Here is a 57,671-nt window from a genome sequence, read left to right as displayed (position 1 = left end):
AGGTTTCGCCAGCTGTCAGCCCATAATTTCGCCTTGTTTTTCCACCGGTAGCTCGAGCTGGTAACTGCAAATTCAAGAGCTTCCGCAAAACTCGACTTACCCGACCCGTTGCGTCCACTGACGATCGTGATGCCAGGCGCAGGATGCAGATCGAGAACGGCTTTCGGTCCGATGCCGCGGAAGCCGGCGACCGAGATAGATGTAAGGAATGCTCCAACTGGTTCTTCTGCTGGGCCGCTGGCGGTTTCGGGTCGGGTTCTGAGCTGCTCCGTACCGCCAATCTGCTTGCTGAGCGCATCATCACCCTCGAGTGCTGCAAGAACGAGATACTTCGCTGCATCAGGCAGATTCGTGTCTTCGTCGATCGCGTCCCAGACGACCTCGTCGAGCGATCTTTCTGCATCTCTGTTGGCAGTTGTCACCAAAACTCCCTCGCCTCGTCGATCCCAACCGACCCAACGGTTTCATATGGGACCGACAGTACGTCTTGGCGAGGGAGCTCAGCTGCACATCAGGACACGACAAAATGCGACAGGATCGCCTGGACTTCGTAGATGTCGACCTGCTTGGTGAACTGTTTCTGGATCGGTGTCGCGTTCCCCGAGATCCATATCTTCAGCTCGGCGTCGAGATCGAAGGTTCCGGCTGTCTCGACCGCGAAGTGGGTGATCGACCGGTACGGCACACTGTGGTACTCGATCTTGCGACCCGTCAGCCCCTGCTTGTCGACCATCAAGAGTCGCCGATTCGTGAACAGAAATGCGTCGCGAACCAACTGATACGCCGCATGAACCTGCTCCCCGTGTCCGAGCAGACGCGCGTATTCGTGGTGCGCCGCAGCGGGATCGATCTTTCCAGCGTTACCGATCAACCCGTCCATGAGACCCATCAGGCCCGATACCTCCGTGCTCGTCCAAGCTGCCTCCACGGTCGAAGGCGACAGCGACGCTATCGGTGGACGAGTCAGTGGTGTTACCGGCGAGCAGGCTCAGCCGCCGTAGACCTCGGGGTCCAGGGTGCCGATGTACGGCAGATCGCGGTACCGCTCGGCGTAGTCGAGGCCGTAACCGACGACGAACTCGTTGGGGATGTCGAAGCCCACGTCGCGGACATCGACGTCGATCTTGACCGCGTCGGGCTTGCGGAGCAATGTGACGACCTCGAGCGAAGCGGGATTACGTGTCTTGAGGTTGCGCATCAGCCACGACAGCGTGAGACCGGAGTCGATGATGTCTTCGACGATCAGCACGTGGCGACCGGCGATGTCCTTGTCGAGGTCCTTGAGGATGCGGACGACGCCCGAAGACGAGGTCGAGGATCCGTAGGAGCTCACGGCCATGAATTCCATCTGCGACGGGATCGGCAGGGCGCGGGCGAAGTCGGTCATGAAGAAGACCGCTCCCTTGAGGACGCCGATCAGCAGGAGATCCCCTTCGGGGGCGCCTGCCGGGTAACGCTTGGCGATGTCCTCAGCCAGTTCCGCCGTTCGTGCACGGATCTGTTCTTCGGAGATCAGTACCGATGCGATGTCGCCCTCGTACACGCGTCAAACCCTTCGTCGGTCTTCGAATCCGAGGATCAGCCTGCCACGTCGCCGGGCCGCCACCAACCTCGCCTCCGGTGTTCCGCCGCCGATCGCGACGCCGCCTTGCCCCCGCCAGTCGGTCACCAGGGCGTCGACTGCGCGTAACTGTTTGTCCGTCAATGCTTTTGCGCCGCCCTGCAGCAGCCAGGCGCGCAGAGCGCGTCGACGGATTGCGGTGGGCGCTTCGGCAAGTGTGTCCACTTCCACTTCCCCGTCGACGACAACCCGTAGGAGTAGGGCCTCGGCGTACTCGTCGAGCGCCTCACCGTCCTCACGCAACTGCGTCGCGGTTCGGGCCAACGCCTCGGCAACTCCCCCGCCGAGAATTTCTTCGAGCAGCGGCAACGCCTCGTGCCGCAGACGCACGCGAGCGAACTCGGGATTGTTGTTGTGCGGGTCCTCCCACGGCGTGATGCCCAGGTCGACGCAGGCCGCCCTGGTCACCGATCGCCGGATGCCGAGTAGCGGCCGTCCCCAGGGAGCGTCGAATGCAGCCATACCTTGAATCGATCGCCCACCGGACCCGCGGGAGAGTCCGAGAAGCACGGTCTCGGCCTGATCGTCGAGTGTGTGTCCGAGCAGAACCGGGAGGTCAGTTCTGGCGCCGCGCAGGGCGTTGTACCGAGCCTCACGCGCGGCGGCTTCGAGACTCCCACCATCGGCTACGTCGACGGTCAGGACCGTCGCGGTCCGGCAACCCAGCGCCAGCGCCTGGTCTGCGGCCGAGCGTGCGACGGCATCGGAACCGACTTGCATGCGATGGTCCACGATCAATGCGTCGACCGATTCGGTTTCCGCCACGGCTGCTGCTGTCAGGGCCAACGAATCGGCTCCCCCGGACAGGGCGACGACCACACGGCGTCGTGGCTCGAATGCGACCGTCCATGCCCGCACGGCCTGTCGCAGCGCCAGTAGGGCAGGCGTCTCAGGCAGCAGCATCTAGCCGAGAACGCGCTTTACCCACGCGTCGGGATTGTCGATCTCGTCCAGCAACGGCAAGGTCTCGGGCCCGGTCCAGATGGTGTTGAACTGCTCCATGCCGACCTTGAGAACCACCGCGTCGACGAAGGCCTTGCCGCGTACGTACTGCGCCATCTTGGCGTCCATGCCGAGAAGCATCTTGATGATCCGCTGCACGGGGTTGGACTTGCGCTGCCGACGCTTGTCGAAGGCCGCGCGGATCGTTGCCACCGACGGCACCACAGCGGGACCGACGGCGTCCATCACGTGGTCTGCATGCCCTTCCAGGAGAGTGCCGAGTACGAGCATCCGATCCAGCGCGTCACGCTGGGGTTCCGCCTGCGAGGCGCGCAGCAGTCCGATGATGCCGCCCGCCGTCGCACCGTCACTGGAGTCGGGTTCCTTCCGCGAGCGCAGCTCTGCAGCAAGGCGCCCGACAACGTCGGTCATCGACTCGTCCACCGTCGCACCAAGCGTTTCGACGGATTCCTTCATGTACTCCGCGAGCCACGGCGAGGACGAGAACTGGACCCGGTGAGTGACCTCGTGCAGGCAGACCCACAACCGGAAGTCACTCGGGTTCAGCCGAAGGGACCGTTCGACGGAGACGATGTTCGGTGTGACCAGAAGCAGGGTGCCGTGCTCGCCGGTGAACGGGTCGTACTGCCCGAGGATCGCCGAAGACAGGTACGCCAGCATGGCGCCGGCCTGCAAGCCCGCCGGCTTTCCGACGATGAGATTGCCACTGCCGTCGGGATCCGCGCCGGTGAGATGTGCCATCGACCGCGAGGCTGCCGTGATCCACCCGGCCCGGTCAAGCACGTCAGCGGCCGGGACCGGTAGACCGTCGGCCAGCCCGGTCACTTCACGAACCGGCAGTTCTGCGCGCTCGGACGCTTCGGCGAGTTCTGCGGTTGCCGTCTCGGCCGTGTAGCGAGACATCGCGGGGCCGCCGCGCGCCAGTTTTATCCCGGCTTTGGCGGCAAGACTCCAGTCGACGGCACCACCGAGCGGAGCCGAGGCTTCATCATCTTGTGGAGTCTTTTCGGCCACTATTGGCACCCGCAATTCCTCAATGCTCCGGCAATCGCGTCCAGGGCAGGACGGCTCACTTCTGGCGGCCGGTCATTGGACATCAGTGCGAAGGTGAGCACTCGCCCGTTCTGATCGACCACGAACCCTGACAACGCGCTGGCCGTTGAGAGAGTTCCCGTCTTGGCCCGCACCCAACCCGCACCGGTTCGGTTTCCGGACGCGTAGCGGTCGGACAAACTTCCTGTTCCGCCGGCCACCGGAAGGTAGTCCAGCAGGGGGCGCAGTTTCGGATCACCGTCACCGGCCGCAGCCGTCATGACGCGATCGAGTACCTGAGCGGGAATGAGATCGTCGACGGACAGTCCGCTGGAATCGTGCAGCGAAACTCCGGTGTAGTCGAACCCGGCCGCCTGCAGGGTCTTGCCGGTCGCGTCGACTGCGCCGGTGAACGAGGCTTCTATTCCGGAGGCAATCGCGACCTCACGCCCGATGGTCTCTGCGAGCACGTTGTCGGAATGTTCCATCATCTGCAGCAGCCGGTCGCTCAGCGGCGCCGACTGCACGGTGGCGATCGGCTTGGCACCGGCAGGCGCCGCGCCGAGACTCACGTTGGCGGGATCGACACCGAGCGCCTGAGCGAGCACCTTGCCCGCGTCCAACGCGGGAGTTTCCGAACGCGGCGACTCGTCTTGAGTGCCGTCGTACCGACCACCTTCGATCATCACCGATTCGATCGGGGTGATGTAGCCGGCCGCGATGTCCGCGGGGAACCATCCGGTGGCCATGTTGTCGCCCTTGAACAAGCTCGAGTCCACCACGACGCTGGTCACCGGCGTACCGGCAGCCTTGATCTGGTCGACGAGATCCGCGATGTGAGCAGCATTGGCGTAATACCCGCTCTGCCCCTTCGGCGTCGCCGTCAGCGTCGGGTCACCACCGCCGACCAGAACGACCTGCCCGGGGCTCGCTCCGGGAACCACCGTCGTGGACAGCCGGTGGTCGAGCGGCAACTTCAGCAGTGCCGCCGATGCGGTCAGCACCTTCGTCGTGGACGCAGGCGTCATCGGCGTCGACGGGTCTGCGCTCCACAGAATGTTTCCGGTGAGCGCATCAGCGACAACTCCGGTGAACTTCCCCAGATCCGGGTTGGCCACAGCCGGGCCGATCGCCGCGGCGATTCCCGCCGCGCTCGGGATCGGTGCGTCCGTCGGGACGGGCACCACCTGAGGTGACGGCGTCACGAGCGCAGGCTGCGGCGACGTAGTCACGGTCGCGCTGCCCGCGGTGTCGTTCGACGTACCGAGTTTCACGACGACAACTCCGGCGACGGCCAGTACAACCACTGCACCGACCGCCAGAAGGATGCGGAAGTTACGCCGTCGACTCTCTTCCAACGAGCCGATCTTCTTCTTTCCTTGGCCCGCCAACGCCCCTCCGTCTGTGCTCTGCCTACTGGGTGGTCAGGCAACCTTATCCTTGACCCGATATCCTTCCGACGAATCATTACCGACACGACAGCGAGGAATCGGCGTGGAGTTCGACGTCACCATCGAGATCCCCAAGGGTCAGCGCAACAAGTACGAGGTCGACCACGTAACCGGTCGCGTCAAACTCGATCGCTACCTCTACACAGCTTTCGGCTACCCGGCCGACTACGGCTTCATCGAAAACACCCTGGGTGAGGACGGCGATCCGCTCGACGCCATGGTCCTGCTCCCCGAGTCGGTCTTCCCCGGCGTCATCGTCGAGGCTCGCGCAGTCGCGATGTTCAAGATGGTCGACGAGGCCGGCGGAGACGACAAGGTCCTCTGCGTTCCGGCCGGTGACCCCCGCTGGGATCACATCCAGGATCTGGGTGACATCTCACAGTTCGAACTCGATGCGATCAAGCACTTCTTCGTCCACTACAAGGACCTCGAGCCGAACAAGCACGTCGAGGCTGCCAACTGGGTCGGCCGCGCCGAGGCAGAGGCCGAGATCGAGGCTTCGATCAAGCGTCTCGCTGCCAACGGCGGTCACTGAGCTCGAGTTCTCAGGCCTTACGAAAGTCCCCGCACATCGGAAGATGTGCGGGGATTTTTGTGCTGTTTTTACTCGCCCTTGCAGATTCTACTCACCCTGGAAGACCGGCGGGCGCTTCTGGAAGACGGCGGTGATGGCCTCGGTCAGATCCTGCGAAGGCAGGAACGCCGCGTTCCAGGCTGCGACGTAGCGAAGGCTGTCGTTCACGCTCGCGCTGCGGGTGTGATCGAGCACGTCCTTGATCCCGTGGACGACGAGCGGCGGGTTGAGCGCAATCTCCTTGGCGGTCGCGCGCGCCGCTGCCAGTACCGCGTCGGCATCTTCGAAAACGTCGTTGACGAGGCCGATCTTCTCGGCGCGCGCTGCGTCGATGTCCTTGCCGGTCAGAGCCAACTCACGCAGGTGTCCGTCGCCGATGATCGCGGGCAGACGCGCGAGGCTGCCCATGTCTGCGACGATCGCGACCTTGACCTCGCGGATGCTGAACTTGGCATCGGCACTTGCGTAGCGGATGTCCGCCGCCGTGATCAGGTCGACGCCGCCGCCGATGCACCAGCCCTGCACAGCTGCGACGACGGGCTTGCGGCAATCTGCGACGGCATTGATGCCCGACTGCATGCGCTTGATCATGTCGTGGAACTTGGTGCGCGGGCCTGCCTGAGCCTTGTCCGCGAGGACGGCACCGAATTCACCGCTCATCGCCGGCAGGTCCAGTCCGAACGAGAAGTGCTTGCCGGAACCGGCGATGACGATTGCACGCACCTCGGGGTCGGCGTCGAGGTCGGCGAAGATTTCGGGGAGTTCACTCCAGAAATCCGGCCCCATCGCGTTGCCCTTGCTCGGCCCGATCAGCGTCACCTGGGCGATGTTGTCTTCGCGCTCGACGGTGAACGCATTCCAGCTCTTCTGTTCAGTCATTACTCAAGAGTAACTAAAGGTCCGGCTCAGCCGAAGACCGCTGCCTTCATCCGAAAATTCCTGCCTCGTCAAGTACCAGTACGACGAGGGTGACGGCCATCAGGGCGAACATGATGAGCATCGCCATCCTCGCCGCCCGCTCACTGGTCGGTGGGAAAACGCGCTGCGCCGGATGCTCGGCCACGTACTCGGACAAGGACATGGTCCTGGCACGTGAGCGTGTCGGATTCTGTACCGCTGCTGTTGTAGCCATGTCGGTGATCCTTTCAACTACGCAATCTCAGTCAGGTACCCCAAAGGTGAAGTACCCGACTGAGTTCGACTTCTCCAATGTAGACCCGCAGATCGAAGAAGTCAGCGTGAGTTTGGTGCGAATTACCTGAGAGTTAGTCCACACAGGGGATGCCGCCATTCGCGTCGGCCCGGATGGGTGATCCCTGCGCTCCCGTATCGGGAACGGTGCCGGCGGATACCGACGAGTCCGACTGCGCCGGAGCGGCCGAGAACACGGTCTGCGCATTGTCCTCACCGATCAGTACAGACACTGATTCGGCCGCTGCCTGCTCGTTAGGCACTGCGGCCACGCCCAACTGCTCGGCCAGCGCCTCTGCGACGGCTTTGGCGCCGACTCCATAGCTGACCACCGACTTTGCCGTCGCAACTGCGGTGCTCACCTCTCCGACTTCGACTCCCGACGCTTTCGTCGCCGCTGCCAACGCGGCGCCCAACCCGTCCGTCGCGGTTCCGTTGCGGATGTCCACAACTTCGTTCCCGGTCGAGACAGCAGTGTCCATCGCAGGTGCAGATGCCGAGTCACCTCCCGCGAAGATCCGCGACACTTCACTACGCAGACGCGCCGGATCGACCATGTTGACGTCCTGGCCGTCGACGGTCTCGTATCCCTCGATGGGCAGGGTGTAGAAGTCGATGTTCCCACCTGCGAGAGCGCTTGCCTGAGAAGCGAATCGGACGGGATCCATGGCAGAATCGATCACCACATCCTTCTTCACCACGTCGGCCAGTGCCGTCATCTTCGGAATGTTTCCGATGACGCCGGAGCCCTTCAAGTTGGCGATCACCGCGCTGATGAAAGCCTGCTGCCGGTGGGTGCGATCCAAGTCCCCGTTGTCCAGGCCGTGGCGTTGACGGACAAACGAAAGTGCCTGTGACGCATCGAGAGTCTGAACTCCGGCCGGGAAGTTGGCGCCCGAGAAGTCATCCTGCACCGGATTGTTAAGGCACACCTGAACGGGGCCGATAGCCGAGACGACGTCGTAGAAGCCCATCAGGTTCACTTCGGCAAAGTGATCGATCGGAACCTTGAGCAGATTCTGCACGGTGGTCAGTGTCGACCGTCTTCCGACTTCACGCGCTTGTTGTTCTCGTGCAGCAGGATCCGTCACCCCGTCCGCTACGAGTTTGGCGTCCGCATCAGCCTTCGCCATTCCGTACGCTTCCTTGATCTTGGCCATTCCGTAGCCGGGTACCGCGACGTAATCGTCGCGTGGAATTGCCACCGCACTGGCCTTGCCACCATCGCCCGGAACATGGAGCAGGATAAGCGTGTTCGTGTTGTACCCACCCACATCACTGTCCCCCGCATGCAGCTTGTCGGTGACGAACTCAGCCGGCAGGTCGCTGCCGTCCATCGCTTTGCGACTGTCGAGCCCGATCAACAAGATGTTGGTATCCCCGTCGAGAGAACTTTCGGCGTCCTCACCGAGGGCGGAGAGCGCATCCGACCGGTACAGCCCCGACGTCAGATCCGACTGCACGTACCACCCGATTCCGACGCCCACCAGAATCGTCGTCGACAGGGACGCCGCCGCCAGCTTGCGCCCTACCGAGAGCGTCGACCGCTGCGGTTGACGCCTACGCCTGTGCCTGGTTGCCGAGTGTCGAGGTCGCGGTTCCACGGCCGACACGCTATCCACCGTTCCTGAGTAGAACCTGTCGATACCGGACACGGCTGGTCATTGGCTGAAAAAACGCTGAGAATGAAGTCCGAATAGGGCAAATCTGCTCTAGGCTCCGCCCTGTGGACCGCCGACGCTTCCTCAGTGCCCTCGCAGCAGCAACTCTGACCGGAACCGCCGCGGTGACCATGGGAACCGCTTGTTCGTCACGTTCGGTCGGGACGGCAATCGCTGCAGCCGACGAACCAACCGACCCCGTCCCTGTCCCGGATCTCCCGCCTGCCTTGTTGCCGCCTCCACCGCCGTCTGCCCGGGTGCCGCTGCCCGCCGGCGGATCGTTGACCGCGTTACCCGGCGGTGGGGATCTGTTTGCCCTGACGGTTGACGACGGAGCCAGCTCCGAAGTCGTGCGCCTCTACACACAGTTCGCAAAAGACACCGGCATCCGTTTGACGTACTTCGTCAACGGGCAATACAACTCGTGGACCGAAAACGCCGGACTTCTCAGACCGCTGGTCGAGAGCGGACAAATTCAGCTCGGCAATCACACCTACTCGCACCCGGATCTGACGTCCGTGTCGAAGCAGCAGATCGCAGACGAGCTGACGAAGAACGGCACGTTCCTGCGCAACACCTACGGCGTGGACGCGGCGCCGTACTTTCGGCCGCCGTACGGAAGGCACAACGCGACAGTCGATTCCGTGGCCGCGAGCGTCGACTACACCGTGCCCACCCTCTGGTACGGATCACTGTCGGATTCTTCGTTGATCACCGAGGAGTACATCCTCCAAATGGCGAACCAGTACTTCAATCCGGGGGCCATCGTGATCGGGCACCTCAACTATCTGCCCGTGACCCACGTGTATCCGCAACTGGTGGACATCATCCGGAGCCGAAACCTGCGGACTGTCACGCTCAACGATGTTTATCTGAAGCCGTGACGCCGTGGTGACCGCAGCCGACAACGAGGTCCCGGCCGAAAACACGGCTCCGTCCGTGAAACAACGCACCGAGGCCTGGCTGCTCGCGGACATCACCGAGGAACCCGCCGGACATCTGGGGCCCCACCGGATGGCGCCGAAGAAGGAGAAGCGCCACCCGTGGTGGAAGGTGATGTGCCTGACGGGTGTCGATTACTTCTCCACTCTCGGTTACCAACCCGGTATCGCGGCACTGGCGGCCGGCACGTTGGCTCCCATCGCGACAGTCGTATTGATCCTGCTGACACTCTTCGGCGCTCTACCGGTCTACCGGCGAGTGGCTCGCGAGAGTCCGCACGGCGAGGGTTCGATCGCCATGCTCGAGAAGCTGCTGCCCAAGTGGCGCGGCAAGATCTTCGTTCTCGTGCTTCTCGGCTTCGCGGCCACCGATTTCCTCATCACTATGACGCTCTCGGCTGCCGATGCCACGGCGCACCTCGTCGAGAACCCTTTTGCTCCAACCTTTCTCTCCGGACACACCGTCGCCGTCACCCTGGTTCTGCTCGCGCTCCTCGCTGCGGTCTTCCTCCGCGGATTCACCGAAGCGATCGGTATCGCGGTCGGATTGGTCGCCGTCTATCTCGCCTTGAACGTGGTGGTCATCTCCGTAGGTCTGTGGCACATCGCGACCGCGCCGTCGTTGGTCACCGACTGGACGCGCGCCATGACCACCGAGCACGGAAACCCGGCGATGATGATCCTGATCGCGCTGATCGTCTTCCCGAAGTTGGCGCTCGGCTTGTCCGGCTTCGAAACCGGGGTCGCGGTCATGCCGCAGATCAAGGGCGAGCCGCACGACACCGAACAGAATCCGCGCGGCCGCATCAAAGGCGCACGGCGCCTGCTCACCACGGCGGCGCTGATCATGAGCGGATTCCTGCTGACGTCGAGCCTGGTCACCACCATCCTGATCCCAGAAAACGAGTTCCAGCCCGGAGGCGCTGCCAACGGTCGCGCGCTTGCCTTCCTCGCGCACGACTATCTGGGTGAGATCTTCGGAACCGTCTACGATCTCAGCACGATCCTGATCCTTTGGTTTGCCGGTGCGTCGGCAATGGCAGGGTTGCTCAATCTTGTTCCGAGGTATCTCCCCCGCTACGGCATGGCGCCGTCGTGGGCCCGCGCCGTGCGTCCGCTGGTCCTCGTGTTCAGCGTCATCGCCATCACTGTCACGATCTACTTCGACGCCGGTGTCGACGCTCAGAGTTCCGCGTACGCAACCGGTGTCCTCGTGCTCATCTCGTCGGCGACCGTCGCCGTTGCACTGTCCGCTCGTAAGCACGGTCAGCGAAAACTGTTCGTGGGGTTCAGTTTTGTCGCAGTTTTGTTCGTCTACACAACGATCGCGAACATCTTCGAACGTCCAGACGGTGTGAAAGTGGCGTCGTTCTTCATCGCCGCGATCATGGTGGTGTCCTTCCTTTCCCGGATCTCGCGAGCCTTCGAACTACGGGCAACCTCCGTCGAATTCGACGAGACCGCGCTGCAATTCATCGCCGAGGCAGCCGAGAAGGGTTACCTCGCGATGGTGGCGCACGACGTCGACCGTCTCGACGAGGACGAGTATCGGCAGAAGGAATCGCAGCAGCGCGCCGAAAGCAACATCCCGGAGGCGGAGTCGATCATCTTCATCGAGGTAAACGTCACGGACTCCTCCGAATTCAGCACCGACCTCCTCGTCCACGGCCGACAGCGCGGTGAGCACCGGATTCTGTGGGTCGACAGCCCGGCCGTCCCCAACACCATTGCGGCGGTTCTCCTGCGGACGAGGGATATCACCGGCGTGATTCCCGACGTCTACTTCGAGTGGACCGAGGGAAACCCGATCATGTACCTGCTCCGCTTCCTGTTCATCGGTGAGGGCGAAACCGCTCCCGTGACCCGTGAGGTCCTCCGCCGCGCCGAACCCGACCAGTCCCGCCGGCCACACGTCCACGTCGGTTGACGCGGCAAACGATGAGCAGAGGGTTGGTCCAGGCCATGCACCAGGGAAGATCGCACAGAAAGAAGTGCTGCGTGCCTATATTCAGGCGAAACTCGCGGATATCACATCTTGCGTGCGAGGCTCGCCCTGAAACCCATTGCGATGGTGCGGATCTATAGGACGATCGGCCCCCGCTGCACCCACACGTCGAAGCGACTGGCTATCGCAGGTTCGATTCGTCTGTCACCAAGCGATAAAGAACGTATCCAGAAAACACTATTATGGAGACGACGCAGAGTACGAGCATGATGTCGAAGAAGATAGTCATGTTTCCCCTCATGGGTTCGACCAGAATCGATTCGTTTATCCCCGCGAAAGTTTCTCCGTGAAAATGTCCTGTTCCGCAGCTCCAATCGTGTGAAGGCGGTAGCGCCCCACCACCCGAGGCACGACTCAGCACTCCTGTGGAGTCGGATATGTGGCGGCATCGTGAGCAGAAGCAATGGGCGAGGTTTCTCCGACAGTCAATCGTTCACCGTTTCGCCGCTCCCTCACAGCCGCGGTGATCAGTTCGGCCGGCTCGTCGGTGACAGCGGTGGCGATGCACACTTGGGGCGCCCACCTCGTCTACAGCCCAACGCGTTCCGGCTTGGACCGCTTCATGCTCGGTCCCGCCGAACACGTCGGCCAGATTCTTCCTGCCGCCCACAGGACGGCGCGCCGCGACAGCAACACCCACCACTAAAGCCAGTGCCGTATAGAGCGCGATCACACCGTGAAGGCCACCGCCGATCTACCGGGAGCGCCCGACGCGAACTCCGCTCTTGCCGGTCTCGGCACTGAACAAGTCTCAGCCAACCGACGGCACTTCGGTGATGGCGTCGGCGGTCACGAGCATGTCGATCTCGACGCTGTTGGTTCCGTCGCCATCGGTGACGCGCACAGTTACCCCTGCCAGAGCCATTGGTCGTCGTGCATTTCCGCCCAGAATTTCAATTCAGATAGCGACTTCCATCGAAACTGGTTGTTACACAGTCACTTAAGAAAGAGAACTGACACAACTTGAAAGTTACCGGTGAGATATTTCCACTGTTACCGATCGCCATCCGAGCAACAAACCACGGGCCATCGGGTCCCCGTCGCATGACGAAAGACGTGCGGGCCGATCCACATGATCAACTGTCTGCGCCGCCTCGGATGTCGTCGCGATGCAGGGACGCGAGTTCGGCGAGGTGAGTTCCGACCCGATCAAGCGGGACACCGACCGTGACGAGATCGCGAGAACCTCGTCCTGCACGTATCCCACCGGTCGGCAGATGCACACAACGGCCTAACGTCGACCACGTCCAGCGCCGTCGTCTCGACAGCAGGACCCACACCACCATCAAATGCCGAGAGCCGCGTGCATGGTGCGATATTGAGCACCCATTTCACCCTTCCGGACTTACCCGTGGACGTGCAGACTCATACAGTTACTGTGGACGCGTAGTCACACTTAGTTTACTGTGGGCACGTCTGAGATAGATGCCACAAAGGAGCCCGAAATGCAGTTCCTAACACTTCGTCGGACGCGGCGTAACGCGCCATCTGTCCGGTTAACTCCGGGGCGCAATACCGTCAACGAACATCGCGATTACCACGACACTCTGCGCACACTGTCCGAGGCATCCTCGACAGGGCTCCACTTCGAGGCGTTCAAAGACATCGCCTGGAATTCGCCCGAGTTCGCCGCCCCCGCGGACGACCCAAGATGGAAACTCCCCGCGGTCGACCCCTTGTCCCACACCGACTGGTACCGCGCGCTCTCACCCCAGGAACAACGGCGGGTTGCCCGGATTCGGCTCGCATCTATAACAAAGACCGGCTCCCAGTTCGAGCAACTGCTCCTTCTCGGCGGTACCCAGTTCTTGATGGGCCTGGCGAACGAGAACCCCGAATTCCGCTACTTCATGCACGAACTCACCGAAGAGACACACCACATCCAGATGTTTCAGGAGTTCACCAACCGGGTGGCTCCGGAGGTCCACGGTGCCCCAACGTGGCTTGTCAAGGCCTTCCCCCTGGTCGGTTCGCTGGGATCGCTGTGGCCCAGTTTCTTCTTTCAGATCATCCTCGCTGGAGAGGAGCCGATCGACCACATCCAGAAGAGCATCATGCGCGGCGGTGGCATTCACCCGCTCACCGACCGCATCATGCAGATCCATCTCGCCGAGGAAGCACGTCACATCGGGTTCGCCCATGCATGGTTGCGCCATCACGCTCCGCGCATGAGCCGATTCAACCGCCTCGCACTCGGCCTCACCACGCCTGTAGTCATGCGCATAGGGTTTTGGTCCATCGTCGTCCCGAGCCGGCAGGACGCGACGTTGCTGGGTATCCCCCGCAATGTTCTGCGCGAGACCTATTCGATGCGCAACCCCGATTTCCGGCGACTCCTTGCAGAGTCCTGCGCAGACGTCCGGAGCCTCGCCGACGCCAACGGAATGCGCACCCGGCTCACCCTCTGGTCCTGGCGGCTTACCGGAACCGACGGCCGGCTGTCGCGTTACCGCAACGAGCCGTCGAGGGCCGCGGCTTGACGATCTGCAACCCGAGACGCAGCTGCCCCTCTCCCACTTCGACAGACAGCTGCGTTACCCACTCACCGCGGTCGAGGCAATGGCGCACAGATATCAGCGCGCCAACCACAGGCCCACACCCGAATCGCCCCATCGAAGTGTAGGAAGCACATCCACCAAGGCGAACCAGCGACATCAGTGCCAGCGGACACGACCCAGGCTGCAGGATTCAACGCTGAACAAGTCTCAGCCGACCGACGGCACTTCGGTGATGGCGTCAGCGGTCACGAGCATGTCGATCTCGACGAGATTGGTTCTGCCGGCATCGGTGACTCGCACGGTATTCCGGCCAGCCATTGCCCGTCGTGCATTATCGCCCAGAATTTCAAAATACCGTCCAGGTATCCGGACATGTACAGGGCGGACGTTTTCACGCGCATGCTCACATGATCAGCGCGCGATGCTCCCCCACGTCCGAGCGGGAGCGCCCGGCCGATGTCGACTTTCACTGCCCTCGGCTCGTCGAATGTCCTGATCACGGGGTAGTCCGTCCAGTGCTCGGTGTTGATCACTGTGCAAGCCGGAGAGGCGGTGTCGCGGCGAGAGTTCTGTCGCACCGTCGGGTCCGAGTTCGACGATCTCGCCGTCGAGGACGGTTTCGCGGTGGTCGAGCACGGCGCGGAGTGCGTCGACGATCTCGGGTAACGAGGCGTTAGTTGTTGCCGTTGCGCGACCACAGTGGCGGCAGTTTGGTGCCGGTGGTGGCGATGGCTCTGACTCCGTCCCATTTCGACTCGAAGGCTCTTAACTGCACTAAGCGCTATCAGCCTTGATCGCAATCGAAGCGTTCCGTTGCTTCGTGCGCAATGATGCGCTCGAGCATCGACCTAGGCGCGGGTCACGGCTAGAGCACGTCTCCGAGTTCGCGAGGCACTTGAGCCAGGTGCGCACCGCCGAGAGACGGTGCCCCACTGTGGGTCGGATACCTACGCCGTCGCTGCGTCAGGCCTCTCACGGGGGAGTCAGAGTATACGGAAGGCAGGGTATGCCGAGTTCTCTGCTGATATGGGCCTGGTGGCCGTTGACAACGGTCTCCTCATGGCCGCTGACGGCGAGGTCTTGTGGGCTGTTGACGCCGTGCACAGTGCGGAAGGTGTCGACCGTGAGCTGTGGGATTCGGTCGAGGCGTCGGTCGACGAAACCGGCGGATGAACTGAACGGGCCGTACAGCCATTCCACGTGGGGGGCTCCCGGTCCTTCTGTTACCCGCCAGCCGAGTGCCCGCAGCCGAAGGTCCAGGCCACCGGAACCGGGAACGGTGTCCGCCGTGATCATGCTCGCCTCCAATCTCCCGTTGTCCTGCTGGAATTGGATCGAGCCGAGGTCTTTCACCGCAGGGGCATCGAGGGTCACGATGTCGTAGCCGGGCATAATGCGCACCACCCATTCCAGTCGCTCGGCGAAATCCGTCCAGTCGGTGCATCGGTCGGGTGCGCCACGCTTCGTCGGTTGTTCGGCAGTCAACAGGTTGCGCAGGGCCCACGGCCCGGTGTCGTATCCGGTTTCGTCACCGGCGGTGTAGCGGATGCGCTGGAATTCCATCCCGAGCCCGTCGCGCATGATGGCGACGACCGAAGCCGATATCTCCCGAAGTTCGCTGGGTTCGGAATGGGTCGGGCTCCACCGGCTGGTTTCCAAGCGTTGCTCGTTGGAGGTCTGAAACCAAACCGGCTGGGTTTGTAGCACGCTCAGCAACTGCTGCGCGGCATCCGGATCCGACGGGATCGTGAGCGTGGCCTCGACTGCACCGCCGTTCTCGTAGACCGTGATGTCACGGCCGGTACCACTGTCACGCAAGCGGACGAATTGCGATATCTGGATCGGTTCGGCGTCATCGTCGAAGTCGACGTCCACCAGATCCGGAATCGCGGCCTGCAGCTTCTCCCAGCCCTCGGCAGTCATGCTTGTCCTCCCAATAGTCTCTCTCGCCGTAGAACATATCTGCCGCTACGACAACCACAACGCCACCAGCGGGTCGCGATGACCGGTAGTCCCGAATCTCACGCGAACCAGGGCCGCCAAGGAGCAACACAGCGAGATCTGGCGCAAACCTGCCCGCAGGAAACGCATAAACCCCGACCACGTCCTCACACGATCCCAATGGCGTCGACGTCACCAGAACCGAGCCCGACTGTGCCACTACCGAACTCGCGAACAGGCCAGATAAACGCGACTGCAGTATTTGGACGTTTAGCGGTGGCACCGGGCTGCGCGCGGTACAACTAACCAATGAGGAGCTACGCCAATCGCCATCGCATACTGCTCGTGTTCACCGTGATGGTTGTCGTAGTGGGCTCGCTGTGGTGGACGAAAACGATCGCCTTCACTCGATCACTAGCCATTGCCTTCAGTTCCGAACCACACGGATCCGTTCCGCGCGGCGATCTCGCAGACATCACTCCCACAATCGTCGCCAGCTTCCGTTCTCCGAAGAGACGGTCAGCCTCGTCGCGGACAGAATCGTCAACACCTACGGCGGCAACACATCCGACTAAGAATCAACCCTGACCATCACCGACACAATTGATTTCGCCGGAAAAGTCGTGACAGCACGCGGACGAACACCGCTGGCCACCCAACGGATGGCGAACTATGGCGCACAAGCACTGAGCGAGCTGATCAACGAAGCCACCTTCGCGCGGACCGGCCAAGCAAAAGTTTCCTTCCTGGTTCTCACCGACTAAACGCCGCCGCTGTTAGCCGAGTGCGCAGCTCACCGACACCCACCACAAACCGGGGACGCGTCATCACCCCAGTTCAACGCCACAAAACGAGCACTCAGGCACGCGCAGGTCGGATACCCGCTCATAGTGAAGGTGAATCCCGCCGCTCCCCAATCGCCAGCACCCCCATCAACCCCACAACCACGACAAATTCCGTCCACGGGAGCCACGACGGCACATGCCGATCAGTGAACACCACCAAGGCGCAGGTAATCAGCGCGAGCACAGATACAACGCCCAAAACGCCACGAAGCACCCACCGGGCCACACGCGAGGAGAACATGCCGCTACCCCGATCAACTGGCATCGACCACTTGTGCTCAGTCGGCGGTTGTCGCCGCCTCGAATATAGCGCCGCACCCATCAACACCCACCCGACGACCGCGAACACCGACGCCACACCATCGAACACCACCATCACCACCCTCTGGTCGAAGGACGGCGCATAAGTACACGAAGAGACGACAACCGGCAGCCACACCCTCGACGCACTCTCCAACGCCACAGCCGAATCGGCTGCACACAGCTCATACGAACACCGCCCCACCCCCAAGAACGCGAAAGCACCGAACGCCCCCACCACCAACACCAACCCCACACCAAACAACACCCACCGACACCACCGCGCCCATCCCCCGAATGCCATCACCCGCGCACCATAAGCCGAGCAGCCACGCGATACGGCTCTGGACTCGCCGGCGAAATTCAGGTGTCGCTATTCAGCACGATTTGTGTGCGCCCACCGTCTCTGTTTGGGCGACGAATACCGATTCGAGTATGTTGCACCCGAGCCGACCCACACACGGTCTACCGATGAATTTTGTCGAGTTGACACTATCGAAGGATGACCCTTGGTTTTCGAATCCGGCCACCCGATGATGATTGCCCTCGACATTGACGGCACCCTGCACGTCGCGGAGGACACGAATCCGCTCGCGCACGAAACGATCAGCATCGCAGTGAGATCGGCTGTGCGGGCAGCTGTTCGATCCGGAGCCCATGTCGTGCTGCGCACCGGCAGACTCGCCCCCGCCACACGACCGTTCCTACTCGAGCTCGACATCATGACGGGGTTCGCGATCTGTTCCAACGGGGCCGTGCTGATCGATGCCGCAACCGGGAAAATCGCGGAGCAAGCGGTCTTCGATTTACGCACTCCCATCGCGGCACTACGCGAACAACTACCCGGCGCGATCTTCGTAGCCGAGAACCCGGGCATCGGGGTCAGAGCAACCGGCCCTGTCGACGACGCGGATATGCACCACGGCGAGGTCGAGCTGGTCGATATCGACGAACTTGCGACCACGCCGACCACCCGACTAGCGATCCACTGGCCTGGACGCAGTGGGCAGGAGCTGACCGAAATCTTGTCTACTCTCGACCTCCCCGGCATTCGAAGCCTGTGCTACGAAGACGAACCACTGGCCGACTTGACCGCAGCCGGCGTAAGCAAGGCTGCGATGCTGGAAAGGCTGCGCATCGAGCTGGGCGTCGCCGCAACACGGACCCTAGCCGTCGGTGACGGCATCAACGACCTGGAAATGCTGGACTGGGCCGCTCACGGCGTGGCCATGGGTCACGCACCTGCTTCTGTGCTTGCCGCAGCCGACCAGATCTGCCCACCAGGCACCGAGGACGGTCTTGCCACCGCATTGTCGACATGGTTCCGATAGAACATCTGGGCTGTGCGCGGCGCGTCGTGGACGCCTAGGATCTCGGTCATCAGATCGTCGAAACGGAACATCGGCGCTGGGCGGTCGTCCCAGACCCGCTTGAGTGCGCCGGGTTTCATCTGCTCGAAGCCGACAGCCAATGCGCATTCGACGGTGCCGCTGGCAACGGCTTGGCGTGCGAGGAAAAGGGCCGAAGATCCTGTGGCGCCCTGACATCCAGCGGTGGAACATGCCTTGGACGTAATGGGTGAAGCACTCATTCTCGTACCCGTCGCGTTCTCAGTGCGGGATATCACGAAAATGCGTGTGGGAGAGCCTGTTTCGAGCATGGTGGGGCTTTCCCTCGAATCGGTAGAGTCGCCCCCCCCCTGTCGCCATGTCGAGTACTTCTGTCAACTTCGCAATGCCAAACAACCGTCCCGGGCTCAGCACCATATCGGGCGTGCTCGACTACAGTTCCCTTCATGGGACGGACCTGCGGAGTCGGACATGTGGCGGCATCGTGAGTAGAAGCGATGAGTGAGGTTTCTCCGGCCGTCAATCGTTCATCATTTCGCCGCTTTCTCACGGCCGCGGTGATCAGTTCGGCCGGCTCGTCGGTGACAGCTGTGGCGATGCCCATTTTGGTAGTGCAGCTTTTGGACGCGACGCCGTTCGAAGTGGGTGTGGTGAACGCGGCTCAGTTGATCCCGTATGCGGTGCTCGGGTTGGTCGCGGGGGTCTACGTCGATCGGTGGCGGCGCAAGCCAATCCTAGTGTGGGCCAGCGTCGGTCGAGCGGTAGCACTCGGCACTGTTCCGCTTCTGTGGCTCGCCGGCCTTCTGCACATCTGGGTTCTGGTCATCGTGTTGCTGTTGTTCGGCTCCTTCTCGGTGTTCGGCTTCGCTGCGATGCAGTCCTTGTTACCCCGGCTGGTTCCACGCAGCCAACTGGTGAAAGCAAACGCTCGACTCGACCAAGCCGACGCAGCAGCAACGACATTGGGGCCAACGGTCGGAGGCGGACTCATTGGCCTGCTCGGCGCTCCAGTGGTGATTGCCGTCGACGCAATCAGCTATCTCGCTGATGCCGCACTCAATTCCGGTCTCGACGTAGACGAGCCGCGACCCGCTTCTCGCTCCCGCAACCTGATGAACGAAATGCGTGAGGGTCTGAGATTCACCTACCGCCACCGCACTCTCAACCCGCTCGCAATATCGACACACGTGTGGTTCCTCGCCAACGGAGCCGCGTTGACTGTGCTGTCTCTCTTCGCCCTCCGCTCACTCGGGTTCAGCGCCTACACATACGGCCTGCTTCTGACGACGTTCGGTGTCGCAAGCCTCCTCGGAGCGTCCAGTGCACATGCGATCGGCACGCGAATCGGACCAGGACGAACGGTCATCCTCGCCCGCTCGCTGTATCCCCTCACCTGGCTTCTCGTTACCTTCGCGACCGACACACTTGTTGGCCATCTCCTTCTCTTCGCAGCTCTTGGCCTGCAGGGCTTGGCAGCAGGCACGGAGAACGCGAACGAGATGGGCTATTGGCAAGCGCTCACTCCGGATGAGCTTCTCGGGCGCGTGAATGCCGCCCGGCGTTCCGTCAACCGCACCATGGCCGCCCTCGGTGCCGTGACAGCAGGCCTGTTGGTCGGCGCGATCGGCGAACGCCCCACCCTGATCGGCGTCACCATCGTGTTCGCAATCGCGGCAGGCACACTGGCGTTCTCGCCGCTGCGACACTCGGCGCGGGATCTCTGACCTCGGCGTTCAGCGCAGGTTTACCTCCGCGGCGGCCGAGTTCTCTGACAGCGTGTAATTCCTAGGAGCGTCCGTTCCAGGTGCAGGTCATGTTGACACTCGCAGATAGCATCCACGCATGCACGTCGACATCGAGGGCGCCACCCGGATCGCCCGCCTCGCCGCAGAATTCGACTGGACCTGGGCCGTCGACGACCTGGAACCATTCTGCGCACAGGCTGGATGGGAGCTCGTCGAACTCAGGCATGCTGGCGGCTCGATTCGGACGAACTTTCATGTCGGCCGGCCGACGGCGAACATGTTCGGGCGGCAACATAGAATGGATTCGATCTCGATCTTAGTCACGGACGTGGCAGATGATGCTACGCCCATGACCGTGGTGCGTCCGTTGCTGGTCGAAGGATTCACGAACCTCGATGTGGCACTAACTGCACTCCTGGGGACAGCCACGAGCGCCGAACCTGAGGCAACTATCCGGTGGGATCTGCCGAAAGCGGTCATCACACTGAACCTGGGTGCCAGTGCGATCCACCTGCATCTGAAGAGTCCGGGATATCAGGCATGGGCGGATGAGCCCGAACCGGAGTACGAGGACGAGGACTAGCGATCGAGGTCATCTCCTGACCAGGTTCAGTCGAATTTTGTTGCCAGGAAGAATATTTCAGCAGAACGGTCAAAGTCGGTTCGCCTGGTCGCATCGCACTGTGGCCCCAAGCGATCCGTAACGTCGAAGTCGATCGCCTGGACGCTGTACGTGTCTAGATCCGCGGTCCACCCAGGACATGCGATGTTGAGGTCTATGGTTATTGACGCGCCTCGCTCCCGATGTTCGGTGACGGTCCAACCTGCGGCGGGGGCAAGAGCCTCGACGCCATAGCTGCAACGCTCGGCTTCGGCAGATCCTCGGTCAACCGCGCACTCCTGACGGTGCTGAGAAGATCAAAAGTGGGTCGGACAAGCTCTCACGAAACGCATGATTCACCTACGGCTGGAAGAGATTCCGGACGAAGGAGAGGCTTTCGGGGAGCGCTGCCCGCATCGTCTCGATATGACCGGTCGGATATGTGCGGAATGTGACTGGCTGGCGGTTGGCGGCGAGTTCGGCCGCGAGTTTCAAAGCCAGCGGTGCCGGCACCATCTCGTCCGTCAGCCCCTGCCCGAGGAACACTGGCCGGTCGTACCCGATCGTCGGGATCTCCAGCATGCCGCGAGCAGCAGCCAGCACCGCGGGATCGTCGAGGGGCCGGTTCACCAGATCGCCGATCGTGACGTCGCCGAGGCCCGATGCCATGTCCTGGTAGCAGTCGGTTTCGGCTCGGGCCAGGGCATCCGTGCCGCGTGGTGTCAGGTAGCGATCGATGTCGAGATCGGGTCGCGCCGCCCGGAGTCCGGCCAAGAGGTACGAGACGAACACGGTGCTGCCGGTCAGTGGCAAGCGGGGAAAGTCCGGCCCCACGAGTGGTGCAAGGTTCTCCAGATTGGACGGCGCCCCGGTCGCGACCGCGCCCCGATAGTCCAATTCGGGTGCGTACCGTGTGGCGATCGCTGCCGTGACCATAGCGGCCTGCCCGCCCTGAGACTGTCCGAGTGCCAACCACCGCGGTGAGAGCGACGGTTCGACCCCACGCGCGGCACGCACCATGTCGATCACGCTGTGCGCCGCCGACGGTCCGTCCAGGTACGCGTGGATTCCCGGCGTGCCGAGCGCCACGTAGTCGGTCGCGACGATCGCGTAGCCCTGCGAGAGCCAGTTCGTGAGGTACGGACTGCCGACGGTCCCGGTCACGGTGGGAGCGCACTGGTCGGAAATACCTACAGTGCCGTGAGCCCACGAGATGACCGGCCAGCCACCGTCGGGTGGATCGCCGGGGGGCAGGAAGAGCGCGCCCGTACTCAACGCGGGCTGGTTCAGCGGTCCTGTGGACCAGTACGTGAGCTTTGATGCGTTGGCGGCGCCGGGAATCCAGAAGGAGTGCGGCAGGGAAGTTGCCGCGGTCACTGTGCCCGGCGCCGTGATTGGCGCCGTGATTGGCGCCGGTTCCTGCGCGTGGACGGGCGCGGTCGAGACGGCCGCGGAGGCGAGTGCGATCACCATCAATGCTTGGCCGAGCCGTCGTCGGATCATTGCACCGCTCCCCGGGTTCATCCGCGTGTACGCCGACTACCATTCTGCGCGATCCGGAGGTGTCGGTATGCCGGTTCGACTATCTTCGGGTGCCGCTCCTGCAGTCGAGGGGCCAGCGGACTGTGCGCGACGAAGAACTTCAAGCCGAGGTCAGCCGTGTGCATACCGAGAATTATTCGGTCTACGGTGCACACAAGGTGTGGCTGGAAATGCGTAGTGAGGGCATTGATGTGGCACGGTGGACGATTGATGGGTGTCTTCGGGCTCGAATGCGCACGAAGAGGCATGACCAAGCGCACCGCCATCGCCGATCCACAAGGACATCGCGCGGACGATCTGGTGCAGTGAGGTTCAACCCTGTGACGCCAAAAATGTTGTGGGTGAGCGCTTCAAGTGTTCGGCGACTCGGCCTGAGAGGAGTGAGTATTCATAATCGAGCCGCGTCCAACCCGTCGGACGCGGAACATAGACACCACCGATCACGCTCTCCTGCACCGAAAATTGTTCACGCGTGAGATCAATCTCCGACCCGTCTGGTAACCGGTTCCGCCAGTGAAAGTCCACTCGTTCACCTCGAACGTGCACCTCGCCGCGAACCAGGTCACCACCGAAATAGTCGTGCACCACCACCGCAGTAGTCGCACATTGCCCGCGCGCGGGATTCTCCTCCGACCAATCCCCGATGTCTTCTGGAGCGCACGTATCGGGTCCCCATGCAGCGTTCAGTGCTTCGGTTACGCGGACCAAGGAGACGGAATCCATCGACGAAAACTACCATGCAACGTGAACGGCATTTCCTTAGGGAATTCAACTCTGGCAGAGAACAATTGCATCCGTTGCACCTTGCTGCGTCTGCTCCCTTAATGCCGAAATCACAGCTCGCGCACGATAATGGACGACATGGCGCAGTACTGGAGCGAGTATCCATTGTCCGAGGTCGACGGTCAGGTGCCCAGTGCCCTGCCTGTGGGTCGCTACGTCAGCGTCATTTCGAATGGACACGGAGCGCTGACCGCGTGGGTTGCGGGGCCAAGCAGGTGCTACAGGACACCGCATCCGGCATCCGCGCACCCGCCCGTACGGGTTACTCGCGGTGACCCGAGCAGGGAACCCGAGGAAGTCTGGTTCGAGCCATACACCGAAGAAGACCTGCGGATGGTCAACGACGACGTCAACTCCTACCTCGCGGAGGCCGGAGTCCGGTTGCAACCCCGGGGGTACAAATGGCACGTGCTGGTGCCTGAAAGCGTTCGCGATGGCGAAGAACTGGAATACGCGCTGCGTGAGAAGAACCAATACATCGAACCGGCCGAAGTCCTAAGAGCAATAGAGCGATTGTACGAATCACTGGTCAGCCAGATACCGCCGACTTCCTGACCAGTCTCGCCGGTCTACGGTCTCAGCCAGACCAAATCTGTTGCACGATCATCCACAGCCACTCACGGACAGGCTGCGGAAACGGGCTCCAGTACAACCACCAATTGTCCACAACGAACCTTCCTCAATTGTGCTGTTGCACTGAATCAGTGACGACCCGGCGGGTTGACTGGCGGATGTGCAGTATTCGAAACGTGCAGTGTTCCTTCACAGCAATTGCGGTAACTCGAATTCGATCGTTGTCGGAGCCAGGCCGAACTCGGGATATGACACGGTGATCCACAAGGGGCCCTGAGGGGGCGGGCTGAGAAAGTATTCGCCGCCGGTGGTGATGCCGAACAGGTTCTCGGCGATACCACGCCATGAACGGCCACTGTACAACCACGGCTCATTCGGGTCGTCGGGGTAGTCGCCGGGGTGGGTCGAGTTCGCGAGAATCGGCCCGGTGATGGTGTCGACAATGAGTCGAATTCTGTGCGGTTCAACGGGTTTGATCCGGGATCCGAAATTCATCTGTTCGTTGCTCGGCTGGGCGAGGTAGGGCATCTCCTCGGGCGTGGGTTCGTGCGCTACGACATGGAATGCGAGCCCAGTACGAAATAGCTGCAGGTTGGTCAACCGGAGATCGAAGCCGGGGTCGGCGGGGAACGGTAGGGATATGTCGTATGAAGCGCGAAGGTTGAAATCGGCTTGCGGGAGTCGCCGCCAGTCGGGGAGATCTCGGCTACGAATCAGTTGTTCGGTACGAGATCGTTCAGGACGGTTCAGGGCATCGAGCTTCTCCCTCAGTACCGGGTCCGGAATTTGTTCGCCAGCCAGCCGCAAGACCTGACCACTGCGCAGTACGTGCGCATCCCACTGCGGAGTGGACCGTACGTAGGCGAAATTGATACGTTCCGACATCTTGTGATCCTCTCGCCGCCGGGTGTTACAAGATCGTATTCCGCCGCCGACCGGCTGCAGACTCAGCCAGACCAAATCTGTTCCACAATCATTCTTTACGTTGGAGGACCATGGAAGGATGCTGAGATGCGTACGTTGATCGCAGCGGGGGCTGCAACCTTCTTGATTGGTGGTCTTATCTGCGTTGGCTTCGTGCTTTGGTGGCTCGGACAACCGACCCATTGCTCTTCGTACGCACCTCTGACATCGCAGATCACGGATCCGACCAACTTACCTACGATCTCCCTCTGCCCTGGCAGTGATGAGAGCCCGACGCTGTATCTCATCGTCGGGCCACTGGCCAGCGCTGCGGTCGGAGCGCTCACTGGGTTCGTTGTCTGGCGCAGCGGAGTTCAGTTGTCGCGCACCCGGTAATTTTTACCCTTCTCACTACCGACCTCGCGGCCTTGTGCTGAAGCGGCATGTGCTTCACCAACCCAAATTCACCACGTATGGAAGCGATACCGCAGGTTGTCGACTCGATGCGCTCGGCGACGACCTCGACGAACTGCTCTCCTATCTAGACGCCTGGTCCGAGGCGATCGTCGATGCCAACTCCTACCCCAAGCGGATTTCCGGGATCTACTACCTCGGCGGTGGCCCGCACGGTTCCGGGTTGACCATCGATATCGCAGCTGATCTGTACGAGGGCAGGGCGTGAATGATGGCCGTAACCCATTCTCAGCTAGGCCAAATCTGTTGCACGATCATCCACAGCCACTCACGGACAGGCTGAGGAAACGGGCTCCAGTACAACCACCAATTGTCCACAACGAACCTTCCTCAATTGTGCTGTTGCACTGAATAAGTGACGACCCGGCGGGTTGATTCCGTCAGCGGACTTGTCGAGCGCAAACCTTTGAATGCTGGATGTCTGAGTCCGCCGTCGGTGCACTCCCGGTATTCCACTTCGCACACCTAAAGCGGTCCAAATCCGCGTTACCAGACCAGCGCGGCTCACGGATGGACGGACGTAGCACGATAACGGTAGCCATCCTGGTGCGCGTCGGAACCGTACTGCGCAACAAGGTCCTCATATTCAAGGTCCACTAGCTGGCCTGGAGTCAGGACGCGGTACCCAGTCGCCACAATCTCGGAGTAGAACACCCAACAACCGCCGGGAATTTCGGCTGCGTCGAGTACACCCCAGCCTTCCTCGGCGTGGAACTCACGGACGACTGCGCTTGCCCGGAGCGGCGGCGGGTCCTCGAACGTGGTTTCGGCAACGAGGTCCGAATCCGTAATCTCAGTGATGGTGCCGTCGGGATCGATGTTCCAGGCTGTGGCCCCGGTGAATGTCGGCTCTCGCCCCGGAAAGCTCTGTGGGCCGAAGACCGAGATACCGGACGCGATGACCGCCAATGCCGTCAGCGCATATCCCCATCGCCGGGAATTTCGGGAGCCCATGGCATGGACGCTACAGGCACTACTACGCCTAGTAGGGGCTGCTCGAATCGTGGGTCGTCGAGCACGGCGTCTATGCGGCAGTCGGCAACAATCTGCGCGATTGCCGCTCGTCCGCAGCGATGGTGGCGAAATGTGGATGATCGTCGTTTGTTTCCTGGAGCAGTGGGTGGCCGCAATCTCGTCTTCCACGCATCCTCGAGTGCGGCTCGTAGAACCGGTCCCGGTGATGGCCGAAGGAATGTACGAATGCGCCAGGCGGTGATGCCGAGGGCAATGGCGATCGCGAGAGCGAGCGCCTTGGCTGGATATAGGCCCGCCGGCGACAGTCATGATCGGGTTTTTCCTTCTAGAGATTCCCGGTCTGGAGCCTCGCCGGTTGTCGCCGGTGGGGCTCCTGCGTTGTGTGGGTCAGCTCGTTACGCCGCGTTAAGAACCTGAAAACTCGGTGAGCAAACCTTCCTTTCCCAGGTGAAGCGGCGGATTATCGAAGTGGTCGCGCATCTGGTTACCGCGCGGCATGTCGAGCGCGCCTGAAGGCACAACGGGCCGGGAGGTCACATGCTGCTACATCAATCGATCGGGTTGGAGCGCTTCAACGAACTACCGCGGCAGAAGGCAGTTCACGCATTGTTCGAGTGCTGCTGCTCGCTGACGTGGGCCGGGTGGGTCAGCGACGGACGTCCGTTCGCCGACCACGCGGAGATCCTCTCGCGCGCCGAGGACGCGATTCTCAACCTCTCGGACGAGGACGTCGAACGCGCCCTGCAATGCCATCCACCCGTAGGCGTGCGCAAGAACAGCGTGCCGTCCCACCTCGAGCAATGCTCGATCTGGGTTCCGGACGACGCCGTCATGGCAACCATCTATCGCGCCGGCGAGGAGTACGAGCGGAACTTCGGCTTCCGGTATCTGTGGTGTTCGCACGGCCACGACGCCGACGACCTGCTCGAGAACATCGGCCAGCGCATGTCCAACGAACGGTCCGTCGAGCGCAAGGTCTGCGTCGACGAGCTCGCCAAGATCACGCGGACGAGGATCGAGCGGATGCTGGGACCCGAGGACGGCTATCCCGAGTACTGAAAAGAAAAGCGGGTGCAGCGCTTTCGCGCCGCACCCGCTTTCATGCTCTGAATCGATCAGAGATCGAACTCGGCCGGAGAGATTCCGACTGCAAAACACATGTCGCGTACGACGCCGCGCTCGTGCTCGTCGAAGTTGCCGTCCGCGCCGCCGATGATGATGCCGATCTGGATGACCGCGCGGGCCTGATCCTGCTTCGACTTAAGCTTGGCAATGGTTGCGGTTGCCTCGACCTTGCCGAACTCGTAATCCGAGGACAGCTTGCTGCAGTACCAGTCGAACTGCTCACGAAGCTCGTCCGGCGGGAAGACCGCGAGCGACTCGTTGCTCATGATCAGCGCGGCGGTCTTCTGACGCTCCGACGGATCGATCGAACCGTCTGCGGCGGCGATCAACGCGCACATTGCCATGCTCGCGTTCTTGAATTCCTTGTTCTGGAACTGGCTGGTCTTTGTCTTGAGCTGGCCGTTCATCTCCTGAGCCTTAGCCTTCAACTGATCCCAGAATGCCATGAGTCTCCTCGAGTATTGCCGCCACACACCGCGCGTGGTCGTACCACCACTCTGCCTGTGCGCTCGGCAATCCGCCATCGGCCGCTAGGTGCGGTCGAACACTGCCAGAATTCGCGACTCGGAGATCGGGTCGAGCACGTCCGGGGTGAAGTGCCATTGCGTGCGGGTCCACGGATCGTGAACCTCCGTCTGCCCTGCTGCCGAAAGATGTTGGCACCCCTCGGACAGCGCGGCGACGGATTCTTCCGCGAAGTTCGACTCATCCTCTCCGACAATCAGTATCGACAAACCGATTCCCGGTCCGCGTTCGGCGAGGAACATGATGGTCTGTGCGTCTTCGGCGGAGTACCCGTGCGGGAAATCGCTGAGGATCAACAGGCGCAGGGAACTCGGGCCATCTGCGACACCACTCATTCGCGCGAGTTCGCCCATGTCGACGGCCTCGGCCAGTGCCCGCAAGCGCGCCGAGATCTCGGTGTGAGCGGTGATGACCGGCCCCGCGAGCATCGGTGCCAGTCGGTTGGTCAGTGGCGTGAGCGAGCCGGTCAGGTCGACGACGTCGAGTAGCGGCATCGGGCCGGCGGCCATGACACGCACGGTGACGGCACTGATCAGACCGAGCGCTGCTTTGCTCGACGTGCTGTCCACCCAGATCGGCCGGCGCAATGGCAACGGGACGCAGTACGGAACGGTGAGTGTGCCGCGGTCCGGAGCCGACAGCTCGCCAAGACGCATTCCGTCGCTGACGGCCGTGATCTGGGCCGGATCGGTTGTACCCGCCCACGACACCGACTTCCACGACGCCATCGACCGAGGGAGCACGCCGTCGATCACACCGAGTTCGTGCGCAAGCTGAGCGCTGTCGCGGGCGTGGTTGTCCCGTGCGAGTGAGACGAGGTCGTCGTGACGCTTCTGTGCGGCATCGCGCGCCGCCACTCCCGCTGCCGAGTTCCGCAACGACGGATCTGCGACGGCTGCGGTCAGATCCTCGTCCAAACGGGCAAGCGCGTACTCGCTGCTGGAGACGAAGGAAGCGGCAGAACGCGAGGCGTCCCCGAAGATCATCCACGCACGCTCGAGGCCGCGGCCCACCTCCAACGGCTCCACGGCGGAGTCCCACTCGGGCGCAGCTGTCGGGCCTGGTTGTGCCGGCTCGTCGTCCACCTCGACGCCGTGCACCGAGATCAGTTCCGCCAGACCACCCGCATAGCCCTGCCCTACGGCCCGAATCTTCCAGGAACCGGACTTCCGGTACAGCTCCCAGCAGATGACCGCTGTCTCGGTACCTGCGGTGGGGATCGCGAATTCGGCCAGGACCGAACCGGATTGATCGCTCAGGGTGGCGGAGAGCCCGGCCGTGCGAAAGGCTCCCGCGGCCGTCGCTGCCGGATCCACGCTCACGATGCACAACACGGCCGCCGCATCGGGGTGAAGTCGATCGAGTTCCACCCGGATGCCACTCTCGTCGAGTTGCACTCCAGCGGTGGACGGTTGGTTGTAGAAAACGAAGTCCGCGGACGTCAATGCCCGCAGGTTCGCGTCCGCTACCAGCGCCGACACGTCGAACGGCGTCTGGCTCTCGGCTCGAAACGTCACCACGGGCGCCTGCAGCGGCGCGTTCTGTCCGGGAACAAAAGTCATACCCACAGCAGCGAACTATGCCATGACCGGGCTCTCTCGGTCAGCCTTGCACGTCCGCCACCACTAGATCGGCCACCGCGGTCATCCCAGCGTCCGTGAAGTGCAAGCGCTGCGCCGTCGACTCCGAGAACAGGCCTTCGAACCAACGCTGATCTGCACTCGCACATGCGTCGTGCCCGCCGGCGATGCTCGCCGCCGCAATGTCGACAGTGCGCACACCGTGGGCGTGGGCGACCTCGTCGAACTTCGTGTTGTAGCGAGCGAAGTAGTCCATGAACCAGGATGCGTCGGCGTCTGAGAACGGAATGTTCGGCCAGCATCCGCGAGAGGAGATCATGCCGCCCTCTCCGATCAGGTAGATGCGAGCGTTAGGCGCGCGCTGCGTGACCGCAGTCAGGATGCGATCCAATTCTCCGGCAGCCCGGTCGATTCCGGATTGGGCGACGGAATTCGCGAGCGGGTCGTACCGGCATCGACGATCGGTTCCTGGCCCCGGAGCGACGCACAGGGGACCGAGGAAGATGCTGTTGGAGTCGTTGCCGCCGATCGAGATGGTGATCAGGTCGGTGTCCGGGTGAACGGCATCGAGTTGGACAGGCCAGTAGTTCGGAATCAGCTGTGGAGTGTCGATGATGTTCTCGGCGCGTGCCGCGCTGCAAGAGACGTCGGCGAACTCCGCGACCTCGAGTGCCCGAGAGATCTTGCCCGCGAAGTTCTCGTACGAACGCGAACAGGCGTCGGGGTACATCGGTTCCAGCCTTGGGCCGGAGGCGCGGGAGTCACCGAGGGCGACGTACTTGATCCCGGTGCCGGATACACCTGACAGCGTTTCCGACTGCGGCACCGAAGCCTGCGCGATTCCGGTGCTCACGAGCGCCAGCACAACGCCTGCGACGTCCGCCGCCCGACCGAGAAGTTTCCCTCGAATGATCATCTACTGTGCCAAGTCCTCTCGCGCACGGCCGCTCGACTGACGGCTCGACATGCCGCATGAGGTTAACGCACAGAGGGGGAAACGATGTCCGGTTCGACGGACGGCGATCGAAATCACCTACCGCCGAACCGGATTCATCTCGACTATGCAGTCTCGACTCAAGCAGTGAGGAAACGGCCCAGCTGCGGCGCAGCTTCTCCTGCGTGCTTGGCCTGGATACCTTCACCGATGGCCTGCAGCTTCCATTCACCGTTCACGCGGTACACCTTTGCCATCACCATTCCGGTGAAAGCCATGCCGCCCTGGAGCGTGTATCGAGCGAGCTCGGAGTTGGTGGTGCTGTCCACGAGACGGCAGAAAGCGTTGGAGACCTGCTCGAACGTGTGTCCGCGGTACGAGGTCACGGTGAAGATCACGGTGGTCACGTGAGCCGGGACCCGCTGCAGATCGACGAGCATGACCTCGTCGTCGCCGTCTCCGTCGCCGGTCAGGTTGTCACCCATGTGACGGACCGAGCCGTCCTTGGACGTCAACTGACCGTAGTAGCAGACGTCGACGAGGTTGCCGTCGGCGTACAGGAGTGCCGAAGCGTCGAGGTCGACGTCGGCGGTACGGCTTCCGAACAGGCCGCTCTTCTTGATCGGATCCCAACCCAGACCCATCTGGATCATGGTGAGCGCGACGCCGCCCTCCTTGCGGAGTGTGACCTTCTGTCCCTTGGTCAGGCTGACGGGGCGTCCCTTGACCAGGCTCACCTCGGGCTGCTGCGCCGGCGGCTGGTTCTGCACGGGAGGCGCCGGGGGTGCCTGGTTGTACGTCGGCTGCTGGTTGTACGCAGGCTGCTGCGCCGGCGGGTAGGCCGGCGGCGTCGGTCCCTGGTTGTAGGCAGGCGGCTGGTTGTACGCGGGCGGGGCCGGCGGAACCGGCGGCGCGTTGTACGAAGGCTGCTGCTGCGGCGGCTGGTTGTACGCCGGCGGTGTAGGAGCGACGGACGAGGGCGGGGTGATCGGCGCCGGAGCCGCGACCGGAGTGGGCGGCGGCGGCGCGGGCGCATCGTCGACCGACACACCGTGATCGGTGACCAGCGCGGCAAATCCACCCGCGTACCCCTGGCCGACGGCGCGCACCTTCCACGCACCCTGGCGTCGGTACACCTCGAGCGCGATGACGATGGACTCGGTGGTGAGGCCGTCGATCACGTACTCGTACAACACGTTCCCGGCCGCATCGGAGACCCGAGCGGTCGGTGCAGCAGTGCGCCCGAAGTTCGACGAAGCGTCGTCGAGCGTGATGACGGCGCGAACCTGCTCGATATCGGCGGGTACGCCGGCGAGTGAGACTCGGAGTGAGGCAATGCCACCCGGGTTGGGTACCAATTGCACGCCGGGTCCGGTCGGCTGGTTGAAGAAGACGAAGTCGGCGTCGGAACGAACTTTTCCGTTGCTCGTCACGAGGAGTGCAGACAGGTCAGCGGCCGCAGCCAGCTGAACCGAGACAACTACATCCGAGACGTCCAGCGGGCCGTTCTGCCCTTTGGCAAGCGATACAGACAACTAAATCCCCTTCATAGAGAGCGTGTATTACCCGAGCGCGGAAGAGAACCACCGCAAGATCTCCGCGCTCGCTGCGATACCGGACCTTTCTGTCACAGTAACGGTCGGCCGTTGCCAATTCAGTTCTTCCAGCTCACCGTGCCTGGGCCTGATCGCGAAATCGGAGTATTCGAGCATGTCCGCATCCAATGCGCCGTCACCAGCCGAGATCACGACGGCGGACTGATCCAGATCACCCGACTCGACCAGTCTGCGGCGCACCTCTGCCAGCGCTCGTGACTTCGAGACCGCGTCGGGCATCGTGTAGATCTTGCGGCCTTGACGCGAGACGTTCCAGCCCCGCGTCACGCACCACCCATTCCATTCGGTTTCGAAATCACTCGGCATCACGGCCAGATCGACGACCAGGTATGGAAACAGGTCGTCGGCAACACGAATGGAGCTGACCCAGCTCGAGTCGATCCGCGATTCCAGTTCCGCCTGAACCTGCGGCAACTCGGCGCCGGACTTACGGGTCGAACGGTCGATCTCGTTTCGCCAGTCGCGATCGGCTTCGCCGTCTACGAGGATGTTTCCGCCGTTGCTCGTGATCGCGTACTTCCACGGTCCGCCGGGAAGATCGATCCGCTGGAACTGCGCAATGGTCCTGGTCGTCGTCGGAATTACCGGAACCCGCGAGCTGAGCGCGGTCAGCAGTTCGATCGATTCGACGCTCATGTGCGAGAGCGGACCGCCGTTGTAGTACTCGACGCACAGCGGGCTCGGTGCCGAATCCAGGTCGGAGCCACTGGGATCGCCGCCGATCGCGGCCTGCGAATAGATCATCGTGCGGTCCAGATCCGTGGCGATCAGGATCTGGGACGCAGCGGTGTCCACACGGCTCACGTGATGTCCTTGATCAGGCCGACACACGAGTAGGCGAGATCCGGGACGACCTCGACCGGGACCCCACGGGCCTGTGCCAACAACCGGATGTGTGCGTGCTCCGGGGCTTCGAGTTCGCGCACCAGAACCTTCCAGGGAAGCCGGCGCAGCAGCACCCTGGTTGTTTCTCCGACACCGGGTTTGACGAAGTTGACCGTCGAGATCCCGTACTCGGCCTGCACCTTCTCCACCGACTCCCAACCGGCCCAGGTCGGCGTCCGATCGGAATCGAGCACTGCAGCAAGAGAATCCGCTGCGTCGCCGCGAACCGAATCGAACTCGGCCGAGACCACGTTGAGCAACCTGTTGGAAACGTCGACGTCGGAGAGGTCGGCGTAGAACTTGGCGCCGTGGAAATCGCCGGGCCCGATGAGGGTGTCGTTGAGGACAGTTCGTGAGACCAAGCCGGACACCGTCGAATTGAGGCACGCCGACGCGATCAGGAAGTCGTCACGGGTCCCGTACGTTCGCACGCAGTGTCCGGGGTCGGCGAGAACAGCCAGATCGGAGTCGAACTTCGCTCCGCCTGCCTCGTGGTACTCCGTCAACGCTGCGTCGAGTTCGCGGGCGATGGCGCCCTTGCCCGTCCAGCCGTCGACGAAGACGACGTTCTCCGAGTCGTGATGGTGCGCAAGATAATCGAGTGCGACGGAATCGATTCCTTTGCCACGGACGATGGACACCGCATAGTGCGGCAACGTCAACCCGCGGGTCTGCTGGGCCCAGCGCCGCATCAGAATCCCGATCGGTGTTCCGGCCCGGGCGAGTGAGACCAGCGTGATGTCACTCCCCCGCTCGGCCAAGACCAGGTCCATCACGGTCCCGACAGCGCGCGCCAACCGTGGAGCGCTCTCGGCGAGCACCGTCTCGAAAAGATCCCGGTATGCCTGATCGGGTTGGTACTCGATGGGAAGAGACTCGGCATAGTGCGCCTCACCCGACTGAATACGCTTCTCGCGCACGGATACATCCGCTTCGAGATCCACGTGCGAGAGATCCTTGAGCAGCCACTTCACTTCGCCCGGCGCGTACGAACCGAATTCGGGCCCGACCAATGGTTCGTTCATGACGAGCTCCCTGCTCTGGAATCTCGCAGCGCCGACGGATCGGCCCCGCGAACGGTGGCGACCAGGACGTCGGTGCCGGAGTTCCGCAACACCTCGACCACTCCGTCCATCGCCGTCAACCGATCGGTGTCGGCGGGCTCGTCGATGACCAGCAACGCAAGGGCGTCGACCGCCGCATCAGGCCACTGCGCGTTGTAGACGAATCGAGGCTCGTTCTCGCCCAGTTCGGGCGCCGGAAAGGTGAACCCGCGACGCAGCGGGTATCCCGGCACGTCAACGACGTAGGCGGGTGAACGCGTCGTGGTCTGGTAACGAACTGCTCGCCCAGAGCTTTCCAAGCCCGCAGCGATGCGCAGTGGCAGGTACATCAACTCCTCGTGACCGATCACGATCACAGCACGCGACGCGTCGATCGACGATTTGAGAATGGACACCGCTGCCTCGACGGCTGACTCGAATGCCGCGGTGTCGCCATCGAGAAAGCCGTGCCTGCCACCGTCGGGGACATGTGCCGGCCACGGCAGATCCATCTGAGACAGCGTGCCGCGGCGATCACCGATCGGATTGAGATCCGGAGCATCCAGCGCCGTGACGCGCTCGGTCAGGCCGTCGGGCAGGACCGTCGAACCCGAAGCGAGAGAGACGTAGTCGATTCGTACATTCAACTCTGCCGCCGCGGCTTCGCCGGCGACTCGGTGTTCCTCGGTTCTCATGTCCACCAGCGAGGCCACGACGTAGCGGCTTCGCGGGCATTGCCCGTGCAGCGCCCGGATGGCATCGATCGCGGTGGCGCCGGTGGAGATCTCGTCGTCGACGAGGACCAGAGGCAGGTCGTTCTCGAACAGTTCGGCGGACGTCGGCTGCATCAGATGGCTCGTGGCGTGCGAGTGCCCCTCCTCGAATCCGGCGAGCGTCGTAGCCCCTGGTACGTCTCGGCGCGTGGAGTGCAGGTAGCAGTGAGCGTGCAGGCGAGCTGCGACGCAGTGGCCCAAACCTGTTGCGGTTTCGGCAAATCCGAGAACGACGACGTCGACACCCTCACCGAGGGTTGTCCGCACCAGATCGCCGAGGTCGTCGGCAGCGCCGATGACCACGGACGGCTCGGTGGGCACGTGCTTTCCCAGCACGGTGGACACCAGCAGATGAGCGCGACGCGGATTCCGCCGAAGTCCCGGGATCACCAGATCGGGCACCGAATGCCCGAGTGACGAATCACCGTGAACGAGGTCCAAGCCGAATTCTGCTGTAGCCCAGGGAACGTCCTTGGACTGGACAAGCTCTGTCATCGATCGACCAACGCCGTCAGCAACTCGACGAACGTGATTCCCTTGTTGGTCACACCGAACACGTGAGCTCGGAGCGCAGTCTGATGGGCCCAATTGCGGTGCGGCTTCATCTCGTTCATCTTGTTCCGGTAGCCGGACGCCTGAACTCCCCCGGCGTCGGCACCGAGAATGTCGAGGGCATCGTGATATTCCTCGTGCGTGACAGCGGACAATGCATTGACCGCTGCGACGTGCGACGGGTGGATGACCGTCTTGCCCTGGATTCCGTTGGCTCGGTCCAGCGCGATCTCACGGAGCAGACCGTCGAGGTCGCGGCTGACGAGATGCTGACGGAACCGGACGGCGTCGTGTTCCTCGAACGGGGTGGCGCGCAGCATCGGCCGGAACATGCGTTCGTGATCGGCGAAGTACTCCCACACGGGCCCGGTGATGACAAAACCCGAACCGTCCGCGCGCCCGAGATAGTTGACGATGTCGGCGATGACGTCGACCACCACGCGCACGTCGTAGATGGTCAGATCGCGGTCACGACGGATGCCGAAAGTGCTGCACATGTCGGTGGCGCCGATGCGGACGGCAAGGATTCGATCGCGGTGTTGCGCGAGAATCCCACTGATGGTGCGCAATTCGAGATCGCGAGTATCGCGGTGCACAAGCGCGGGTGATTCGAGTACCGGCATCGCGTAGAGATGCTTGCCCAGCAACTCGGATGCGTCCGCGACGGCGTCGAGGAACACAGGGCCGGACTCGCTGCCGAACTTCGGGATGACGAACCCGGTGAGCGCGGCGCGCCCCTCGGTCAACGACGCGGCGACCTTGTGGATGTCCGCGACTTCACGAACCCGCACGAACAGCAGCATGCCGACGGCGTCGGTGGACGCGATCTTGTCGAGAGCGTCGACCGCGTTCGCTCGCGCCGATTCGACCTCGTGATCGGCGACGGCATCCTCGAGATCGAGCACCATCGAACTGACGCCCTCGGACGCACGCTTGGACACGATGTCGGCCAACCCGGCCCGGGTGGCAGGAACGTAGAGAGTTGCACCCAGAGCAATCGCGAGCAGATCCCTCTCGTCGGAATCCGCGAACGATCGAGGCGCATGCAGGAACAGTTGCTCCCGCACGTCATCCTCGAGATGTTGAAAGTGCTGCATTTCTCTTCTCTCTGTAACCGCAATCAAGTCCATGAAACGACCCCCTGTGACAACGCGTCGGGCAACTCCGATCCCCCGATCGGCCCGACCATTCAGTTTTTGCCGGCTCGCGCCCGCATCTTCTCGACAACTTCGGTGATGAACGTCGATACCGAGTCCAGCTGTAATACATACGACCAGTAGTCCGGATGAGTTCCCGACAGTGACGCACTCGCTCGCTCGATCCTTGCTAGTTGAGCATCGAGTACAGAGCCCCACTCCGCCACCAACCCTTGGTTAACAGCGAACATCTGGGCGTCTTTCAGCCGGAAACGAACCTCACGTTCCTTTTGGCTCGGATCTGCCCGAACTGCACGCAGAGTAGCGAGACGGTCCGTCACGGCGTCGGCACACGCTTCGGCGTCGGCGAGGTGCACGCGGGCTTCGGCCATCAAAGCCAGTGCATGTTCGGGGTTTCCCGCAGCCAACGACTGCTTCGCTTCCTTGAGATCGATGTCGGCCTGATCGATATGTGCTCGGCTGCGACTGCTGTTGTCGACGAGGTCAGCGGAACTCGCGGCGTTGAACTCGCGCAGCAATGCGGAGTACGCCGGATCCAGGCGGTCCACTCGAGTGCGCACTGCCGACAACCTGGTCGAGACCGAGGAAATCGTCATCTCGGCACGGTGCTGGGTCGACGGGGCTTCTGCCAATGCTTCCTCGAGCGCCGATACCGCTTCGCGGACACTCTCGGCCCGCGTGCGGACTGCGTCGGCGCGACCGGATGAGCGCGCATTGTCGAGCGCTGCAACCGCGTCGTCGAGGTGTTCGGAGGCCGTCACCACCGACGGGTACTCGCGATAGCGCTGATCGGTGGCAGCCAGTTTTTCCCGGACGGCGTTCGCCAGGGTTCGGGCCTGCTGGCCGAGGACGGGAATGGCGGACATCGTGACCGTCGCCTGCTCGAGGTGCGCACGATGCCCGTTGTAGAAGGCGTCGACGCCCTTCGCCGCCTCGACGAGTTCGGCTACCGACTTTTCGAATGCCACCCGAGCACCGTTCGGGTTCTGGTGAAGTACCTGATCGTTGCCATAGCGCTCGGATGTGTCGAGGTAGTCCGACGCAGCCTGGAAGCACCGATCCCGAACGGGTTCCCACGCAGCGCGCAGCCCTCGCTCGGGGTACAGCTCGGCGGAAGCGTCGACTGCTGCCGACGCGATGGTCTGCCGCTTGTCCATGTCGAGGAACGCCGAAACCATGGCCGTCTGCGCCTCCCGCGCACGACTGACCGACTCCCCCACTCTTGCCCCCCGATTGAAGCGCTCCGACCATCTTCCCACCACGATTGAATCCTACGGGTCCAGCACTTCGCTTCTCGGTTCGTAATTCTGCTGTTACGGCGAACACACCGGAACTGCGGTTAGGGTGGTGGAGGTAAACACACTCCCAAGACGACTTCGCGTCGTAGTGGGCCTTGTCTCTCCTCTTGAAAGGACCCCTGAATGGGCGTCAGCTTGACCAAAGGCGGCAATGTCTCTCTCACGAAGGAGGCCCCGAACCTGACTGCAGTGGTCGTCGGCCTGGGCTGGGACGCGCGTTCCACCACCGGAGCTGCTTTCGACCTCGACGCCAGCGCAATCGGCGCAGGCTCGAACAAGAAGGTCCTCTCCGACCAGCACTTCATCTTCTTCAACAACCTCCGTTCGCCCGACGGCTCGATCGAGCACAAGGGTGACAACACGGACGGCGAAGGCGAAGGCGACGACGAGCAGATCGACGTGAACCTCGCAGCGGTTCCCGCCGAGGTCGAGAGCGTTGTCTTCCCCGTCTCGATCTACGACGCAGAAGCTCGCTCGCAGTCCTTCGGCCAGGTCCGCAACGCGTACATCCGCGTCGTCGACAAGTCGAACGGCAACGAGCTCGCTCGTTACGACCTCTCCGAGGACGCTTCCACCGAGACCGCCATGGTCTTCGGTGAGCTGTACCGCAACGGTGCAGAGTGGAAGTTCCGCGCAATCGGCCAGGGCTACGCGTCCGGCCTCGCGGGCATCGCGCGCGATTACGGCGTCAACGTCTGATCTTCGCTCTCGACGAGCTGACTCGGGGAAGGTTCCGCAGTAGTCTGTGGAACCCTCCCCGTTTTCACGTTCGGATGCGGTGAGAGACCGCTTGCAGTAACCACTCTGCATTGACCAACTAGAAAGGGCCACGCTCCGTGGTACTGCGAATATTCGGTTTATCCATCGCAATTTCGATCCTCGCGATGATCGTTGCGTTCATCTACGGCGGACCCGAGGCACTGTTCCTCGTCATCATCCTGTCGATTCTGGAAATCTCGCTTTCCTTCGACAACGCCGTCATCAACGCCACTGTTCTGCAAAGAATGAGTGAATTCTGGCAGAAGATCTTCCTCACCATCGGCGTCATCATCGCCGTCTTCGGTATGCGTCTGGTGTTCCCACTCGTGATCGTCTGGGCTGCATCCGGTCTCGGACCCGTTGCTGCACTCGACCTCGCGCTCAACCCGCCGCCGGACGGTGCAGCGTACTTCCCCGGCACGAACGAGCCGAGCTACGAAACCATCCTCACGGACGCTCACCCGCAGATCGCTGCCTTCGGTGGCATGTTCCTGCTGATGCTCTTCCTCGGTTTCATCTTCGAAGAGCGTGAGATCACCTGGCTGTCTTGGCTCGAGAAGCCCCTCGCTCGCATCGGCAAGCTCGATCAGCTCTCCGTCGTCGTGGCCGGCATCGTCCTGGTACTGAGTGGTTCGTTCCTCGCCGCTGACGACAAGGTCTCCACCGTCATGATCTCGGGCGTTCTGGGCATGATCACCTACATCGCGGTCAACGGCTTGGGTGAACTGTTCAATCTGCCGGAAGAAGGCGAAGAGGAAGAAACCGCCAAGTCCGGCGGCCCCACGCAGCTCGCGAAGGCGACCGGTAAGGCCGGCTTCTTCCTGTTCCTCTACCTCGAGGTCCTCGACGCGTCCTTCTCGTTCGACGGCGTCATCGGCGCATTCGCCATCACGGCAGACCCGATCATCATCGCCCTCGGCCTCGGCTTCGTCGGCGCGATGTTCGTCCGTTCCATCACGGTCTTCCTGGTCCGCAAGGGCACGCTCTCCGATTACGTCTACCTCGAGCACGGTGCGCACTGGGCCATCGGCGCTCTGGCCGTCATCTTGATGGTGTCCATCGGCGTTCACATCAACGAGATCATCACCGGCCTGGTCGGTGTCTTCTTGATCGGCGCTGCTTTCATCAGCAGCCTCATTCGCAACAAGCGAATCGCGAACGCAGATCCGAAGTTGGACGAGAACACTCCGGCAACTGTCTGACGTTCTTTTTCACGAAACGCCCGCGACCAATTGGTTGCGGGCGTTTTGTTTGTTATGCCTGAATTGAAACTCTCTGCATTCCCAGCCGCGCGCCAATTGTTCAGCCGCGCGCCAAATTCAGCCTGCGGCTGAACAATTGCCCTGCGGATTCGAAACCACACAAAATTCGATCTGCCCCTGGACAATCAAGATGCGAAATCCGACTGTGCACAGCGATGAGGGGAAATTCGTGGAAGACCAATTTCTGTCCAAAGGCCAGAACATCGAGCTCCCCGACGAACTCGATCAGATCGACATCGTGATCACCTGGGACAATACGGAATTCGGTGTCGATGCCTCGGCATTGCTTCTGGGTGCCGACGGAAAAGTCAGGTCCGACGCGGACTTCGTCTTCTACAACCAACAGGAATCTGCTGACGGCTCGGTTCGCTATCTCGGCCGCCGCGAAGCCGAATCCGGTCCGCACGAGCGCCTCCTCGTCCACCTCGCTGCTGTACCCGATCAGGTCGACGCGATCGCTTTGATAGGCAGCGTCGACACCGGCTCTTTCGGCGACCTCGGCAAACTTGCGCTCCAACTGGTTGATTCCGGTGGCTCTCCTATCGCCGAATACGTCACCGCCGACGCGTCCACCGAAACCGCATTCGTCTTCGGCCAGGTCTATCGACGTAGCGGGAAGTGGAAACTTCGCGCAATCGGCCAAGGTTGGGCATCAGGCCTCGCCGGGCTCGCCGAAGACTTCGGAGTCGACGTGAGTGAGGATGCCCCCGTCGAGGAGCCTGGGTCACCTGAGCTCGAGGCAATCCAACCGATATCGGAACAGGAACCGTCAGTCACAGAGCCCTCAACGCCCGCGAAGCCCGTCCGACAGCGTGGTGTTCGTACAGCGAAGCCGGTGCCCAAGAAAGCCCCACTACCCGAATTCAAGCACGCAGAGTCCGAGGCCTGGCAACCTGCACGACTCTTCTCGGTGATCGGCGTCGGAACCGGTGAGGAACAAGAACGACGCACAACGTCGGCATTGGTTTCCACGATGCAAGCGGTTCCATTGTTTGCGCGGGCGGTTTCGTCCCGCGTGGGCGCGCCGGCCGGCTCGTTCGAGGGCTATGTCGAAGTTCCCTACGTCAAAGGTGAATCTCGGGTGATCCCGGATGCGGTGTGGCGCATCGCCCGCGGAAGCCGGCTCTGGACCGGCTTGCTCGAGGCAAAGACTGGAGCAGGCACCCATACCCGAGAGCAGCTCGAAAACTATCTCGACGTCGCCAAGAAGAACAAGTACGACGTCGTGATCAGCCTCTCCAACGACTTGCCTGCCGGCGCCGGCGAATTACCCGTCGAGGTGGACAAGCGCAAGCTCACCAAAGTTGCGCTGCGGCATCTCTCTTGGGCAGAAGTCATCCACGAGGCTCGGATGGTGCTCTCGCACGGCGGAATCGACAATCCGCTGCAAGGTTGGATTCTCAGCGAATTTCTCCGGTACATCGAACATCCCAAGTCCGGGGCCGCGGAGTTCGTCGACATGGGTCGGCACTGGGTATCGATACGCGATTCCGTGAGCGCCGGAACTCTACGTCCTGGAGATCCGAAGGCAGCGGCGGTCGCTCAGTCGTGGATCGCGCTCGCGCGGAACCTTGCGCTGCGGTTCACTGCAGATCTCGGTGTCGTCGTCAAACACGTGTTGCCCCGTCGGGTGGTCAACGATGCGGATGCGCGTACCGCGCTGACGGTCAACGAATTGGCGAACGACGGCACCTTCAGCGCCACCCTCCGAATCCCCGACGCAGCCGGAGAGCTACGGGTTACTGCTGATTTGAGAACCAACAAAGTGAGCTGCAGTACAACGGTTTCTGCACCAGACGAAGGCACTTCGGGAAAACGAGTCACCTGGGTTTTGCGTCAGTTGAAGAATGCTCCTGCCGAATTGTTGGTCGAAGCGTTGTTCACCGGCCCGGCCTCGTCGACTTGCGAGACCGTTGCATCCGCGCGCACAACGCCACGTCTGTTGACAGACAGTCAAGGCGGCCAACTCAGTTCATTCGTACTGACACAGTCCTTCACACTCGGCAGCAAGCGTTCGGGTACTGCTGCGAGTTTCATCAACAGTGTGACCAGTTCGGCCGAAATCTTCTACTCCGAAGTCGTTCAACCGCTCCGTGAATGGGTCCCCGCCGCCCCGAAGGCGTCCGATCTCCCTCGTGAAGAACAAGTCGACAACGAAGACTGACAATGAACGAGATAGTCATAGAGCGCGCAACGGACGAGGACGCCGCGGAAATCCTTGTTCTACAACGCTGTTGCTGGGTTTCGGAAGCAATCTCCAACAACAGCATGGACATACCCCCGCTCCACGAGGACCTACCCACGGTCCGAGCCTGGGTTCAGGAGTCGACTGTCTGGACCGCACGACGCGGCGGCCGGCTCGTCGGGGCCGTGCGAGGAACCGCGGACGGAACCGCATGGCAGATCGGTCGCCTCATGGTGGCACCGGACTTGGCGGGCAACGGCCTCGGCCGACGCCTCTTGCAGCACGTGGAACAGAACGCTCCGGAGCACATCACACGTTTCGAGCTGTTCACCGGAAGCAGGAGCCTGCGGAACATTCGCCTGTACACCCGAGCGGGCTACTCCCAATTGCCGCCGGACCCCAGCCACATCCCCGGAGTCGTCTACCTGTCCAAGCCGAACGCCATCAACTCCGACTGAACGGCGATACTGACTTCTGTGGTGAACATTCGCGTCGCAGCGCAGACAGACTTGCCGTTCTTACGTGAGCACGACTCGCACGTCGCTGCCGAGGAACTCGCGTCAGTGGTCCAACGCGGCCGGATACTCATCGCCGAGGACAACGGTAATCCAATCGGATGGCTGCGCTGGGGCTTGTTCTGGGACGAGATTCCGTTCATGAACATGCTGACCGTCCTGTCTTCGAACCGCGGCCAAGGCATCGGGCGCGCTTTGGTCACAGATTGGGAAAAACGCATGAGCCGCGCGGGACACTCGCAGGTCCTCACCTCCACACTCGCCGACGAATCAGCCCAGAACTTCTATCGCGCAATGGGATATACCGACGCGGGAGTTCTGTTACTCCCAGGCGAGCCCTCCGAAATCTTCCTACGCCGAGACCTCGAGCCTGCGCCCGATCTGACCGATCCCCACATTACCCACGAGTAATATATGGTGGTCGTCACACCACGATCTCAGGGTGGGGCGTGGCACACCAATGTGGAGGACGAGTATGTCGTCAAGGGTCTTATCTCGCGCAGTTGTCGGAGTACTCGCGGTTGCACTGACAGGCGTCGGTGCACCGGCAGCACTCGCGCAGCCAGCCCTTGCCAAGTCCCCCGATGACGGTTTCTACAGCTACGACGGCGCGGCACCCCTCTCGTCGTACGCCCCGGGTGCGGTACTCGAGACTCGCACCGTGCCGTACACCGTGCTCAACATCCCGACCCCGATACAGGCAGTCCAGGTTCTCTACCGATCAACCGACGCCCTGGGACAGCCGTCCGCCAACGTCACCTCGATCCTGCGCCCGGCCAACGCCCAACCGAACAAAGTTGTTTCGTACCAGTCCTTTTACGATTCGCTGAACCCCGACGACAGCCCGTCGCGAGCCATCGCGGGTAACACCCCGATCGGCGACTGGACTCCCAGCGGACGCAACTTCAACATCGGCGGTACCTTCACGTCCATCGAGGCAGCCTTGTTCGGGCCGCTCTTCGCATTGGGCTACACGATCGTCGTCCCGGACACCGAGGGCCCGGATGCAAACTTCGCTGCCGGACCCGAATACGGGATGATGACGCTCGACGCTCTGCGTGCCGCCCGCGATGTCCCGGAAACCGGAATCACCGACGACGCAGAGATCGCGCTGATGGGTTACTCCGGCGGAGCGATCGCCACCAACTGGGCTTCGATCCTCGCTCCCGCGTATGCACCGGAGATCAACGACAACTTGATCGGCGCCGCGCAGGGCGGCGTGCTGGTCAATCCGGCCAACAACCTTCGCTACGCAAGCGGAAGCATCGGGTGGGGCGGCGTTGTCGGCATGGCAGTCGTCGGCGTTGCGCGTTCGTACGACATCGATTTCGGGAAGTATCTCAGCGACCGTGGACGCGACGTCATGGCTCGACTCGAAGACGCGTCCATCGGCAATGTGCTGGCACAGTATCCCGGACTGACCTGGCAGGATCTGGTCAAACCCGAGTACGCCGATCCCAATACGGTTCCCGAGTACGTCGATGTCGTGAACAAGATCAACATGGGCACCGCGGCGACACCGACCATTCCGATGTTCATCGCGCAGGCGGCCAACGGCACCATCGAGGGCACCCAACCCGGAGGCCCCGGTGTCGGAGCGGGAGACGGCGTGATGATCACGGGCGACGTCCGCACCCTCGCACGCAAGTACTGCGACGCCGGCCTGGCGATTCAGTACGACCAGTACGACACCATCAGCCACTTCCTCGGCGCCATGCTCTGGCTCCCCGGTGCGCTTGCCTGGGTCGACGACCGCTTGAACGGCAAGCCTGCACCGTCCAACTGCGCGAACATTGCACCGGGGAACTCACTTGCGCCGCAAGAACATGCGCGCTGACTGACAGCGAGCCTGGATCTACTTCGACGGTTCCACCTCCCACCGAACGTGAGTCACCAACGGTTCAAGGCTAAGTCGGCTGACGGCGGATTCCAGGAGTCCGTCGTCACGCTCCGCGGCAGCCAGTTCGGCCACCACCCGCACGCGGTCGCTGTCCGGGATGTCGAAGGACTGCACTGACCGGAGCTGAAACTCGGGCCTCGAAATGGACTGCACGGTAAGACCTCTGATGTGAGCTTCGGCGTCGCCGTGACAGGTCACCTCGAAGGTGTAGTCCGCGGGTGGTTCTTCGCGTCCGGTTCGGGCAGGCTGGTGATCCATCATCCGGCCCAACGGCCTCAACAGCGTGTTCGCCAACATGATTGCGCCGGCACCGAACACCGCGACCCAGTACATTCCGCCACCTGCCAGTGCGCCGACGGCGGCAGTGGCCCACAGAGTGGCGGCAGTGTTCAGGCCGGTGACCGACGCACCCTGCTTCATGATCACTCCAGCACCGAGGAAACCGATCCCCGAGACGATCTGCGCTGCGACGCGCGTCGGATCAGCGTCCGGGCCCTGAAACCCGTACGCGCCCATGATGACGAAGAGCGTCGCACCCAAGCTCACCAACGCGTTGGTTCGCAGACCCGCCATCCTTGCGCGCCATTGCCTTTCGATCCCGACGGCAGCGCCGAGGACGAGCCCGAGCGCTATCCGCACAAGGATGACGTGGATTTCCACGGTGAACTCCTAGAGCCAGGTCGCGAATCGACGGATGAACATTCCCTTGGCCACCTGCGTGACGACGCAGTATGCCGCGAGAGTGAGGACCAGCCACGGGAAGTAGTTCCACGGCAGTGAAACCAACCCGAGGGAATGACCCCAGGACGTGAACGGGAACACCAGCGCGAAGACGCAGGCGGCGCCTGTGCTGAGCAGTACCGGCAGCGATGCACGCGACTGGATGAACGGGATCTTGCGGGTGCGGATCATGTGAACGATCAGCGTCTGCGAGATCAATGACTCGATGAACCAACCCGATTGGAACAGCGCTGCATGCTCGGGAGAGTTGGCGGCGAACACGAACCACATCAGCGCGAACGTCGAGATATCGAAGATCGAACTGATCGGGCCGATGAACACCATGAACCGGCGAAGGCTCTTGGTCTCCCACTTGCGGGGCTTCGCGAGGAAGTCGTCGTCGACACGGTCCCACGGGATCGTGAGCATCGAAAGATCGTAGATCAGGTTCTGCAACAACAGAACTACGGGAATCATGGGGATGAACGGCAGCAGGGCACTGGCGACGAGCACCGAGAAGACGTTCCCGAAGTTCGACGACGCAGTCATCTTGATGTACTTCTGGATGTTTCCGAAGGTACGACGCCCTTCGATGACTCCTTGTTCGAGTACACCGAGGTCCTTCTCCAGCAAGATGATGTCCGCGGATTCGCGGGCGATGTCCGCCGCTGTGTCAACGGAGATGCCGACGTCCGCAGCCCGCAGTGCGGGTGCGTCGTTGACACCGTCACCGAGGAAACCAACCGTGTGGCCGACCCGGCGCAGCGATTCGACAATGCGTGCCTTCTGCATCGGATCCGTCTTCGCGAATACGGTTGTCCGCTGCACCAACTCGTCGAGGGCGTCGTCGCTCAACGCTTCGATCTCGGCGCCGGATACAACAGCTCCCACGTCGATACCGACTTTGCCGCAGACGGTTTCGGCGACCAGTTCGTTGTCACCCGTCACTACCTTGACCGCGACTCCGTGGCTCGCGAGGGCTTCGATCGCCCCGGCCGCAGATTCCTTCGGCGGGTCGAGGAAGGCCAGCAGTCCAACCAGGGTCATGCCCTCTTCGTCGGCCGTCGAGTACTCGCGGCGCTGCTCTTCGACGACTGTCTTGGTTGCCACCGCAAGCACTCGCTTACCTTGACCGTTCAGCTCCGCGACCAGACGGTCGACTCGGGCCAGCCATCCCGGTGTCAATTGGTGGGTCACCCCGTCCAGTTCCACCGATTCACAGACCGAAAGGAGCTCTTCCACTGCACCTTTGGTTACGATCAGATCGGCGTCTCCGTGGTCGACCACCACGGAGAGTCGACGGCGCTTGAAGTCGAAGGGAATCTCGTCCACCAACCCGTGGCGACGCGAGATCTCCTCGACCACTTCGGGACCGGCGGCCTCGATCACCGCGTCGTCGAGAAGACTGCGCAATCCGGTCTGATTCACGGAATTGACCGCCGCTAGCCGCAATACGTCCTCGGACTTACGTCCGGCAGTATCGAGATGCTCACCGAGAACGATGCGGTCCTCGGTGAGAGTTCCGGTCTTGTCCGTGCACAGAACGTCCATGGCACCGAAGTTCTGAATCGCGTTGATCTGCTTGACGATCACCTTCTTGCGCGACATGTGGAGCGCACCCTTGGCCAGGTTCGCCGTCACGATGAGCGGCAACATTTCCGGAGTCAACCCCACCGCGGTGGCGACGCCGAAGAGTAGTGCTTGGCTCCAGTCCTTGGTCAGTCCGTTGATGATGAACACCGCGGGAACCATGATCAGCATGAACTTGATCAGCAGGTAGCTGACACTGCGCACCCCGACGTCGAAGCTGGTTTCGGGTCGCTTGGACGCCAATTGTGCTGTCATGGCACCGAAGTAGGTCCGCTTGCCGGTGTGTACCGCAACGGCGGTGCCACTGCCCGACACGACGGAAGTACCCATGAACCCGATGTTCTCGGCTTCGAGCAGGCGATCGACGTCGATCCCCGACGACGGGTCCGCCGACTTCTCGGCCGGCATCGATTCACCGCTGAGCATGGACTGATTGACCTGTAGATCCTTGGCCCGGATGATGCGGACATCGGCCGGGATCATGTCGCCGGCGGCAAGCTGGACTACATCACCTGGCAGTAACTGCTCGATCGGAATCTCAGCCGTGACCACGGTGTTGTTGATCTTGCGGGTGGCCGCGACGGTCGTCGTAACCATCGCCTTGAGCGCCTCGGCGGCGCGACTCGAACGGTATTCCTGCCAGAACCTCAGTGAGACACTGACAAAGATCATCAGCCCGAGGGTGATGATGCCCTCGTAGGAGGGACCGTCTTCCGGGTCTGCCCACACCACGTCGGTCCCGACCATGATCAGGGCGAGGAATACCAGGATCAGGATGAACGGGTTCTTGAAGGCCCCCGCGAACTGCACGATTGCCGGCGCCGGGCGGTCGTGGCGGACATCGTTGCGCCCGTATTGCCGACGAAGATCGTCGATCTGATCGTCGCGAAGGCCGTTGGCCGTCGTGGTCAGATCGGCGAGGACGGTGCGCGTGTCCGAGGCCGAGTAGTCGACCAATTCCTGTGCGCTTTCCTTTGCCAGGACTGTTGAATGTGTTTGTTGTGCACTGTTTCTCGTGGGCCGTGGCCGCAATGCGAGAACGGAAAATGACATGACGAATCTCCTCGGCTGCCCGAACACGCCGGACCATGCCAGTGCATGAGGGCAGCAGAATGCGCTGAGCGACAATGGAAGTCGTCAGCGGACGCGGCAAAGCCGCGCAGATGAAGCCGAGGATGCAAAGAGTCAGTGACTGAAGAGCAAAAGACCGGGGTGAGCATCGTCGGCAAGAACAGAAGGATGGGTCGAATATCGACTCGGCGGGTCGTCCACGATGGTCACCTCCTGAAAGTTCGGGGCGTCCGATGACGCCACACAAAGTACATGCGCACAGCACACGCCAGGAGAACCGAATATCGACGTACTCTCGCCTTCGCCGGAAGAAACCGGCATCAAGCTGCGAAAACACCTCCACGTCCGAGTTTTGGCACTGCACGACGTGTCCCGATCAAGACCGGGAAGCCACTTTGGATCACCCCTTAAGCCGGGGAGATCTGTCCTAACCTTGGGCGTCTCTCGACGTCGTGAGATCAGTGGCCTGTGTTCGTGCAGAAGCCTCACCTAACGAGGTACTGCACCCAGAGGGTAGTTCTCAAATCTGTTGCCTGTCAACCGAGCAACTCAGACGGCGGGCAATCCTGCCCGTGCGACGGCGCCGGCGAAGAGTGCCGTCACGGCGGCACCCATCACGCTCTGATCAACTTCTTCCGGATCCACCGAGTGCTCGAGAACGAGCCCGGATATCAAGGCCATCAACGAGATTGCAGTGGTCCGCACATCGAAGGAATCGTCCACTCCCCATTCGCGGGCACGTTCACCGATCAACTCCACGAGTTGACTGCGCAAGTGGCGACGCTCACGTAAGTACGCCTGAGCGATCTGCGGATCACGTCCGGCGAGCACTCCGAATTCGAGGACGAGCAGTGACCACCCCGGGTCGTCGACCATCCACGTTGCAATGGCCTCGCCACCTTTGCCCGCCGCGTCGGCCGGGTTCATCCCGGCGATCTCGGCAAGCACCCGGCCGGCCAGTTCGAGAGACCGTTGCGCGAACAGTTCGGCGAACAGATCCTGTTTCGACTCGAAGTTGGAGTAGACAGCCCCCTTGGTGAAGCCCGCTCGGCGAGCAACTTCAGTGAGACGTGCAGCACTGAATCCGCGCTCCGCAAACTCTTCCGCCGCAGCGTCGAGCAGTCTTTGCCGCACCACGTCACGTCCGGGGCGGGTTACCGGCGTCCAGTCCGGTTGACGAGATTCAGTCACGATACCTAGAGTATTCAATACCTCGGGTATTGACAAGCTCTTTACTTTCGACAAGATCAGGATTCTTTCGTGACCACTACGCATCCGGCACACGCCGCACCAGACAACAGCTCCACCCACGACGAACACCATCACGACAATCTGCTGGTGAAATACGGCGCACCCAAGGTGATGGCCGCGCTGTTCGTCGGCGTGCTCCTGCTGCAGATGGGCTTCATCCTCAGCTACGTCGCCGCCTTCCATCAGCCGACTCCGCGAGACATCGAAATCGCGGTCATCGCCGATCAGGGCACACCGGACGGCATGGATCAGCAGATCGCCGACAAACTCAACGCCATCGACGGCAGCCCGCTCGACGCTCAGGTGGTCGACAGCACGGCGACCGCTCGCCGCATGATCAACGACCGAGAGATCCAGGGCGCGTTTGTCATCAACCCGGCCGGGCCGGACACCCTGATCACCGCGAGCGCAGGCGGCAGCTCCATCGCGACGTCACTCGAAGCGGTGTTCACGAAGGTCGAGGCGACACAGGACCGACAGTTCGTCGTCCGCGACGAGATCCCCGTCGGAGCCCACGACAACCGCGGCCTCTCGGGCTTCTACCTCTCGGTCGGCTGGGTCGTCGGCGGCTATCTCCTCGCGGCAGCCATCGGACTGTTCATCGGTGCGCCGAAGACTCTCCGCCAGGCAAGCGCACACACGGGCGTGATCGCGATCTACTCGATCATCTCGGGAGCTCTCGGCGCCCTCATTACCTCACACGTACTCGGAACTTTCGCGGGCCACTGGTTCCCGCTGTGGATCCTGGGAACAGCCGTGGTGTTCGGCACCGCCATGTTCACACTCGGATTGCGCGCTGCCATCGGCGTTCTGGCAGTCCCGCTGGCTATCGCCGTCTTCGTGATTCTCGGCAATCCCAGTGCGGGAGGCGCATTCGGCTCCAACGTGATTCCCTCGTTCTATGCCGCCATCGGCCGATGGATCACACCTGGCGCCGGCACCGAAGGCGTGCGGAGCATCGTCTACTTCAACAACGTCGGCGTCGGCCAGCCTGCTCTGACGCTTTTCCTGTACGCACTGATCGGTGCGGTCATGCTGTTCGGCTTTACGATCCGTCGCAACCGAAAGTCCACCGACACGACGCCGACTCCAGCTGTGGCGAACGCCGACTAGTCCTAGTCTGAACTCATGACGAGCCTCCTCCACCCCAACGCCTCGCACGTCGCCGAAACACTGATCTCACGGGGTCACCACGGCGTCATCGTCACGCAGCCCGAAGCCACGCACACCGCGGCCGAGGCAGCGGCGGCCGTCGGGGTGGAGGTAGGCGCGATCACCAAGTCGCTCGTGTTCCTTCTCGACGACGATCCGGTCCTACTGTTGGTCTCCGGCGCACATCAGGTCAATCTGAAAGCCACCGGCGAACGCCTCGAAGGCAAGCTCACGCGGGCGCCGCTGGAAATGGCGAAGTCGGCAACGGGCCAGCCGATCGGTGGGGTCGCTCCGCTCGGGCATCCCACCAACCTGCCGACGTACGTCGATACCGCCCTCGAGCAGTACCCCGAGTTGTGGGCAGCCGCCGGGCACCCCAACACCGTCTTTCGCACGACGTACTCCGAACTCCTCCGAATCACCGCCGGCCTCGCCGTCGACATGGACTGAAGCACTTCAGCCAACCCGGTCCGAAACCACTCAGACGTGCGTCCACCTATAGTTGGACGCACCATGTGCACTGCAACCAGGACCCCGGCCGGCAACCACTGGCGTCGACGGCACGTAGATCTGTGCCGCACCGACGCCTGTCTGTGTATGCCGAGCGCAGTCACCTCGACCACACCGCACACCTCGAGTTCCAGCCGGAGAGTTCCCGTTGTCTGACAAGCCGAATGCCGTTTCCAGCCACACCACCCCCGACGTCCCCGAAGTAGCAGCGACGCCCGAGTTGTCCACCGGCATCTGCGCCGGTGACTACCGCGCTGCGCTTCGCCGCCACCCCGCCGGTGTCACCGTCGTGACCCTCGATTCGGGTACCGGCCCGGTGGGTTTCACCGCCACCTCGTTCTCGTCCGTCTCCCTCGAGCCGCCGCTCGTCTCGTTCAACATCGCGGAGACGTCGTCGAGCATCAATGCACTCAAGGCAGCCGAGTCCTTGGTGATCCACCTTCTCGGCGAACATCAGCAGCATCTGGCCCAGCGCTTTGCGCGTAGTGCCGATCAGCGTTTTGCAGACGAGTCACTGTGGGCAGTGCTCGACACCGGGGAGCCGGTGCTGCACGGCACCCCCAGCTGGATGCGCGTCAAGGTCGACCAGCTGATCCCTGTCGGCGACCACACGCTGGTCATCGGACTCGTCACGCGGGTTCACGCCGAAGAAGACGACGAATCCGCTGCCGCGCCCCTGCTCTACCACGAGGGCAAGTACTACCGCCCGACTCCGTTAGGTCAATAGACAACTGTGCGCCTTTATTAACCGCCCGCGGTTAATAAAGGCGCACAGCAAGTTAGAGCGCTACGTACTTTGTATCGAGATACTCGTCGATACCCTCGGTTCCGCCTTCACGGCCGAAGCCCGATTCCTTCACCCCACCGAACGGCGCGGCAGCATCGGAGATCGCGCCGCGATTGACGCCCACCATGCCGGTGTCCAGCTTGGCCGAGACGCGCATCGCACGGTCGATGTCGCGAGTGTAGAAGTACGCCACGAGACCGTACTCGGTGTTGTTCGCAGCCGCGATCGCTTCGTCTTCGGTGTCGAAACCGACCACTGCCGCAACGGGTCCGAAGATCTCTTCCTTCAGCAGGCGCGCGTCGGCGGGCACCTGGTCGAGGACCGTCGGGGTGAAGAAGAACCCGGGGCCTTCGGGTGCCGATCCACCGGTGCGAACGCGAGCACCCTTGGACACGGCGTCGTCGACGAGTCCGGTGACGGTTGCGAGCTGCTTGGTGTTGATCAGCGGTCCGATGTTGGTGCCCTCGGCGTCACCGGCGCCCACCTTCAAGGCCGCAACCTTGGCGGTGAACTTGTCGGTGAACTCTTCGCGCACCGAGTTGGCGACGTAGATGCGGTTGGCCGCGGTGCAGGCCTCGCCGCCGTTACGCATCTTCGCGAGCATTGCGCCGTCGACAGCTGCGTCGATGTCCGCGTCGTCGAAGACGATGAACGGCGCATTGCCACCGAGTTCCATCGACGTGCGGAGCAGCTTGTCAGCAGCATTGCGCACCAACAACTTTCCGACGCCAGTGGAGCCGGTGAAGGTGACCTTGCGCAGACGCGCATCTTCCATCAGCGGTCCACTGATGGAGGCCGCGTCGGACGTCGGGAGGATCGAGAGCACACCGTCGGGCAGACCGGCATCGGCGAACACCTGACCGAGGAGCTGCATGGTCAGCGGCGTGTCCTCGGCGGGCTTGACGATGATGGTGCAACCGGCAGCCAGCGCCGGTCCGATCTTGCGTGTGCCCATGGCGAGCGGGAAGTTCCACGGGGTGATCGCGAGGACCGGTCCGACGGCTTCCTTGGTGACCAGGATGCGACCGTTGCCGGCCGGAGCCTGCGTGAAACGTCCACCGATGCGTACTGCTTCCTCGCTGAACCAGCGCAGGAATTCGCCGCCGTAGTTGACCTCACCGCGGCTCTCTGCCAACGACTTACCCATTTCCAGGGTCATCATCAGCGCGAAGTCCTCGGCGCGGGCGTGCAGCAATTCGAAGGCGGTGCGCAGGATCTCGCCGCGTACACGTGCCGGAGTGGCCGCCCAGTCTTCCTGCGCCGCAGCGGCGAGGTCGAGCGCACGGATACCGTCGGCAGCGGTGGCGTCGGCTACCTGGGCGAGTTCCTCACCCGTTGCCGGGTTGTAGACCGCAAAGGTCTTCCCGGCCGGGACGAGCTTGCCGCCGAGCCAGAGACCCTTGGGTACCGAGTCGAGAAGATCCGAGACGTTGGACATGTCAGTTCCCCTGTGCTGCAGTGCGGATAGCGGTCTCGAGGACGGTCAACGCGTCGTCGAGCAGCTCTTCGGAGATGACCAGCGGCGGGAGCAGACGGATGACGTTGCCGTAGGTACCGCAGGTGAGGATCACGACGCCGGCAGCGAGGCATTCGGCGGCGATCTTCTTGGTGATGTCTGCGTCCGGCTCCTGCCCACCGGGCTTGACCAGCTCGATGGCGAGCATCGCGCCGCGACCGCGAACGTCACCGATGACGTCGAGTTCCTTTGCCAGTGCGTTCATTCGGCCGACGACGGTCGACTCGATGGTGCGTGCGCGGCCACAGAGGTCGAGCTCACGCATCTGGTCGATGGACGCCAATGCAGCGGCGCAGGCGACGGGGTTACCGCCGTAGGTGCCACCGAGGCCGCCGGGGTGGACAGCGTCGATGAGCTCGGCGCGGCCCGTGACAGCGGCGAGCGGCATGCCGCCTGCGATGCCCTTGGCGAGCGTGACCAGGTCGGGGACGATCCCCTCGTGATCGCTGGCGAACCAGGCGCCGGTACGAGCGAAGCCTGCCTGAACCTCGTCGGCGATGAAGACGACGCCGTTCTCCTTGGCCCACGCGACGAGCGTCGGGAGGAATCCTTCTGCGGGAACGATGAATCCGCCCTCACCCTGAATGGGCTCGATGAGGATGGCGGCCGTGTTGGCAGCGCCGACCTGCTTCTCGATCATCGTGATGGCGCGCTGTGCGGCCTGCTCACCGGTGATCTTGGAGCCGTCGACATTGAGGCCCTCGCGGTACGGGTAGGACATCGGGACGCGGTAGACCTCGGGGGCGAACGGACCGAAGCCGCTCTTGTACGGCATGGACTTCGAGGTCAGTGCCATCGTGAGGTTGGTGCGGCCGTGGTACGCGTGGTCGAAGACGACGACTGCGTCGCGACCGGTTGCGTGACGGGCGATCTTGACGGCGTTCTCGACGGCTTCTGCGCCGGAGTTGAACAGCACGGAACGCTTCTCGTGGTCACCGGGGGTGAGCTCGGCGAGACGCTCGGCGACCTCGACGTAGCCCTCGTACGGAGCGACCATGAAACAGGTGTGAGTGAAGTGCGCGACCTGATCCTGAACTGCGGACACGACGGCCGGGTTGGAGGCGCCGACGCTGGTCACCGCGATACCGGCACCGAGGTCGATCAGCGAGTTGCCGTCGACGTCGACGATGACTCCGCCGTCTGCGTCGGCGACGTAGACCGGGAGGGTGGATGCGACGCCGGCGCCGACGACCTTCTTACGGCGTTCGGCGAGCGCAGCCGAGCGCGGGCCCGGGAACTCCGTGACGATGCGACGCTCCTGCGGAAGCCGGTATTCGATTGCACTCATGTGACCACCCTCTCGGTTGTGTATTGCATTCGAGTATGCGACGCGCGAAGCATCGCAAGCACTGCCGAAATGGACACCCGGAGCTCCAGGGCTACTCCATATCGGCAACGACAGCTAGCCTTGATCAGGTGACGGTTCCGATCTCGTGGCTCTTGCGCCAGAAACACCTCTCGCTGGCTCTGCTCACCGACCGAGCAGCTGCCACCCACCCCGTCACGTTTGCGCAGGCCACAGAGCTGACGGACCCCACCCCGTGGCTTTCCGGCGGCGAATTGGTGCTCACCACCGGGCTGGCACTGGTGGGCGCGGACGCCACCGACTACAGCGAGTACATCGACCGTCTGGCCGCCGCAGAAGTATCGGCTCTGGGTTTCGGGACCGGCCTTTCCCACGAGAGTGTGCCCACAGACCTGATTGCCGCCGCCCGCAGCCGCGGACTCCCCCTGCTGGAAGTGCCGTTCACGACCCCGTTCGCGGCAGTCACGCGCGCGGTGATGACCCGTCTGAGCCAGCAGGAGTACGAATCGGTACTCCGCGCGGCAGAAGTACAGACGCGCATCACCCGCGTTGCACTGCGCGGTGGCGTGTCTGCCATCGTGCGTGAACTAGCCACGGCCACAAAAACTTCGGTGGCGTTTGTCGGTGATCGGATCACCGCGGTGCATCCGGCAAACCAGAAGTCGTTGATCACCGAGGTTCGCGCGGTCGCGGCCACCACCCGCGATCCCAACGCTCCGGCGTCGATCTCGCAGAGCACACCCGAACGGACGCTGACACTGTCCCCCGTCGGCGTCACCGACAGTTGGCACGGCTACCTCGCCATGGCGGGCGCCGGGCCCCTGAGCAATATCGACAGAGTGTTGCTCGGGCATGCGGTCTCGCTGCTCACTCTCGAACTCGAGAAACCGGTTCGACTACGGGCCGAGCGAACTCGACTCAACGCCATGGCTTTCGGGCTCTTACTCGACGGCCGAATCCCCGAGGACGGTGTGCCGTCGTACTTGGACGAGGCAAGCGACACGCACGGCAACATTCGTGTCGTCCACGTTCGCGGATCCGGACTCGGCCCAGTTCTTCGCGAACTCGACAACGCTCTCGCGCGAGCAGGCCGGCCGTTGTTCGCGCAATCCGAGGACGGTTCGCTGACCGTCCTCCTCCGCGGAACCGACACAATCGACACCGCCAAAACACTACTGGCGCAGCTCTCCCCCACCGAAGCGAAAGCCGTGCGTGCCGGAATCAGCACCCCTCACCGTCTTCTGGACGCACCGCGCGCACTCGTCCAGGCCCGCGCCGCGGCCAATCTCACGACGGCCACTGCCCGCATTCTCGAGTTCGACGCTCTGAGTGGTTCGACGATTCTGGCATCCGAGCCTGCCCGTGAGGCACTGATCGCAATGGCTGCGGACACCATCCCGGTGCTGACCGAACACGACCAGGCACACGGAACCGCACTGGCCGCGTCTTTGCGCGCCTATCTCGAGGCAAACGGCCAATGGGAATCGGCCGCAGCCGAACTCGGTGTTCATCGGCACACCCTCCGAGGTCGCATCGCACGCATCGAGGAACTGCTGCAATGCGACCTCGGACAGGCCAGGGTCAGAGCCGAACTGCTGCTATCGCTACTCGCCTGGGAGGGCCGCTGAACCCTCCGCGGCGTGTACCGAAGCGAAGCTCGACGCACCGCGGACGAGTAGTTCGAGTTCGGCGTCGACCGTGCAGAGACGGGCGGTGTCCAGCGCTCCGCTGCGGCTCACGCTCGACATCAAAGCCGTGAACCGGCGCACCGCTTGCGGATTGGCGGCGGTCCACAACTCGACGACCTCCGGAATACCTTCACCGAGCGCACCGGACACGAGGTCCGCGAAACGCGCCGTCAACCTGGCATGGACGGCAGCGCTGCCCATGACCTCCCAATGCGAGGCACCGACGGCGACGTCGACGCCGCCGAGAACATCGCCCAGATCGAGAGCGTCGGAGAGTTCCCGATAGATCGCGGCTGCGGCCGCGGCCGTCGTATTCTCCTGCAGTGCAATGTCTGCCAGGGCGAGTGCTCCGAAAGACGCCTCGATGCGCTCGCTGGCCGGCAAACCGTCGGTGAGTTCCCGCACCGGGGCTGCCCACCGATCGATGTCGGCGCGCGGGTTCACGGTGAACCGGCCGGCTGCTCCCGGACGACGCAACACCCAGCTCATCTCGGATTCCAACAACTGCTGCAAGCGATCGAGAGCCTGCAACTGCTCGGTGGCGCGCAGCTCCGAGTTCAAGATCTCGCGCCGAAGTTCCTCGGTGCCGAGCACTTCGCTGACTACTGCGTAGGCCAGAGCCGCTTCCGGACTGTGGACTCCGAGGTGTTCCTCGAGCCGGAACAGCACGCCGGGGCCGACGCGGTTGACCAGTTCGTCGACAACCGAGGTGATGATGATGTCGCGGCCCAACCGATGTGCGCGGACCGCGTCCGGTGCTGCCTCGACGACGGAGAGCGGGAAGTACTGCGGGAGACGATCGGCGAAGATCTGATTGTCCGGGACGGTCGACGCCCCCAATTCCGCCGTCAGTACGTTCTTCGACTGCGCCACCAGCACAGCAAGTTCCGGCCGCAGGAGACCCTGCCCGGCACGCGCCCTGACCGCCAGCGCCTTGGAGTCGGGCAGAGATTCTTCCAGTCGCTTCATGGCGCCCGCCGAGACGAGGTTCTCGATCAACCGCTCGTGCTGATCGAGCAGGGCCGGTGCGCGGTGCTCGGCCAGGCTGATCGCGAGGGTCTGATCTTCACTGGCCTCGAGCACCGATGCGGCCACCTCGTCCTGGGCCGCCGCGAGTAGTTCATTGCGCGAGGTCGCTTCCAACTCTGCGAGTGCGATCTTGATGTTGACCTCACGGTCCGAGGTAGCCACGCCTGCCGCGTTGTCGATGAAGTCGGCGTTGATTCGTCCTCCGCCAGCGGCATATTCGATGCGGGCACGCTGGGTGAAACCCAGGTTGCCGCCCTCACCCACCACGGTTGCACGCAACTCGTCAGCGCTGACGCGAACTGCGTCGTTGGACGGATCGGCCGCGTCGACGTTGCTTTCGGTCGACGCTTTCACGTAGGTACCGACGCCGCCGTTCCACAACAGGTCCACCGGAGCACACAGGATCGCTCGGATCAGTTCCTGCGGGGTCAAGTTCTCCTCGGTGATTCCGAGGGCCGCACGCGCCTCGAGCGGAAGGCGGATCGACTTCGCGCTCCGCGGCCAGACGCCACCGCCCGGCGACATCACGGTGCGATCGAAGTCGTCCCAGGACGAGCGCGGCACGGTGAAGAGGCGAGCGCGTTCGGCAAAGCTCGTCTCGGTGTCGGGGTTCGGGTCGATGAAGATGTGGCGGTGATCGAATGCCGCGACCAGACGGATCTTGTGCGAGAGCAACATTCCGTTGCCGAACACGTCGCCGGACATGTCCCCGATACCCGCGACGGTGAACGGATCGGTGTCGACATCGAGGTCGCGCTCGGCGAAGTGCCGTCGAACCGCTACCCAGGCGCCGCGAGCGGTGATGCCCATCGCCTTGTGGTCGTATCCGGCCGAACCGCCGGAAGCAAAGGCGTCGCCGAGCCAGAAACCACGCTCGACAGCGATGCCGTTCGCGACGTCCGAGAACCGCGCGGTCCCCTTGTCTGCTGCCACGACGAGATAGGAGTCTTCACCGTCGTACTCGATTACTTCTG

The 57,671-nt window shown here is 62.6% G+C and carries 54 protein-coding genes, 2 pseudogenes and 1 riboswitch (2 of these 57 cut by a window edge); of the genes and pseudogenes, 25 read left to right on the top strand and 31 right to left on the bottom strand.

Annotated features, from left to right (window positions below; translation table 11 throughout):
* Together AOT96_RS13870 and AOT96_RS13865 are read right to left on the bottom strand one after the other, a co-directional pair.
* Window positions 1–422: the start of an AAA family ATPase gene (locus AOT96_RS13870; protein WP_065351891.1), read on the bottom strand. The gene continues 2,029 nt to the left of window position 1, outside the view; only the first 422 of its 2,451 coding nucleotides appear in the window; the start codon lies at window positions 420–422; its stop codon lies off the left edge, out of view.
* Between the two features lie 89 nt (window positions 423–511).
* Entirely contained in the window at window positions 512–889 is a 378-nt protein-coding gene (locus tag AOT96_RS13865) for a PH domain-containing protein (RefSeq protein ID WP_030534814.1), read from the bottom strand.
* Here AOT96_RS13865 and AOT96_RS36335 point away from each other — a divergent pair.
* Window positions 879–1,001 carry a hypothetical protein gene (locus AOT96_RS36335; RefSeq protein ID WP_256261790.1) on the top strand — a complete coding sequence of 41 codons (123 nt, stop codon included), beginning with the start codon at window positions 879–881 and terminating at the stop codon, window positions 999–1,001. The genes AOT96_RS13865 and AOT96_RS36335 overlap by 11 nt on opposite strands.
* Here the strand turns inward: AOT96_RS36335 and hpt are convergent.
* From hpt to dacB, 4 genes are read right to left on the bottom strand one after another with little or no spacing between them, the layout of a single operon-like run.
* The gene (gene hpt, locus AOT96_RS13860) at window positions 989–1,543 is read right to left on the bottom strand and encodes a hypoxanthine phosphoribosyltransferase (protein WP_003941159.1); all 555 of its coding nucleotides are present in this window, start codon (window positions 1,541–1,543) and stop codon (window positions 989–991) included. The two genes, AOT96_RS36335 and hpt, sit on opposite strands and share 13 nt — an antisense overlap.
* Window positions 1,544–1,546: 3 nt before the next feature.
* Complete coding sequence (tilS, locus tag AOT96_RS13855; RefSeq protein ID WP_065351890.1) at window positions 1,547–2,524, bottom strand: tRNA lysidine(34) synthetase TilS; 978 nt, start codon at window positions 2,522–2,524, stop codon at window positions 1,547–1,549.
* Window positions 2,525–3,598, bottom strand: coding sequence for a zinc-dependent metalloprotease (locus tag AOT96_RS13850; RefSeq protein WP_047269664.1), 1,074 nt, complete (start codon window positions 3,596–3,598; stop codon window positions 2,525–2,527).
* Complete coding sequence (gene dacB, locus AOT96_RS13845; RefSeq protein ID WP_058227233.1) at window positions 3,598–5,007, bottom strand: D-alanyl-D-alanine carboxypeptidase/D-alanyl-D-alanine endopeptidase; 1,410 nt, start codon at window positions 5,005–5,007, stop codon at window positions 3,598–3,600. Before dacB ends, AOT96_RS13850 begins: the two co-directional genes overlap by 1 nt.
* A 103-nt stretch (window positions 5,008–5,110) precedes the next feature.
* Between dacB and AOT96_RS13840 the strand changes: the two genes are divergently transcribed.
* On the top strand, window positions 5,111–5,602 hold the full coding sequence (locus tag AOT96_RS13840; protein ID WP_003941181.1) for an inorganic diphosphatase: 492 nt from the start codon (window positions 5,111–5,113) through the stop codon (window positions 5,600–5,602).
* Between the two features lie 87 nt (window positions 5,603–5,689).
* On the opposite strand, the gene AOT96_RS13835 is transcribed toward AOT96_RS13840, so the two are convergent.
* The 3 genes from AOT96_RS13835 to AOT96_RS13830 form a co-directional block, all read right to left on the bottom strand.
* Window positions 5,690–6,520, bottom strand: coding sequence for a crotonase/enoyl-CoA hydratase family protein (locus tag AOT96_RS13835; RefSeq protein ID WP_007727023.1), 831 nt, complete (start codon window positions 6,518–6,520; stop codon window positions 5,690–5,692).
* 46 nt (window positions 6,521–6,566) lie between these two features.
* Window positions 6,567–6,773 carry a hypothetical protein gene (locus tag AOT96_RS35305; RefSeq protein WP_124568973.1) on the bottom strand — a complete coding sequence of 69 codons (207 nt, stop codon included), beginning with the start codon at window positions 6,771–6,773 and terminating at the stop codon, window positions 6,567–6,569.
* Window positions 6,774–6,906: 133 nt separating this feature from the next.
* Window positions 6,907–8,436, bottom strand: a complete 1,530-nt coding sequence (locus tag AOT96_RS13830) for an LCP family protein (RefSeq protein ID WP_231917441.1) — start codon at window positions 8,434–8,436, stop codon at window positions 6,907–6,909.
* Window positions 8,437–8,558: 122 nt separating this feature from the next.
* Between AOT96_RS13830 and AOT96_RS13825 the strand changes: the two genes are divergently transcribed.
* The 5 genes from AOT96_RS13825 (at window position 8,559) to AOT96_RS35695 (ending at window position 14,603) form a co-directional block, all read left to right on the top strand.
* The gene (locus AOT96_RS13825; protein WP_058227231.1) at window positions 8,559–9,377 is read left to right on the top strand and encodes a polysaccharide deacetylase family protein; all 819 of its coding nucleotides are present in this window, start codon (window positions 8,559–8,561) and stop codon (window positions 9,375–9,377) included.
* A 4-nt stretch (window positions 9,378–9,381) separates the two neighbouring features.
* Window positions 9,382–11,361, top strand: a complete 1,980-nt coding sequence (locus AOT96_RS13820; RefSeq protein WP_082654868.1) for an amino acid permease — start codon at window positions 9,382–9,384, stop codon at window positions 11,359–11,361.
* A 481-nt stretch (window positions 11,362–11,842) separates the two neighbouring features.
* Window positions 11,843–12,085, top strand: coding sequence for a hypothetical protein (locus tag AOT96_RS13815; protein WP_065351888.1), 243 nt, complete (start codon window positions 11,843–11,845; stop codon window positions 12,083–12,085).
* A gap of 799 nt (window positions 12,086–12,884) precedes the next feature.
* Complete coding sequence (locus AOT96_RS13810; RefSeq protein ID WP_065351887.1) at window positions 12,885–13,919, top strand: AurF N-oxygenase family protein; 1,035 nt, start codon at window positions 12,885–12,887, stop codon at window positions 13,917–13,919.
* A gap of 543 nt (window positions 13,920–14,462) precedes the next feature.
* Window positions 14,463–14,603 carry a hypothetical protein gene (locus AOT96_RS35695; protein ID WP_197523654.1) on the top strand — a complete coding sequence of 47 codons (141 nt, stop codon included), beginning with the start codon at window positions 14,463–14,465 and terminating at the stop codon, window positions 14,601–14,603.
* A 306-nt stretch (window positions 14,604–14,909) separates the two neighbouring features.
* Here AOT96_RS35695 and AOT96_RS13805 read toward each other — a convergent pair whose 3' ends face one another.
* Window positions 14,910–15,860 carry a TY-Chap domain-containing protein gene (locus AOT96_RS13805; protein WP_003941115.1) on the bottom strand — a complete coding sequence of 317 codons (951 nt, stop codon included), beginning with the start codon at window positions 15,858–15,860 and terminating at the stop codon, window positions 14,910–14,912.
* Window positions 15,861–16,501: 641 nt separating this feature from the next.
* Between AOT96_RS13805 and AOT96_RS35300 the strand changes: the two genes are divergently transcribed.
* Window positions 16,502–16,642: a hypothetical protein gene (locus AOT96_RS35300; RefSeq protein WP_156778948.1), complete on the top strand. Its 141-nt coding sequence runs from the start codon at window positions 16,502–16,504 to the stop codon at window positions 16,640–16,642.
* Between the two features lie 890 nt (window positions 16,643–17,532).
* The gene (locus AOT96_RS13790) at window positions 17,533–18,354 is read left to right on the top strand and encodes an HAD-IIB family hydrolase (protein ID WP_156778947.1); all 822 of its coding nucleotides are present in this window, start codon (window positions 17,533–17,535) and stop codon (window positions 18,352–18,354) included.
* Here the strand turns inward: AOT96_RS13790 and AOT96_RS36035 are convergent.
* Window positions 18,354–18,560 (bottom strand): annotated as a pseudogene (locus AOT96_RS36035) (lipid-transfer protein); the annotation flags it as partial. The gene AOT96_RS13790 and the pseudogene AOT96_RS36035 overlap by 1 nt on opposite strands.
* Window positions 18,561–18,869: 309 nt before the next feature.
* Here AOT96_RS36035 and AOT96_RS13785 point away from each other — a divergent pair.
* On the top strand, window positions 18,870–20,096 hold the full coding sequence (locus AOT96_RS13785; protein WP_065351883.1) for an MFS transporter: 1,227 nt from the start codon (window positions 18,870–18,872) through the stop codon (window positions 20,094–20,096).
* 118 nt (window positions 20,097–20,214) lie between these two features.
* Window positions 20,215–20,700 (top strand): DUF6301 family protein, encoded by a 486-nt coding sequence (locus AOT96_RS13780; RefSeq protein WP_058227964.1) that lies wholly within the window; start codon window positions 20,215–20,217, stop codon window positions 20,698–20,700.
* 26 nt (window positions 20,701–20,726) lie between these two features.
* On the opposite strand, the pseudogene AOT96_RS36565 reads toward AOT96_RS13780, so the two are convergent.
* A pseudogene (locus AOT96_RS36565) lies at window positions 20,727–20,906 on the bottom strand (hypothetical protein); the annotation flags it as partial.
* Window positions 20,907–21,078: 172 nt separating this feature from the next.
* Complete coding sequence (locus AOT96_RS13775; protein ID WP_065352845.1) at window positions 21,079–22,221, bottom strand: lipase family protein; 1,143 nt, start codon at window positions 22,219–22,221, stop codon at window positions 21,079–21,081.
* Between the two features lie 216 nt (window positions 22,222–22,437).
* Here AOT96_RS13775 and AOT96_RS36330 point away from each other — a divergent pair, with 216 nt between their 5' ends.
* Window positions 22,438–22,569, top strand: a complete 132-nt coding sequence (locus tag AOT96_RS36330) for a hypothetical protein (protein ID WP_003941191.1) — start codon at window positions 22,438–22,440, stop codon at window positions 22,567–22,569.
* Between the two features lie 3 nt (window positions 22,570–22,572).
* On the opposite strand, the gene AOT96_RS36560 is transcribed toward AOT96_RS36330, so the two are convergent.
* Complete coding sequence (locus tag AOT96_RS36560; RefSeq protein ID WP_037129323.1) at window positions 22,573–22,983, bottom strand: YunG family protein; 411 nt, start codon at window positions 22,981–22,983, stop codon at window positions 22,573–22,575.
* A gap of 138 nt (window positions 22,984–23,121) precedes the next feature.
* On the opposite strand from AOT96_RS36560, the gene AOT96_RS13765 reads away from it, so the two are divergent.
* Complete coding sequence (locus AOT96_RS13765; protein ID WP_134932037.1) at window positions 23,122–23,598, top strand: DUF5956 family protein; 477 nt, start codon at window positions 23,122–23,124, stop codon at window positions 23,596–23,598.
* A gap of 207 nt (window positions 23,599–23,805) precedes the next feature.
* On the opposite strand, the gene AOT96_RS13760 is transcribed toward AOT96_RS13765, so the two are convergent.
* Entirely contained in the window at window positions 23,806–24,501 is a 696-nt protein-coding gene (locus AOT96_RS13760; RefSeq protein WP_065351882.1) for a hypothetical protein, read from the bottom strand.
* 463 nt (window positions 24,502–24,964) lie between these two features.
* Here AOT96_RS13760 and AOT96_RS13755 point away from each other — a divergent pair, with 463 nt between their 5' ends.
* A complete protein-coding gene (locus AOT96_RS13755; protein WP_054826767.1) occupies window positions 24,965–25,201 on the top strand; it encodes a hypothetical protein in 237 nt (78 codons plus the stop codon).
* A 296-nt stretch (window positions 25,202–25,497) separates the two neighbouring features.
* Here the strand turns inward: AOT96_RS13755 and AOT96_RS34670 are convergent, their stop codons facing one another.
* Window positions 25,498–25,947, bottom strand: coding sequence for a hypothetical protein (locus AOT96_RS34670; protein WP_080961075.1), 450 nt, complete (start codon window positions 25,945–25,947; stop codon window positions 25,498–25,500).
* 558 nt (window positions 25,948–26,505) lie between these two features.
* On the opposite strand from AOT96_RS34670, the gene AOT96_RS13745 reads away from it, so the two are divergent.
* Window positions 26,506–27,027: a 2-oxo-4-hydroxy-4-carboxy-5-ureidoimidazoline decarboxylase gene (locus tag AOT96_RS13745; RefSeq protein WP_007727034.1), complete on the top strand. Its 522-nt coding sequence runs from the start codon at window positions 26,506–26,508 to the stop codon at window positions 27,025–27,027.
* A gap of 56 nt (window positions 27,028–27,083) precedes the next feature.
* On the opposite strand, the gene AOT96_RS13740 is transcribed toward AOT96_RS13745, so the two are convergent.
* The 9 genes from AOT96_RS13740 to AOT96_RS13700 all read right to left on the bottom strand — a co-directional run bounded on the left by AOT96_RS13740 (window position 27,084) and on the right by AOT96_RS13700 (window position 37,336).
* Complete coding sequence (locus AOT96_RS13740) at window positions 27,084–27,539, bottom strand: tellurite resistance TerB family protein (RefSeq protein ID WP_003941110.1); 456 nt, start codon at window positions 27,537–27,539, stop codon at window positions 27,084–27,086.
* Window positions 27,540–27,623: 84 nt separating this feature from the next.
* Window positions 27,624–29,180, bottom strand: coding sequence for a TerD family protein (locus AOT96_RS13735; protein WP_083197627.1), 1,557 nt, complete (start codon window positions 29,178–29,180; stop codon window positions 27,624–27,626).
* A gap of 40 nt (window positions 29,181–29,220) precedes the next feature.
* Window positions 29,221–30,114 (bottom strand): SGNH/GDSL hydrolase family protein, encoded by an 894-nt coding sequence (locus tag AOT96_RS13730; RefSeq protein WP_065351879.1) that lies wholly within the window; start codon window positions 30,112–30,114, stop codon window positions 29,221–29,223.
* A gap of 158 nt (window positions 30,115–30,272) precedes the next feature.
* Window positions 30,273–31,667, bottom strand: coding sequence for a TerD family protein (locus tag AOT96_RS13725; RefSeq protein ID WP_039972770.1), 1,395 nt, complete (start codon window positions 31,665–31,667; stop codon window positions 30,273–30,275).
* Between the two features lie 27 nt (window positions 31,668–31,694).
* Complete coding sequence (locus AOT96_RS13720) at window positions 31,695–32,552, bottom strand: HAD family hydrolase (RefSeq protein ID WP_083197626.1); 858 nt, start codon at window positions 32,550–32,552, stop codon at window positions 31,695–31,697.
* Window positions 32,549–33,658: a cysteine protease StiP family protein gene (locus AOT96_RS13715; protein ID WP_065351878.1), complete on the bottom strand. Its 1,110-nt coding sequence runs from the start codon at window positions 33,656–33,658 to the stop codon at window positions 32,549–32,551. Before AOT96_RS13715 ends, AOT96_RS13720 begins: the two co-directional genes overlap by 4 nt.
* The gene (locus AOT96_RS13710; protein ID WP_042452029.1) at window positions 33,655–34,944 is read right to left on the bottom strand and encodes a phosphoribosyltransferase family protein; all 1,290 of its coding nucleotides are present in this window, start codon (window positions 34,942–34,944) and stop codon (window positions 33,655–33,657) included. The genes AOT96_RS13715 and AOT96_RS13710 overlap by 4 nt, the downstream gene beginning before the upstream one ends.
* Entirely contained in the window at window positions 34,941–36,098 is a 1,158-nt protein-coding gene (locus AOT96_RS13705) for an HpcH/HpaI aldolase/citrate lyase family protein (RefSeq protein WP_065351877.1), read from the bottom strand. Before AOT96_RS13705 ends, AOT96_RS13710 begins: the two co-directional genes overlap by 4 nt.
* A 92-nt stretch (window positions 36,099–36,190) precedes the next feature.
* Complete coding sequence (locus AOT96_RS13700) at window positions 36,191–37,336, bottom strand: hypothetical protein (RefSeq protein WP_064233754.1); 1,146 nt, start codon at window positions 37,334–37,336, stop codon at window positions 36,191–36,193.
* 243 nt (window positions 37,337–37,579) lie between these two features.
* On the opposite strand from AOT96_RS13700, the gene AOT96_RS13695 reads away from it, so the two are divergent.
* From AOT96_RS13695 to AOT96_RS13670, 6 genes are all read left to right on the top strand, one after another.
* Window positions 37,580–38,155: a TerD family protein gene (locus tag AOT96_RS13695; RefSeq protein WP_003941199.1), complete on the top strand. Its 576-nt coding sequence runs from the start codon at window positions 37,580–37,582 to the stop codon at window positions 38,153–38,155.
* Window positions 38,156–38,292: 137 nt separating this feature from the next.
* Complete coding sequence (locus AOT96_RS13690; RefSeq protein ID WP_054781742.1) at window positions 38,293–39,417, top strand: DUF475 domain-containing protein; 1,125 nt, start codon at window positions 38,293–38,295, stop codon at window positions 39,415–39,417.
* A 229-nt stretch (window positions 39,418–39,646) separates the two neighbouring features.
* On the top strand, window positions 39,647–41,641 hold the full coding sequence (locus AOT96_RS13685; protein ID WP_042922784.1) for a TerD family protein: 1,995 nt from the start codon (window positions 39,647–39,649) through the stop codon (window positions 41,639–41,641).
* A 2-nt stretch (window positions 41,642–41,643) separates the two neighbouring features.
* Window positions 41,644–42,120, top strand: a complete 477-nt coding sequence (locus AOT96_RS13680) for a GNAT family N-acetyltransferase (RefSeq protein ID WP_042922718.1) — start codon at window positions 41,644–41,646, stop codon at window positions 42,118–42,120.
* Between the two features lie 18 nt (window positions 42,121–42,138).
* Window positions 42,139–42,588 carry a GNAT family N-acetyltransferase gene (locus AOT96_RS13675; RefSeq protein WP_083197624.1) on the top strand — a complete coding sequence of 150 codons (450 nt, stop codon included), beginning with the start codon at window positions 42,139–42,141 and terminating at the stop codon, window positions 42,586–42,588.
* 64 nt (window positions 42,589–42,652) lie between these two features.
* Window positions 42,653–44,014, top strand: a complete 1,362-nt coding sequence (locus AOT96_RS13670) for a lipase family protein (RefSeq protein ID WP_065351876.1) — start codon at window positions 42,653–42,655, stop codon at window positions 44,012–44,014.
* 18 nt (window positions 44,015–44,032) lie between these two features.
* On the opposite strand, the gene AOT96_RS13665 is transcribed toward AOT96_RS13670, so the two are convergent.
* The 3 genes from AOT96_RS13665 to AOT96_RS13655 all read right to left on the bottom strand — a co-directional run bounded on the left by AOT96_RS13665 (window position 44,033) and on the right by AOT96_RS13655 (window position 48,592).
* Window positions 44,033–44,737, bottom strand: a complete 705-nt coding sequence (locus tag AOT96_RS13665; protein WP_003941187.1) for an MgtC/SapB family protein — start codon at window positions 44,735–44,737, stop codon at window positions 44,033–44,035.
* A gap of 9 nt (window positions 44,738–44,746) precedes the next feature.
* Window positions 44,747–47,440 carry a magnesium-translocating P-type ATPase gene (mgtA, locus tag AOT96_RS13660; RefSeq protein WP_054187875.1) on the bottom strand — a complete coding sequence of 898 codons (2,694 nt, stop codon included), beginning with the start codon at window positions 47,438–47,440 and terminating at the stop codon, window positions 44,747–44,749.
* Window positions 47,441–47,788: 348 nt separating this feature from the next.
* Window positions 47,789–47,962: riboswitch (M-box (ykoK) riboswitch) on the bottom strand.
* Between the two features lie 45 nt (window positions 47,963–48,007).
* Window positions 48,008–48,592, bottom strand: a complete 585-nt coding sequence (locus AOT96_RS13655) for a TetR/AcrR family transcriptional regulator (protein ID WP_029254386.1) — start codon at window positions 48,590–48,592, stop codon at window positions 48,008–48,010.
* 126 nt (window positions 48,593–48,718) lie between these two features.
* Here AOT96_RS13655 and AOT96_RS13650 point away from each other — a divergent pair, with 126 nt between their 5' ends.
* From AOT96_RS13650 to dszD, 3 genes are all read left to right on the top strand, one after another.
* Window positions 48,719–49,822 carry a membrane protein gene (locus tag AOT96_RS13650; RefSeq protein WP_003941129.1) on the top strand — a complete coding sequence of 368 codons (1,104 nt, stop codon included), beginning with the start codon at window positions 48,719–48,721 and terminating at the stop codon, window positions 49,820–49,822.
* Between the two features lie 15 nt (window positions 49,823–49,837).
* Complete coding sequence (locus AOT96_RS13645) at window positions 49,838–50,311, top strand: YbaK/EbsC family protein (RefSeq protein ID WP_065351875.1); 474 nt, start codon at window positions 49,838–49,840, stop codon at window positions 50,309–50,311.
* 208 nt (window positions 50,312–50,519) lie between these two features.
* A complete protein-coding gene (gene dszD / locus AOT96_RS13640) occupies window positions 50,520–51,098 on the top strand; it encodes an NADH:FMN oxidoreductase DszD (protein ID WP_003941189.1) in 579 nt (192 codons plus the stop codon).
* 52 nt (window positions 51,099–51,150) lie between these two features.
* Here the strand turns inward: dszD and AOT96_RS13635 are convergent, their stop codons facing one another.
* Both AOT96_RS13635 and gabT read right to left on the bottom strand, forming a co-directional pair.
* Window positions 51,151–52,596 (bottom strand): NAD-dependent succinate-semialdehyde dehydrogenase, encoded by a 1,446-nt coding sequence (locus tag AOT96_RS13635; protein WP_065351874.1) that lies wholly within the window; start codon window positions 52,594–52,596, stop codon window positions 51,151–51,153.
* Between the two features lies 1 nt (window position 52,597).
* Window positions 52,598–53,962: a 4-aminobutyrate--2-oxoglutarate transaminase gene (gene gabT / locus AOT96_RS13630; RefSeq protein WP_007727077.1), complete on the bottom strand. Its 1,365-nt coding sequence runs from the start codon at window positions 53,960–53,962 to the stop codon at window positions 52,598–52,600.
* A 128-nt stretch (window positions 53,963–54,090) separates the two neighbouring features.
* Between gabT and AOT96_RS13625 the strand changes: the two genes are divergently transcribed.
* On the top strand, window positions 54,091–55,608 hold the full coding sequence (locus tag AOT96_RS13625) for a PucR family transcriptional regulator (protein WP_065351873.1): 1,518 nt from the start codon (window positions 54,091–54,093) through the stop codon (window positions 55,606–55,608).
* Here the strand turns inward: AOT96_RS13625 and AOT96_RS13620 are convergent.
* Window positions 55,585–57,671: the 3' portion of an NAD-glutamate dehydrogenase domain-containing protein gene (locus AOT96_RS13620; RefSeq protein WP_065351872.1), read on the bottom strand. The gene runs 1,105 nt beyond the window's last position; the window shows 2,087 of its 3,192 coding nt (coding positions 1,106–3,192); its start codon lies beyond the right edge, outside the window; the stop codon is at window positions 55,585–55,587. The genes AOT96_RS13625 and AOT96_RS13620 overlap by 24 nt on opposite strands.

The organism is Rhodococcus sp. 008, assembly GCF_001682295.1.
GTDB lineage: Bacteria > Actinomycetota > Actinomycetes > Mycobacteriales > Mycobacteriaceae > Rhodococcus_F > Rhodococcus_F qingshengii.
This window is presented reverse-complemented; position numbering and strand designations above follow the sequence as displayed.

Bases quoted from the DNA above. Each gene is read 5' to 3' on its own strand.
- AOT96_RS36335 (WP_256261790.1), top strand. From the start codon at position 879: ATGAGACCCATCAGGCCCGATACCTCCGTGCTCGTCCAAGCTGCCTCC.
- AOT96_RS13865 (WP_030534814.1), bottom strand. From the start codon at position 889: ATGGGTCTCATGGACGGGTTGATCGGTAACGCTGGAAAGATCGATCCC.
- tilS (WP_065351890.1), bottom strand. From the start codon at position 2,524: ATGCTGCTGCCTGAGACGCCTGCCCTACTGGCGCTGCGACAGGCCGTG.
- AOT96_RS13835 (WP_007727023.1), bottom strand. From the start codon at position 6,520: ATGACTGAACAGAAGAGCTGGAATGCGTTCACCGTCGAGCGCGAAGAC.
- AOT96_RS35305 (WP_124568973.1), bottom strand. From the start codon at position 6,773: ATGGCTACAACAGCAGCGGTACAGAATCCGACACGCTCACGTGCCAGG.
- AOT96_RS13815 (WP_065351888.1), top strand. From the start codon at position 11,843: ATGGGCGAGGTTTCTCCGACAGTCAATCGTTCACCGTTTCGCCGCTCC.
- AOT96_RS13810 (WP_065351887.1), top strand. From the start codon at position 12,885: ATGCAGTTCCTAACACTTCGTCGGACGCGGCGTAACGCGCCATCTGTC.
- AOT96_RS13805 (WP_003941115.1), bottom strand. From the start codon at position 15,860: ATGACTGCCGAGGGCTGGGAGAAGCTGCAGGCCGCGATTCCGGATCTG.
- AOT96_RS13785 (WP_065351883.1), top strand. From the start codon at position 18,870: ATGAGTGAGGTTTCTCCGGCCGTCAATCGTTCATCATTTCGCCGCTTT.
- AOT96_RS13780 (WP_058227964.1), top strand. From the start codon at position 20,215: ATGCACGTCGACATCGAGGGCGCCACCCGGATCGCCCGCCTCGCCGCA.
- AOT96_RS13775 (WP_065352845.1), bottom strand. From the start codon at position 22,221: ATGATCCGACGACGGCTCGGCCAAGCATTGATGGTGATCGCACTCGCC.
- AOT96_RS36560 (WP_037129323.1), bottom strand. From the start codon at position 22,983: ATGGATTCCGTCTCCTTGGTCCGCGTAACCGAAGCACTGAACGCTGCA.
- AOT96_RS13765 (WP_134932037.1), top strand. From the start codon at position 23,122: ATGGCGCAGTACTGGAGCGAGTATCCATTGTCCGAGGTCGACGGTCAG.
- AOT96_RS13760 (WP_065351882.1), bottom strand. From the start codon at position 24,501: ATGTCGGAACGTATCAATTTCGCCTACGTACGGTCCACTCCGCAGTGG.
- AOT96_RS34670 (WP_080961075.1), bottom strand. From the start codon at position 25,947: ATGGGCTCCCGAAATTCCCGGCGATGGGGATATGCGCTGACGGCATTG.
- AOT96_RS13745 (WP_007727034.1), top strand. From the start codon at position 26,506: ATGCTGCTACATCAATCGATCGGGTTGGAGCGCTTCAACGAACTACCG.
- AOT96_RS13740 (WP_003941110.1), bottom strand. From the start codon at position 27,539: ATGGCATTCTGGGATCAGTTGAAGGCTAAGGCTCAGGAGATGAACGGC.
- AOT96_RS13735 (WP_083197627.1), bottom strand. From the start codon at position 29,180: ATGACTTTTGTTCCCGGACAGAACGCGCCGCTGCAGGCGCCCGTGGTG.
- AOT96_RS13730 (WP_065351879.1), bottom strand. From the start codon at position 30,114: ATGATCATTCGAGGGAAACTTCTCGGTCGGGCGGCGGACGTCGCAGGC.
- AOT96_RS13715 (WP_065351878.1), bottom strand. From the start codon at position 33,658: ATGAACGAACCATTGGTCGGGCCCGAATTCGGTTCGTACGCGCCGGGC.
- AOT96_RS13710 (WP_042452029.1), bottom strand. From the start codon at position 34,944: ATGACAGAGCTTGTCCAGTCCAAGGACGTTCCCTGGGCTACAGCAGAA.
- AOT96_RS13705 (WP_065351877.1), bottom strand. From the start codon at position 36,098: ATGCAGCACTTTCAACATCTCGAGGATGACGTGCGGGAGCAACTGTTC.
- AOT96_RS13700 (WP_064233754.1), bottom strand. From the start codon at position 37,336: ATGGTTTCGGCGTTCCTCGACATGGACAAGCGGCAGACCATCGCGTCG.
- AOT96_RS13695 (WP_003941199.1), top strand. From the start codon at position 37,580: ATGGGCGTCAGCTTGACCAAAGGCGGCAATGTCTCTCTCACGAAGGAG.
- AOT96_RS13680 (WP_042922718.1), top strand. From the start codon at position 41,644: ATGAACGAGATAGTCATAGAGCGCGCAACGGACGAGGACGCCGCGGAA.
- AOT96_RS13670 (WP_065351876.1), top strand. From the start codon at position 42,653: ATGTCGTCAAGGGTCTTATCTCGCGCAGTTGTCGGAGTACTCGCGGTT.
- mgtA (WP_054187875.1), bottom strand. From the start codon at position 47,440: ATGTCATTTTCCGTTCTCGCATTGCGGCCACGGCCCACGAGAAACAGT.
- AOT96_RS13645 (WP_065351875.1), top strand. From the start codon at position 49,838: ATGACGAGCCTCCTCCACCCCAACGCCTCGCACGTCGCCGAAACACTG.
- AOT96_RS13635 (WP_065351874.1), bottom strand. From the start codon at position 52,596: ATGTCCAACGTCTCGGATCTTCTCGACTCGGTACCCAAGGGTCTCTGG.
- gabT (WP_007727077.1), bottom strand. From the start codon at position 53,962: ATGAGTGCAATCGAATACCGGCTTCCGCAGGAGCGTCGCATCGTCACG.